Origin of the sequence: Amycolatopsis sp. FBCC-B4732 (assembly GCF_023008405.1) — a bacterium.
In the GTDB taxonomy this organism is placed as follows: domain Bacteria; phylum Actinomycetota; class Actinomycetes; order Mycobacteriales; family Pseudonocardiaceae; genus Amycolatopsis; species Amycolatopsis pretoriensis_A.
On the sequence record NZ_CP095376.1, the window covers coordinates 4053135 to 4106848 of the forward strand.

Below are 53714 nucleotides of genomic sequence, written 5' to 3' on the forward strand. Positions count from 1 at the left end.
GCCGCCGAGGCCCTCCGGGCGGGTGAGCGCGATGCCTGAGTTCCACTCCACGAACCACGAGCCGACCGCGCGCCAGAAGCGGAAGGCGCGGCGCGTCCGCCGCGAAAAGGAAGCCAACCGCCGCGAAGAGTCGTTCGGCAAGATCCACTGGGACAGCTACGACCACCGCGAGCTGTGGGACATGATCCAGTCGGCCGACCCGCCGAAGCTCGGCGAGCAGGCGTACCGGTGGGCCGAGCTGGCCAAGGGCGTCGACGCGGAGACGAGCGAAGTCCACAAGCTGGTGCAGAGCCTGCTGCTGTCGTGGCGCGGCCCGGCCGCGGTCCGGGCCGCGGACTCGATCGGCAAGCTGACCGCGTGGGCGAGCACGGCGAGCACCAACGCCCGTGAGATCGGCGACGGCCTCGACGCGTACACGTCGGCGATCGGCGAGGCGCGGAAGAAGATGCCGGAGCCCGTGCACTACTGGGCCGAGAAGTGGTTTCAGGAGGGGTACGCGGTCAAGCGGCTCGACGGGCCCGAAGGCGCGTACATGCTGGACGACCTGCTCGACGACAAGCACCCGACCAAGAAGCAGGCGGACGACGCCAAGGCCGCGGCCGTCCGCGTGATGGAGCAGTACGAGAGCGCGAGCCACGACGTCCGCCACCGCCTCCCGACGTTCGACACCGCCCCGCAGGTGAGCGTGACGGGCGACCGGGTCCCGCGGGTCCCCCTGCCCCCGACGCCGCCCGATCCCCCCGAGCCCGACCCGCCCACCGACCCGCGGGTCGACCCGGCTCCCGGCTCCCCGGCCGGCGACACGACGTCGACCGCGTCCGCGCTGCCGGCGGCGCTCACGGGAGCCGGGCTGCTGCCGGGCGCGCTCGACGGCACCATCGGGCCGGGCGGTGCCGCGACGACCGGTGCCGCCGGGCCGGGCTTCGGCGGGCTGATCGGCTCCGGGGCGCTCGGGGAAGCCGGGCAGGCCGGATCCGGGCGGGTCGGCGGCGCCGGGCCAGGCGGCTTCGGCCCCGGTGCGCCGGGCGGCCGCGGCACGGCGGGCGGGTACGGCATGTACCCGCCGGGCCAGGGCGCGCGCCGCGAGGAGGACACCGAGCACCGCGACAAGTACGGGTCGGGCTACGACCTGCTCGACGACCTCCCGCCCGCCTACCCGCCGGTGTTCGGCGAATGACCGGCTTCCACGCCGACCCGGCCGCCCTCGACGCCCTCGCGCGGACGCTGGCGGACACGGCCGGGGAGTACGGCGCCGCGGTGCCCGATCTCGACGTCGGCGACCTGGGCCCGCCCGCGGTTTCGGGCGCCCTCGCCGCGCTCGCTCGTGAGTGGTCGGGCCGGATCGGGGGCGTGCAGGAGGACTTCGCCGGCTCAGCGGAGAGCGTCCGGGCCGCGGCGAAGACCTACCGCGCCGCCGACGCGGACGCCGCGGAACGCCTGGGACGCGCCGATGGCTGACTTCCGCGGTCTCGGCTTCGACCCGGTGCCCGGCAACCCCGACGCCGTCGCCGAAGCGGCCCGCCGGTGCACCGCGGCCGCCGCTCGCCTGCGGGAGATCCGGCCGCCCGGCGAGATCCCCGACTGGGCCGGTCCTTCGGCGCGGGCACTGGCCGAGCGCGCCGGCCGCGCCGCGACCGGGCTCGCCACCGCGCCGGAGGCCATGGAAGCGGCCGCCGGCGTGCTCGACGGCTGGGCCGGGACCCTGGTCGCCCACCACCGCCGTGCCGAGGAACTCGACGTCCGGGCCGGTGCCGCGCGCCGGGCCGTGGTCGACGCCGAGGACGACGTCGAGCGCGCCGAAACCGAAGCGCAGTTCGCCCCCGGCGCCGCCGGCACCCTCGCCGCGGCCCGCACGCGGCTCGCGGACCGGCGGCAGGACCTCGACGGGGTGCTCACCGAAGCGCGCGACCTCGAACGCGTCCACGCCATCGAAGCGGCCCGCGTCGCGGACCGGCTGCGGGCCCTCGGCGACGGTGCGCCCCTGCCGTCCGCGCCCGATTTCCGCGGCCTGGGCCGGCACTTGGAGACGTTCTCGGCCGCCGGGCGCGAGCTGGGCGTGACCGTCGCGCGCACGCCCGTCGCGCCGGTGACGCCGCCGCCGGGTGCCGTGTCCGCGTTCGCCGCCGCGCTGGGTGGCCAGTGAAGCTGCCCGCCGTACCGGGGATCACCCCGGTGACCCTGGACTCGGTCGAGCGCACCACGGCCGAGCTGCACGCGCTCATGGCGCGCCTGCGCGGCCCCGACGCCGCGCGCGACCTCGGCCTGGAAGCCGCCGCCGTGCAGTCCGCGGAAATCGCCCACGAGCAGCGGGCGGGCCTGCTGGCGCTGGTCGAACACCGCGACGCGGACCCGGCGCTGCTGATCGCCGGCGTCGTCCCGGTGGACGTCCCGCTCGAAGAAGCCGCGGACCTGCAGCACTTCGTCGCGGACACGACACCCGGCCTGCGCGAGGTGAGCAGCGCGCGGACCGGCCGCGGCTACCCGGTGGTGATCGTCGAGCGGATCGGGCTGTCCGGCGCGCAGCTGCAGGCCGTCGTGCTCGACCCGGACCGCCCGCGCGCGGCCGTGTTCACCCTGCACTCCCCCGGCGGGCGGGGCTGGCTGGAGGTCGCCGGGCTGGCCGGGACGCTCGTCGCCGGCGTCGACCTCAGCCCCGCAGCTCCCGCTCCCGGTATTCGCGCGGGGTCTGTCCGGTCGCCCGGCGGAACGTCCGCGAGAAGTGCGGGGCGCTGGTGAACCCGCAGTCCCGCGCGACTTCCGCGATCCCCCGGCCCGCCGTCGCCGGGTCCGCCAGCACGGCCTTCGCGCGTTCGATCCGCAGGCCCTTGAGCCGTTCGGAGACGCCTTGGCCGTCGTCGAACAGCTGGTACAGCCGGCGCCGCGAGATGTACAGCGCCTCGGCGATCTTGTCCGCGGTCAGTGACGGGTCGGCCAGGTGGGAGCGCATGTACTCCAGTGCTTCACGCCGCCGGGCCGCCAGCGCGTCGACGCGGTCGAGCTCGACGCGCAGCGCGCTGCGCAGCACCAGTTCGGCCAGGCCCAGCAGGTGGTGGGCCAGCCCGTGCGGGTCGAGCCGCGGCCCGGCCGCCAGCACGTGCGCGACCGCGCTCGCGAACAGCGCCCGCAGCGGCGCGTCCACTTCGACCGGCCGGAACATCAGCGGCCTCAGCTCGGCGAACGAGATGGACAGCTTCGCCGCCGCGACCGTCAGCATGACGACCCCGCGCTCGGCCGGCAGCAGGTGCAGCGTCGCGTCGGCGAAGGTCAGCTTCGCGCCGGTCTCGGCGACCGCCCGCGGCACCGGGCAGCGGAGCAGCAGCTGGATGTCCGCGGGGGCAGCGCCGCCGCCGCCGAGGATCGCCGCCCGCGCCGCCGCCGCGCCCGAGGCGCGGACGACGAGGTACCCGCTCGCGGGTACGTCCACCGGGTACGGCTCGGCCATCGGCACCATGGTGCCCGACGGCGGCCGCCCACGACGGGAAGGGGGACCATGGCGCGCCGCACCACGACGTCGGCGGGGGTGATCCTGTCGCATCTCGAATTCGATCTCCTCTGGGCGGACCTGGGACCGGGCGGGCCGCCACCGCACCCGTTCGACGTGGCCGCGCACGGCCGCACCCACGCCGAGCGCGACGACCTGGGCGTCCGCGTGTTCGCGAGCCTGGCCGAAGCCGGCCTGACCGACGGCGACGACGTCTCCGCGGAGCTGGCGGACCTGTTCACGGTGCTGGGTTCGCCGACGCTGAGCGTCGACGCGCTGGTGCTCGGGGACGCGCCCTGGCGGCTGCTGGCGGCGGTCCGGGACGGGATGGGTGTGCTGGCCGTGCTCGACGAGCGCGACCTGGTGCTCGAGCCGTTGCGCCCGGCCGGCGTGGTGCCCGCGGTGGTGCGGATGCTGGGCGAGCAGCCCCCGGGCCCGGGCGAGCAGCTGCGTCTTCCCCGTGCGGCGTACACGGCGGCGATGGACGCGTACGCGAGGAGCGGGTACGACGCCTTCGAGCGAGCCCTGGTCACCGCGGGGATCACCGGCCGCGCGGTCCGTCCGCTGGCGACGCTGGCGACGGCGGAGCGCTACGCGGCCGGCCAGCTGGGGGCGACCGGACCGGCGGGCCGGGCACCGGTCCTGGCGTGGTTCGACACGGCGGCGGGCCGCTACGCGGTCACGCCGGAGGACGCGGGCGGCGAGCCGTGGGTGATGGTGACCCCGGCGGACGTCTCGTGGCTGGCGGACCGCCTGACCCGCATGCTCGACGCCGCCCGCACGTCATGAAAGGGTCGTTCACCTCGCCAGACGACATGAACGACCCTTTCATGACATGTCCGGTCTCTGCAGCCGGTCACCCGCTCGCCCCACGTTTCACGTCGTCACCCAGGTGACCGGCGTGAAGTCGTCCTCGGGTTCCGGTCGCGGCCGGATGACCGGTCCCACGGTCAGTGGCTCGTCCACCGGCCGCACGCCGATCCGCGGCCCTTCCACGCCCGCCGCGTCCTCGGGCAGCAGATCCCCCAGCAACTCCCGCCCCTGCCGCAACGCCTCCACCCCCGCCTCCGCGGCCAGCCGCCGGATGACCCCCGCCAGCTCGCCCGGCGCGAGGTTCAGCGCCCACCGCTCGAACCGCAGCTCCACCAGCGCCCCGTGCAGGTCCACCGCCAGCGCGACCCCGTCCGCCGCCGCCTCGGCCCGGATCGCCGCCAGCCGCGCGCCGTACCCCGGACCGGGCTCCGCGAACGCGTCCTCGATCAGCTCCACCGTCGTCCGTTCGGCACTCATTGCGCCCGCCAGCTCTCCGGTGTCGTCGCTTCCGCCGCCTCGCCCGCCGCGGGCAACCCGAGCCCGTCGACGCTGTGCCACAGCGAAGCGGTCGCGCGCGCCGAAGCGGCCGCCGTGAGCAGCAGGATGCGGCGGGCGAGCTCGTCCGGTTCCAGCCGCAGCGCCGCGGCCTCCAGCGTCAGCTCCTGCAGCGCCCCGCCGGGCGCGACCTCCACGGCGACCGTGCGGTCGGCGGCTTTTCCGGTGATCACGGGTGGACCCCTCCGTAGAACGTCGACGCCGAGAGCGTGTGCGTGTTCCGGCGGACCGCGTCCCCGGAGTTGCCCTCGATCATCGTGACCTTGTTCCCCTCGACCTTCTCGACGATGCCGATGTGCGTGCTCGTCGACGTGTTCTGCGGGCCGGTGCCGAAGATCAGCACGTCCCCCGGCCTCGCCTCGTGCAGCGAGTGCTTGCCGTACGCGTGCCCGTTGGCCTGTCCCCAGTGGAAGACGTCGCCGCTGAACGGCAGCACCGGGATCTTCACGCCGGCCTTGCGCCACATCGCGGTGGCGAACGACGAGCACCACGCGGCGGTCGGCCCGTACGGGTTGCGGTTGCTGCCCGGCGGGTTCTCGCGCGTGCCGAGCTCCCCGCGCGCCGCGTGGACGATCTCCTTGCCCCGCCCGGAAACCCGGCTCGGGTGCGTCGCGTGCGCCGTCTTGCCGGCGACGCCGTCGTGGGTCAGGTCCTTGCGCAGCTCGTTCAGCTTCTTCGCGGCCGCTTCGAGTTCGGCGTGGACGTGCCGCAGCGTCGACGCGGACTGCCGCGTGTAGTGCGGCGCCAGGTCCGCGACATGCCCGACGGCACGCATCAGCGCGGCCTGCGTCCCGGTGGCGACGCCGGCGTCGAGGACCTGCTTCGCCTGGGTGGTGTACTCGTCGACCAGCCGCTGCACGGCGGTGTGCCCGCTGTCCACTGTGGACGCCACGTGCGCGACGACCTTCTCCGCCGCGGCGCCGGCCGCCCCGGTGACCCGCAGCTCCTTCGTCAGTTTCGCGCTGGTGTGGCGGAAGCCGTCGGCGCCGTGGCCGTGCCACTGGCCGAGCACCGCGGTGCTTTCCTTGTGGTAGGCGTCGTGCTGGTCGTCCAGTGCGGTGGCCACCTGGTGCAGCGCGTATTCGGCGCGCACGGCGTCCTCGGCCTTGCCGGCGAGCTTGTTCCGGTGCGCGATGAGGTCCTTCGCGAAGGAGCGCGCGAGTGCGGCGGTGTCCATGTCAGCTCCGTCGGGCGTGGTCGTTCAGTGCGGCCGCGGTGGCCGTCTCGTGGTCGCGGTAGGTCCTGGCGGCCTTCTGCGCGGCCGTGGCCAGCCCGTCGGCGTGCGTGCCGACGCCCTTGACCTGCCGCTGCAGCGCCAGCCCGAAGCCGGCCAGCGCGCCGGCGAACCCCGACTCCTTGCCGATCCGGCCGAAGCTGTCCTCCGCGATGTCCCGGACGTCCCGCAGCTGCCCGGTCGCGCCGCCCAGCGCGTCGGCGACGTGCCGGGTGCGCCGCACGTAGCCGTGCAGCACGGCGTCGTCCACCTTCAGCGCACCGCTGCCGCTTTGCGCGTGCGGCTTGCCGTGGTGCGCGGTGACGTCCTTCGCGGCCTTGCGCGCGGCGGCGAGGTGGTCCTTGTACGCCCCGTTCGTGTAGGTCGACCAGGGCGTGAAGTCGTGCCCGTCGCTCGAGATGCTGTTCGCGACGCGGGCGTTGGTGGCCGGGTCGAGCAGCTGGTCGTCCGACTTCAGGTGGTACTGGTGGCGCCGCTCCGGCCCCAGCGCGCCCAGCATGTTGATCTGCCACAGCCCGTAGGAGTCGTCCGGCGGCGTGGCGTTGTGCGCGGTCGTCCGGCCGCCGGACTCGGCCAGCGCGACCGCGACCGCGGTGGTGAGGCCCTGCCCCCGGAACCCGGCCGCGTAGGCGTGCCGGGCGATCTGCTCGGCGCTCAGCTTGGTCATGGTTCGACCTTGACCGCCCGGGTACCCGCTCCGGTAGCCGCGCTGCACGCTGGGACAACCCGCGTGCACGCCAGGCTCAACCTCCGGGGCCGCTCAGCCGTACTGCTCCCGGGAGGACCTTCGGCGAGGGGACGGCTGGATGCGCGGCACCGGGGTGCTGACCCTGCTGGGGTTGACGCTGGTCACGGCGGCGTGTTCGGCGCCCCGCGAGACGACGCCGAGCCCGATCGCGGAGCCGGCGCCGCTGGCGCGGACGACGACCCCCACGCCGGCGCCGCCCCCCTTCGCCGCCCTGCGCGGTCACGACCGGGGCGTGCGTGAGCCTGGCGCAGCGGCTGGCCTGGCTGCTGCGGGACGGTCACGTGGTGCGCGGCCCGGTCCCGGCCGGTTTCGGCCCACCCGACCAGGCGACGCCGCCCGGGTCGTTCCACGTCGTGTGGAAGGACCGCGAGCACCGCAGCAGCGACTACGGCACCGACATGCCCAACTCGGTGTTCTTCGCCGCCGGCGGGATCGCCTTCCACGCGGGACCGCTCGACGCGCCTTCGCACGGCTGCGTCCACCTCACCGCCGCCGATTCGGCGGCGTTCTTCGACGGCCTGAACGTCGGGGACGCGGTGGAGGTCCGGTAGTCTCCGTCCCCGGTGGACACTTCAGCCGTCATTTCCCGCCTGCGCGCCGCCGGCTGCGTTTTCGCCGAGGACGAGGCCGCGCTGCTCGTCGACGCCGCGAAGACGGCCACCGAGCTCGAGTCCCTGGTGGCGCGCCGGGTCGCCGGGCTGCCGCTGGAGCACCTGCTGGGCTGGGCCGAGTTCCACGGCCTGCGCGTCCGCGTGCGGCCCGGGGTGTTCGTCCCGCGGCGCCGCACCGGGTTCCTGGTCGACGTCGCCGTGTCCCTCGCCCCGCCCGACCCAGTGGTGCTCGACCTGTGCTGCGGATCCGGCGCGCTCGGCGCGGCGTTCACGGCGGCGAAGCGGCCGCGTGAGCTGTACGCCGCCGACGTCGAAGCCGCCGCTGTCGCCTGCGCCCGGCTGAACCTGCCGGACGCCGCCGTCCACCAAGGCGACCTCTACGACGCCCTGCCTTCGTCCCTGCGTGGGCGCGTCGACGTCCTGCTGGCGAACGTGCCGTACGTGCCCTCCGGCGCGGTCGCGACCATGCCGCCCGAGGCGCGGCTGCACGAACCGCGCGTCGCCCTCGACGGCGGTTCCGACGGTCTCGACCTCGCCCGCCGGGTCGCCGCGGGCGCGCCGGGCTGGCTCGCGCCGGGCGGGACCGTGCTGGTGGAATCGAGTGAGCGGCAGGCGCCGCTGCTGGCGGAGATCTTCACGGCGGCAGGGCTGGCGCCGCGGGTTCACGAGTCCGACGAGCTGGGCGCCACGGTCGTCACGGGCACCGCGAAGCCGTGATCTCACGTTCCGGCGGTCCCGGGCGTCTACCGGGTGTGATCGTGAAACCGTTCGAGCAGATCGTGGCCGAGCACGGGCCGATGGTGCTGCGCGTCTGCCGGGCCGTGCTCGGCCCCGCCGACGCCGAAGACGCCTGGTCGGAGACCTTCCTGTCGGCGTTGAAGGCGTACCCGGAGCTGCCGGCGGACGCGAACGTCCAGGCGTGGCTCGTCACGATCGCGCACCGCAAAGCCATCGACGTCACGCGCGCGCAGGCCCGCCGCCCGCTCCCGGTCGGGGAGGTCCCGGACCGGCCCGGCCGCGCGGAGACGTTCACCGGTGACCTGTGGGACGCGCTGGCGAGGTTGCCGGACAAGCAGCGCCTCGCCGTCGCCTACCACTACCTGGCCGGGCTGCCGTACCGCGAAATCGCGGAGATCACCGGCGGCACGACGGACGCCGCACGTCGGGCCGCCGCCGACGGCGTGAAGGCGTTGCGGGCCACCTATCCCTTGGAAGGAGCGCACTCATGACGGACATCTTCTTCGCTTCTCCGGAGATCTACCAGCTCGACCCGAACCCCATGCACGAGCGCCTCGCCGCGGCCGCCGACCGCGAAGGCCTGCTGGACGTCGCCTACCGCACCCTCGACACCCCGGTCGGCTCACTGCTGCTGGCCGCGACAAAGCAGGGCCTGGTCAAGGTGGCGTTCGACCGCCAGGACCACGACGCGGTCCTGGCCGAGCTGGCCGCGCTCATCAGCCCCCGGATCCTGCGCGCCCCGGCCCGCCTCGACCCGGTCGTCCACCAGCTCGACGAGTACTTCACCGGCGGGCGCCACGAGTTCGACGTCGCCCTCGACTTCCGCCTGGCCCGCGGCTTCCGCCTGTCGGTGCTGGAGCACCTGCCGGAGATCTCGTACGGCCACACCGAAAGCTACGCCCAGGTGGCGGCGGCGGCGGGCAGCCCGAAGGCGGTCCGCGCGGTCGGCACGGCGTGCGCGCTGAACCCGCTGCCGGTGGTGGTCCCCTGCCACCGGGTCGTCCGTTCGGACGGCTCGTACGGCCAGTACGCGGGCGGCGAGGAAGCGAAACGCCTGCTGCTCACGATGGAAGCGGCTTGAGCTTCCGATCTCACGTTTCACCCCGCCGGCGCGTCTACCGGGTATGAGCACTTTCGAACAGCGCGTCGCCGCGGCCGACTGGCCCGCGGTGGCGGCGGAAGTCGACGACTACGGCTGCGCACTCCTGCCGCAGCTGCTCACACCGGAGGAGTGTGCGGAGCTGGTGGCGCTCTGGGACGAGCCATCACACTTCCGGGCGACGGTGAACCTCCGCCGTCACCGCTTCGGGGACAACGGCGACTACCACTACTTCGCCGCCCCCTTCCCGGAACCGGTGCAGCGGCTGCGTCAGTCGCTCTACCCGAGGCTGCTCCCGATCGCCCGTGACTGGTCCTCGCGGCTGGGCCGTGAAGCCGAGTGGCCGTCCACTTTGGACGAGTGGCTGTCGGTCTGCCACGAGGCGGGCCAGCGGCGTCCGACACCGATCCTGCTGCGCTACGAGACGGGAGGCTGGAACGCACTGCACCGGGACCTGTACGGCGACAAGGTGTTCCCGCTGCAGGTGGTGATCAACCTGAACGCCCCGGGCACCGACCACACGGGAGGCGAGTTCTTGGTGGTGGAGCAGCGCCCCCGGGCCCAGTCCCGCGGCACGGCAACGGTGATCCCCCAAGGCCACGGCCTGGTCTTCACCACCCGCGACCGCCCGGTCCGCTCATCCCGAGGCTGGTCGGCAGCACCGGTCCGCCACGGCGTATCGGCGGTCCGGTCAGGCCGCCGCCACACGCTGGGCCTGGTCTTCCACGACGCGGCATGAGGAGCGACGAACTCGGGCCGCCGACCCACGTGCAACCTGGTGTGCGACGACGCGGCGCGACCGGCACCGAACCCCACACGCCACGCGACGGCATGGAACTCGATCCACCTTCGCCCACTCACCCTCATGCGTCACGCGGCGGCCTGACCAGCGCCGAACTCGCGGCGCTGGTGAGCTTCATCGGCCCCGCCCGCCACATCGTGATCGGCACGGCGGCCGACCCGGCCTCCCGCGCCGACGGCGCGCGCATCGCCGCCGCGTGGGGCGGCCTGGTCCTGGCGACGGTCACGTGGCCGGAAACCGCAGCATCCTGGCTACGCCAAGCCCGCCGCTTCGCCGCCCCCGACCCGGACATCTGGGTGGTCAGCGCCACCCCGGCAGGCTGGGCGGGCATGGCACACCGGCTCCGGCTGTCCACCTCCTGGAGCCCCCACCGAACAATCCTCACCTCCGCCCTGGCGGACTTCGCGCTACCCGGCCTGCGCGGCACCCGGCCGGACGGCACCACCTGGGAGACCTGATGAAGCACCTCGAAGTCGATTCCCCCCTCGGCCCCTTGACCCTGGTGGGCACGGACGACGCCGTGACAGGCCTGTACTTCCCGAACCACTGGACCCGCCCGGACCGCACCACGTTCGGCGAGCGCGACGACACCGCGTTCCCGGCGGCCGTCCGCCAGCTGAAGGAGTACTTCGCCGGCCAGCGCACGACGTTCGACGTCCCGACGCAGGCCGAGGGCCCCGCCACCGACCGCGCGGTCTGGGCGGAGATCGCCAAGATCCCGTACGGCGCCACCGCGACGTACGGCGACCTGGCCCAAGCGGTCGGCGGCCTCCCTCACGAGGTCGGCGCGGCGGTGGGCCGCAACCCGCTGAGCATCCTGGTCGCGTGCCACCGCGTCGTCGGCAAGAACGGCAAGCTGACCGGATACGCCGGAGGCCTGAAGCGCAAGGAATTCCTCCTGGAACTGGAACGCCCGCCAGCCTCAGAGCGTGGCCAGCTCTGGTGACCTACACCCGGCCGAGCAGCATGGTCACGCCGAGCCCGGTCATGGTCACGGCGATCACGACGTCCAGCACACGCCACGCGACGGGCTTGGCGAACACCCCGGCCAGCCGCTTGGCCCCGAACCCGAGCGCACTGAACCAGACGGCACTGGCCACCCCGGCCCCCACCCCGAACAGCCACCGCCCATCCCCATGCGCGACGGCGACCGAGCCGAGCAGCAGCACCGTGTCCAGGTAGACGTGCGGGTTGAGCCAGGTGAAGGCCACACAGGCGAGCACGGCCTTCCGCAACGGCGTCCTCTCGTCCCCGACCGTCATCACGGACGGCCGAAACGCCCGCCGCGCTGCGAGAACGCCGTACCCGAGCAGAAACACCCCACCCCCGACGGCAATGACCCCGATGGCGGTGGGCCACCGCTCCAGCACGGCTCCGATCCCGCTGACCCCCAGCCCGATCAGCACGAGATCGGAGACGGCGCAGATGACGACCAGCGGCGCCACGGCACCCCCGCGCAGCCCCTGTTGCAGCAGAAAGGCGTTCTGCGACCCGATGGCGACGATAAGCGACAGGCCGGTCCCGAACCCGGCCAGAAGGAGCGTGAACACCCTCTTACGGTATGACCGTCCTCCTGGATCACTCCAGCTAAAGATTCTTACGTAACATTAGCGCTCGTGATGTCCGACCTCCCGCTCGACCAGGTCCGCACCCTGCTGGCCGTAGTGGACGAGCAAAGCTTCGACGCCGCAGCCGCGGTCCTGCACGTGACGCCGTCCGCGGTCAGCCAGCGCATCAAGTCTCTGGAGCAACGCACCGGCCGGGTCCTGCTCCTGCGCACCAAGCCGATCCAGCTCACTTCGTCGGGACAGGCCCTGATCCGCTTCGCCCGCTCCCTGGCCCAGCTGGAACAGGACGCCCTCACCGAACTGGGCCTGGGCTCGTCGGTCCGCACCCTGTCGATAGCGGTGAACGCGGACTCCCTGGCCACCTGGTTCCTCCCGGCCCTGGCCAAAGTCCCCGACAGCATCTGCTTCGACCTCCAGCGCGAAGACCAAGACCACACCGCGGCCCTGCTTCGCGAAGGCCTGGTGATGGCCGCGGTCACGGCATCCCCGCAACCAGTCCAAGGCTGTACCTCAGCCCGCCTGGGCCGCATGCGCTACCGAGCCATGGCGTCCCCGGCGTTCATCTCCCGCTGGCTTTCCGACGCTCCCCTGCCAACATCCCTCCCCACGGCCCCGGTGATCGTGTTCGACCGCAAGGACGACTTACAGGACCGCTTCTTGCGAAGCCTGACCCGCCGCCGAAGCTTCACGTCGGTCCGCCACCACATCCCAGCCTCGGAGTCCTTCGCCGACGCCGTGGCCGCGGGCTTGGGCTGGGGCATGGTCCCAGAGCTCCAGGCGGCCACGCGTGGCGATTCGCTGGTGGACCTGGCCCCGGACCGGCCGATGGACGTGCCGCTGCACTGGCAGCAGTGGAAGCTGGACTCGCCGGCACTGGCAGCCGTCGCGGACGCGGTAGCGCAGGGCGCGAAGCAAGCCCTTCGCTGAACGCGATCATGACTCGCTGACGCTCCTGGGCAGTCCTCGAAGCTCCACAACATCACCCAGCCGCTCGTAAAGAGTGCGGCATCGAGCCAGCAGTTGCTCAGCCGGCCGGACGTCGCCTCGACGAGCATGAACGGCCGCAAGTGCCCGGCAGGCGTCCGCGAGACGGGCGGTGTCACCGAAGTTTCCGGCCATGGCGCGGCTCTCCGTCAGGAGTCCGACTGCCTCGTCGAGCAGGCCGAGTTCCGCGGTGACCACGCCCAGCTTCCGCAGCTGGTCGGCGGTTCCGAGCGGATCTCCGAGCTCCCGTCGCAACTCCAGGCCCCGCTCATGAAGCTCACGCGCGGTCGCGTGCCGGCCGGCTCGGCGATGGTGTTCGGCACGGTTCGAGACGGACTTCGCTTGTGAATCCAGATCGAAGACCACACCGCTGAGCTTCTCCTGCTCGATGAAGTGCTCCTCGGCCTGGTCGAACAGTCCCAAGCTTTGCGCCGCCCGCGCGCACGCACCCAAAGCGGCAGCCGCCCCACGCGGGTCCTCCAGCTGACGCGTCAAGACGATGCTCTCATCGAGGAATCGTTGCGCCGCAGCGCGCTCGCCGGCCACGCCGTGGGCTTCGGCCAGCTTGGCGAGAGTGACGGCCACCTTGCGGTCGTCACCCGCTGCGCGATCCAAGTCGAGGCGCGAGCGCTGTGCGTCGACCGCTTCTCGCGGAGCTCCGGCCTCGAGACAGGTCTGGGCCAGGCGCGCCAGGAGCTCCGCCTTGGCCGGATGGCCGTTGCGCTCACAGATAGCGATACCGGCGTCAAGGATTCGCCGCGCCTCGTCGTACCGGCCCTGCTTCCGGTAGATCCGTCCACAGAGGCTCCGAAAGCTCATGTGATCCGCTTCGCTCGCCGTCCGTTGCGCAGCCCGGATTCCCTGCAGCGCTTCGGATTCGGCGTCGGTGAATCGCCGAAGGCCGGTCAGGGCGACGACGAGCTCAGAGCGAAGGCTCGCGGCGGTGGTAAAGTCCGTTGCCGCCTCAGCGAGGTCGATCTCGTAACGGAGCAGCTCAAGAGCTTCCGCACTTCGGCCCGCCCTGAGCCTGGCTTGCACGGCGGAGCACCGGATGCTCACTCCACTCGTTCGGTCGCCCAGAAGCCGGACTGCCGGCAGGGCTCGCAGATAGCACATCTCGAACTCATCGAACCTGAAGGTAGACAAATAACATCCGAGTATTTTCCTCAAGCCCTCCACCACCGGCCCGGCAACAAAGGGAGACAATCGGATGACCTGTTCGACGAAAGATCGCGCGATATCGAACTCGCGCCTCACGATGTGAAGCACGGCGATCATACCCACCAGCTGCTGAACACCGAATAAGTTGGCCGAGCTCTCGCGAACCGAGCGAGCGTCGTAAAGGTTCGTCAACGCATTTTCGAATCGCCCCGCCGCGAGGTGCACGAAGGCGATATCCACGAATCCCCAGCCGCGTCGGTACGAGTCCATGCCCATCACAGATCGCAGCTCCATCGCGCGAGCATGCACTGAAATCGCATCTTGATAGTGGCCGGAAGCGGTACTGGCGATCCCCAGGTCATCCAAAGCCCAGCATTCACTGCCCGGATCTCCCCTGTTCCCGTTCGCCTCGATGCGACGTTTTGCGCAAGCCATGACGTCAGCGAGACTGCCGACCGCCCGGTAGACAGCGCAGAGTCCCCCCAGTGCTCCCTCCAGAAGTTCACCGTGATCCGCGTAGAGCGCTTCGAGTTCCAAATAACAGCGCACTGCTTCGGTGATACAACCCTGCCGGCCGTACGCGTCGCCAAGTGCGCGGATCGTCCGGCCTTCGGTTTCGATCCGAAGTCCGCGTGCGCGCTCTCGAAGCTCACGCAGCAGGGAAATCGCCCGCGCGTGATTGCCGAGCTCGGAATACGCCGTGCCCAGTTCCGTCGACGCGACCAGCGGACCGTCGGGATCTCCGAGCGCGTCCGCGACCGCTGCCCAGCGGTCGTGATACCCCCAGCACGCAGCGATCTTGCCGACTCCGCGCGCCGCGCAGCAAAGTTCATCGAGTACCTGCACTTCCAGACGGAGGTCGCCCGCGTCGACTGCGAAGCGGTGCGCGAGTAGCTGGTCCTCGTAAGCCCGCCTTGCGTCACCGTACTGGCCCAGAACGCTGCCGCGTAGGCAAATCGCCTGCGCCTTACCGGTCAAATCACCGAAGGAGTCGTAGATCGAATACGCGCGGTCGAGACATTCGATGGCGTGCGTGACCTGGCTGCATTTGCGGTCCGCCTTCGCTCTGCGCATCAACGTCTCGGCTTCGAACCATCGATCGCCGAGCCGCTGCCAGATCTCCAACGCCTGCTCCAGCGCGGCCGCCGCTTCGTCGAACAACAGCTGGTAGGTGCAGACCTCGGCGAGCACCAGCAAAGCCCAGCCTTCGGCACGCGGGTCGCCGGCAGCTCGGAGCCGAGCCAGCGCAGCTGTCGCGGCTTCCTTCGCCTGACTGCCACATCCGGACGCCAGGTAAGTCCTCGCGAGGCAAGCCAGGACTTCTCCGTCATCGGCCGGCAGGGCCGTGGCCGCCACCTCGCCGATGTCGACTCGCGTGTGCGACACCGCTTCCAAGAACCGCAATTCGACGACGACCACGGCCTTCCGTTCGCCTTCAGCCCGACGGTAGGCGGCCGTCAGGGTCCGGCCCCAGTCGTCGAAGTTGCGACGCTCGCGGAAGAAAGGGGTGAGCAAACACGCCAACTCGACCGCGAGCTCGGACTGCCGCTCATCCAAGATGATCGCCACGAGATTCCCGCGCTCCGTCTCGAGCCAAGCGATCGCTTCGCTGCAAGTTCGGAAATAGCGGTCACCAGCCAGCCTCGGGTGGATCCACGAGACCGCGGCGGTCACACGGTCGCGGTACCACCCGTACATCCGTTCCAGCGCAACGGAATCCTCCGGGCTTGCCAGCCGCCGGGCGTACAGGCGCAAGAGGTCGTGCATCCGGTACCGGCCCGGCAGGTACTGATCCGCGAGATTGGCCCGCACGAGCTTCGCGACCATGGCTCGTGCCTGTGCGAGGGACCCATCCGTCAAGGCACGGATCGCGTCGAGACCGAGGTCGGCTCCCGCGTGGGCGCCCAGGCAGCGGAACACCCGGGCGGCCGGCGGTGGCAGCGAGCGGTACGACCACGAGAAGACCGACTCGAGATCCGTCTGCGGGTCGCCCGTCTCCAGACCGTCGAGCCTGCCCTGCTCGTCCTGCAGCTCGTCGGCGAGGACGGTCAGCGGAAACCGCGGGTCGGTGGCGCCGCGGGCGGCGGCGATGGTCAACGCCAGTGGCAGGCCGGCGCACGACCGGACCAGGGAGGTGACCGCCTCCGGTTCCGCGGCCACGCGCCCGTCGCCGAGCTGCCGGGCGAGGAGCTCGCGTGCGTCGTCGGCGGACAGCATGTCGAGGGTGACGAGACGGGCGCTTTCCCGCACGACCAGCTCGGTGAGCCGGTTGCGGCTGGTGACGACGACCGCGCACGACGTGCTGCCCGGCAGCAGCGGCCGCACCTGTTCGCTGTCCCGGGCATTGTCCAGGACGATCAGGAGCCGCCGGCCGGCCAGCAGGCTCCGGTACAGCGCCGACAGCGCCTGCAGGTCGGCGGGAATGGTGTCCGTCGGGATGCGGAACGCGTTGAGGAAACCGCGGAGCGCCTCTTCCGGCGGCATCGGCGCCGCCGTGGGTTCGAATCCGCGTAAATTGACGTACAGCTGACCGTCCGGAAAACGATCCGCCGCTTGGTGCGCCCACGTGAGCGCCAACGTCGTTTTGCCGATGCCCGCCGTGCCGTCGATCGCGGAAACGATGACGGTTCCCGGCCGGTCGTCTTCGACGAGCACGTTGTTCAGCTCGTCGAGCTGAGCCGCACGGCCGACGAAATCGCGTGTCGACGCGGGTAGCTGCCGCGGTTTCGGGAGTTCCACCGGCGTGTCGACGTGCCAGTGGACGCCACCCCGGATGGAGTTCGCCTGCACCACCGCACCCGCCGTCCCGGTGACGGTGTTGTCGACGGACACCGAACCTCCCGGACGCCGGAGCTCTGTTCGTCAGAACAGTGTGCCGGTGCGCGCCGGAGTCGGCGAGTCCTACGCTCCCGGAAAATCTCCCACGCCGTTTTCCACCAGGTCGAATGCCTCGTCGATGAACGCGACCTGCTCCCGCCGGACCAATTCCGCGTCCTCGCCCCCGATGATCCGCTCCATCGCGTGCGAAAAGATCGTCGCGATTGCCGTGGTCAGCAACCCCGCCACCATCCGGGACCGGAAAGCGTCGCCAGTCTCCGAGACGAACACCGAAGTGAACGCCGCAGCGATCTCCCGCTCCTGCTCGTACCAGCGCGCCATCAACGCCGGGCTCGACGTCAGCACCCACCAGAAGCCGGGGCCGCCCGCGATGGCGCCGGACAACGGGTGGCCGGAGGCCAGCAGTGAGTGCTGGTGCGCGCGTAGAGCCGCGCAGGGCGAGACGCCCGCCGGCCGGGACGAGACCACCGACGTCAGCTCCGCCAGGCGGTCCGCGTGGCGGTCGAGGAACAGGTCCTCCTTGCGCGGGAAGTAGTTGAACACCGTCATCTTCGAGACGCCCGCCGCCTCGGCGATCTCCGCCACCGTCACCTGGTCGAAGCCGCGCTGGATGAACATGCCTGTCGCCACGTTCGAGATCAGCTGGCGTGTTGCCTGCTTCTTGCGCTCGCGCAGTCCGTGATCCGCCATGAGCCGAGAGTATAGACCCGACACAAAGTTTGACTCGGTAAAAGTTTTGCGGCATCCTCGGAGGCATGAACAGGGATGTGGTGATCTCCGGGGGCGGACCGGTCGGCTTGATGCTGGCCTGTGAACTTCGGCTGACGGGCGTGGATGTGCTCGTCGTCGAACGGCTGCCCGAGCCGGATGTGACGATCAAGGCCGGGTCGGTCAACCTGACGACCGCCGAGGCCTTCTACCGGCGGGGGCTGCTGCCCGCCATGGACGAAAACGTGCGGCAGAACGCCGCGAAGATCGAGGAGTTCCTCAAGTCGCGCGGTGGGGGCGGGCCGAAGCCGGCGATGCCCGTGGGGCACTTCGCCGGGATCATGGTCGCCTCGAACGGGGTCGACTTCGAGGATCCCGACTTCCGGGACGTCGGGCCCGCGTCGCGCGTCGTCGTCATCCAGCAGCAGGCCGTCGAGGCGATCCTCGCCGCTCGCGCTCTCGAACTCGGGGTCGAGATCCGGCGCGGGGTCGAGCTGACCGGGTTCGACGCCGACGACGACGGCGTCACGGTGCACCTCGGGGATGACCGGGTGCGCGCGAGCTGGCTGGTCGGGTGCGACGGGGGTCGCAGCCCGGTCCGGAAGCTGGCCGGGTTCGAGTTCCCCGGGACCGATCCCGCCGTCACCGGGCGGCAGGCGATGGCCGAGCTCAGCGGGGTCGACAAGCTGCCCGGGGGCTGGCAGCACGGCACCGGCGGCCTCTACGTCCACGGGCCGGTGCCCGGGCGGATGCTCACCGTCGAGTTCGACGGGCCGCCCGCCGACCGGAACTCCCCGATCACCGCGCAGGAGCTCGAAGACAGCTTCCGGCGGGTGTCCGGCGCCGACGTCCGGGTGCTGAAGGTGCACAGCGCGACGCGCTTCACCGACAACGCGCGCCAGGCGAGCACCTACCGCCTCGGCCGCGTCCTGCTGGCCGGCGACGCCGCGCACGTCCACTCCCCCTTCGGCGGGCAGGGGCTGAACCTGGGCATCGGCGACGCCGTCAACCTCGGCTGGAAGCTCGCCGCGACCATCCACGGCTGGGCGCCCGACGGCCTGCTCGACAGCTACACCACCGAACGGCACCCGATCGGCGAGTGGGTGCTCGAGTGGACGCGGGCGCAGGTCGCGCTGATGCGCAGCGACGTCCGGACGAAGGCGCTGCGCCAGGTCGTCGGCGACCTGCTGCGCACCGACGACGGCGCCACCTACCTGGCCAAGAAGCTCTCCGGCGTGCTGCACCGGTACCCGCTCGACGGCGAGCACGACCTCACCGGCCGTGCCGCACCGGACTTCGCCTTCGCCGACGGGACGCGCCTCGGTGAGCACCTCCAGGACGGCAAGGCGCTCCTGCTTGACCTCGCCGACAACGCCGAACTGCGGCAGGCGGCGGCCGGCTGGGGCGACCGTGTCGACGTCCTGGCCGTGAAGTGCGACAGCGAGCCCGCGCTCACCGGCGTGCTGCTCCGGCCGGACGGGTTCGTCGCCTGGGCGAGCGAGGACGGCGGGACCGCCGGGCTGGCCGCCGCGCTGCGGAAGTGGTTCGGCGAGCCCGCCTGACGCGCGGCAGGGCGCGCCGGGACTCCTCCGGCGCGCCCTGGACATGACACGGTGTACCCGCCGATCGAGCCCTACGACCACGGCCTGCTGGACGTCGGCGACGGGCACCGCGTCTACTGGGAGACCTGCGGGAACCCCGGCGGCAAGCCCGCGCTCGTGCTGCACGGCGGGCCCGGCCAGGGCTGTACGCCGGGGATGCGGCGGGTGTTCGACCCCGCCCGCTACCGGGCGGTGCTCGTCGACCAGCGCGGCTGCGGCCGGAGCCTCCCGCACGCGAGCGACCCGGCCACGAGCCTGCGGCACAACACCACGGACCACCTCGTCGCCGACCTCGAACGGCTGCGCGAGCACCTCGGCATCGAACGCTGGCTGTTGACCGGCGGTTCGTGGGGCACGACACTCGCGCTGGTCTACGCCGAACGCTTCCCGCACCGGGTGTCGGAGATCGTGCTCAGCGCGATCAGCACGACGCGGCGCTCGGAGCTCGACTGAGAGCGCGCCGCCTCGTGTGGATCACTCGGCCGGAAACCGTGCTGTCGCTCGATCCCGGCGCCACACTGCCGCGCCAGCTCCAGGATCGCCTGGCTGCGCAACGCGACCGCGTAATGACTGTCCTGAAGGGACAATGGTCTCGAGACTACCGCGGCGGGCCCGGCCGGGCGCCGAACTGCTCGTCGACGACCGGTCCGGGTACCGCGCGAGCGACGGCAAACGCGCGTGGAAGCAGGCGGCTCTGGACCGCTTCGCCGGCTAACCCTCCGCAGCCAGCTGCACCGCGACGTCGATGATCATGTCCTCCTGGCCGCCGACCAGGGCCAGCTCACCGCAGCGGCGGAGGATCGCCTGGGCCGGGACGCCGTAGCGCTCCGCCGCGCGCTCCGCGTGCAGCAGGAAGCTCGAATACACCCCCGCCCAGCCCTGGACGATCGCGTTGCGGTCCATCTTCGGCCAGCGCTGCAGGTACGGGCGGACGACCTCCTCCGCCGCGTCCAGCAACGCGCCGACGTCGAGGCCCGTGTCGATCCCCAGGCGGTCGAACACCGCCGCGAGGACCTCCGTCGGCGAGTTGCCCGCGCCCGCGCCGAGGGCGCACAGCGAGCCGTCGATGTAGCGGACGCCGGCTTCGTAGGCCAGCACGGAGTTCGCGACGCCGAGCGAAAGGTTCTGGTGCCCGTGGTAGCCGACCCACGCCGTGTCGCCGACCTCCGCGACCAGCGCCTCGAACCTCGCCCGTGCCTCGTGCATCAGCAGCGCGCCCGCCGAGTCCGTCACGTACGCCGCCTGGCAGCCCGCGTCCACCATGATCCTGGCCTGCTTCGCCAGGTCCTCCGGCGGTGTCCGGTGCGCCATCATCAGGAACCCGGCCGTCTCCATCCCGAGTTCGCGTGCCAGGCCGAAGTGCTGCGGCGAGACGTCGGCTTCGGTGCAGTGCGTGGCCACCCGAACCATTTCCGCGCCCGCGTCGAAGGCGCGCTGGAGGTCTTCGGCCGTCCCGATGCCGGGCACGAGCAGCACGGCGATCTTCGCCTGCCGAGCCTCCTCCCGCGCCGCCGCGATCAGTTTCAGCTCGTCGACGGCGGAGAAGCCGTAGGTGAACGACGAGCCGCCGAGGCCGTCGCCGTGGGTCACCTCGATGACCCCGACGCCCGCGCGGTCCAGCGCGCGCACCGTGTCGCGCACCTGCTGCTCGGTGAAGCGGTGGGCCATCGCGTGGCTGCCGTCGCGCAGCGTCGTGTCGACGATCCGGACGTCGTGCTCCAGCTCCGGGCGGGTCATGCCGGCACCTCCTGCTTCGCGCGCGCCATCAGCTCGCCGACGCGCGCGGCCGCGGCGGTCATGATGTCCAGGTTGCCGGCGTACTCCGGCAGGTAGTCGCCGTTGCCGCGGACCTCGAGGAAGATGCCGACGCGCGCGTGGCCGTCCCAGTCCTCGCGCGCGTCGTCGAACTGCGGATCCGCGCGCAGGGAGTAGCCGGGGACGTACTGCCGCACCTCGGCGACCATCGCGTGGATGGACGCGGTGATCGCGTCGCGGTCGGCGTCGAGGCCGATCGCGCAGAACACCGTGTCCCGCATGATCATCGGCGGCTCGACCGGGTTGAGGATGATGATCGCCTTGCCGCGCCCCGCGCCGCCGATCTCGGCCACCGCCTGCGACGTCGTGCGCGTGAACTCGTCGATGTTCGCCCGGGTGCCAGGCCCCGCGCCGCGCGACGCCACCGAGGCGACGATCTCCGCGTACGGCACCGGCGTGACCCGGGAAACGGCGTGCACCATCGGGATCGTGGCCTGGCCGCCGCAGGTGATCATCGAGACGTTCGGGGCGTCGAGGTGGGCGCCGAGGTTCACCGGCGGGCACACCATCGGGCCGAGGTGCGCCGGGGTGAGGTCGATCGCCTGGATGCCCGCGGCCTCGTAGCGCGGGGCGTTCGCCGCGTGCGCCTTCGCCGACGTCGCCTCGAACACCAGCTCGGGCAACGGATCCTGGCGCAGCAGCCAGTCGACGCCCTCGGCGGACGCCGCGATCCCCTGCGCGCGGGCGCGTTCGAGGCCGTCGGACTCGACCACGCCGACGACGTAGCCGACTTCGATCACTTCACTGCGTCGCAGCTTCGCCAGCAAATCGGTGCCGATGTTGCCGGGGCCGACGATCGCCGCCATCACGGGAGCCATGTCCCGACCGTCGCACCGGGCTCGGCGGCCGGGACAGCCCGGCGTTCCGGCGAGCGGAACACCCGGGCGGGAACCGCGAGCGCGGCCAGTACCGCGGCCACGCCACCGCAGGTCATCACGGCCGGCACCGACACCGCGTCCACCACGAACCCGCCCGCCAGCGCGCCCGCGGAGATCGTGGCCTGGAAGGACGCCGTGAACAGGACGGTCGCGGCCTCGGGCGCGTCCGGCGCTTCGCGGGCGAACCACCGCTGCGAACAGACCGGCACCGCGCCGTACGCCGCTCCCCACACCACGAGCACCGCGAGCGCGCCCGCCGCGCCGACGTGCGGCAGGACGAAGACCGACGCCGCGATCAGCGCCGCCGCGACGGCGAAGGCCGCACGGGGACGTCGGCTCGCGCCCGCCAGGAACGTCCCGGCGATCCCCGCGACGCCGTAGACCAGCAGGTAACCGCTGAGCACCGCGGGCCGGACGACGTCGCGCAGCAGTGGCGTGAGGTAGGTGTAGGTGCCGAAGTGCGCCAGCACGAGCAGGAACGTCACGATCAGTCCACTTCGGACGCCATGACGGCGGAGCAGCCCGGTGAGGACACTCGGCCGCGTGCTTTCCCGCGATGGCAGCGAAGGCGTGAAGACGAGCAACGCGGCGGCCGTGCCGAGGCTCAGCAAGCCGAGCAGCAGGAACGCCGTCCGCCAGCCGGCGAGCTGCCCGAGCAGCGTGCCGAGCGGTACGCCCAGCACCGAGCCCAGCGGTACGGCGGCGAAGATCACCGCCGTCGCCCGCGCGACGGCGGCCGGCTCCACGAGCCGGGGCGCCAGTCCCGCGCCGACCGACCAGAAACCGCCGATGACGAGGCCGACGAGGAACCGCGCGACGAGCAGAACCCAGTACGCGGGCGCGGCCGCGGCGAGGAAGCCGGCGACGGCGAGCAGGAGCATCAACGCGGCCAGGACCGGCCGCCGGTCGGCGCGGCCGATCGCGACGGTCACCACCGGCGCGGCGATCGCGCCGACGAGGCCGGGCACGGTCATCGTCCAGCCCGCGGTGCCCGCCGAAACGCCGAACGTGGCCGCGATCGGCGTCAGCAGCCCGATCGGCAGGATTTCGGTGGTGACGATGGCGAAGATGCCGACGGTCACAGCTGTGACAGCAGGCCAGCGGGATGCGTTCATGCGCCCAGTAGATCGACGTCGCCGCGCCCGGGCTGGCAGGTTTGCGACAGCTCGGGGTCATGGCGGATTCCCGCCGGTTTGATCGTCACCTGATCGGGGCAAATCCGGGGTGAAGGTCGATCAAGGAGGTTCGATGGCCGAACGGCGTTGGCACTTCATCCCGACCACCGCCCCGTTGTGCTGGCTCTACCTGGGCGTGGGCGCGGTCCTGCTCGTCTCCAGCATCCTCACGCTGACGAGAGCGGAAACCCGCGCTCCCATCCTGTCGGTGATCGCGGCGGTGGCGGCCGTCGCGTTGGTCGTCACGGCCGCGATCGGCCTGGCGCGGCCCCGCCTGCGCGGGCGCTGACTCAGCGCGGCCGCCGCCGCGTCGTCGTGTGACGCGGGGTGGTCGTCTTCTTGGTGGTCGTCGTCGCCGTCGGCGGATGCGCTCTCGTCTGCGTGGTCGCCGGCGGCGTCGTGGTCGTCACCGGGGAGTCCGTGGCCGGTGTGATCGAAGTGACCGGCGTCGTCGAGGTGGTGGGTGGGATCAGCCGCCCGGTGCCCGATCCGCCGCCGGCGCACGCGGCGAGCAGCGCAACCGCACTCAGGACGACGCCGCACCACCAGATCCGCACCACCCGGACGTTAACAGCGCGGCGGGCGTCAGACCCGCGAAACGCCGAAAGTCCGGTTCTCACGCGGCCGCATGATCAGCGCCGCGACGTGGTACACGCAGGGTTCTCCGCCGCGGTTCGCGTACGAATGCGGTGCGTCGGCGGGGAAGTAGAGCGAGTCGCCCGCGTTCAGGACGTAGTCCGCCTCGCCGACGCCGAGGCAGAGCGTGCCCGACTCGACGGCGACGAACTCGTGGGACCCCGGGGCGTAGGCGGGGAACGCGCCCGCGTCGCAGCGCGGCGGCAGGGTCGTGCGGATCCATTCGAAGTTGACGCCGGGGATCACCGGGGTCAGCACCGTGCGGTGCCAGCCGCCCGGCTCGGCGACGTGGTCCTGCTCGGCGGCGCGGCGGACGATCACCCGGTCCGTCTCGAGGCCGGCCAGCAGGCGGGACAGCGACAGGCCGAGCCCGTCGGCGATCCGCGACAGCACGACGACCGTCGGCGTCTTCTCCCCGCGTTCGATGGCCGACAGCATGCTGACGCTCACGCCCGCCGCCGCGGCCAGGGCCTTCAGCGCGAGCCCGCGGTCGCCGCGCAGCTCGTGCAGACGGCGGCCGAGCGTCACCGGATCGATCATTCCTCTATGATAGCGACCATGTCCACTATAGCGGAAGTGACGGAGGCCGACGCCGAAGGCATCGCCGCCGTCTTCGCGCCGTACGCCACGGACTCCGTCGTGACGTTCGAGACCACGCCGCCGACCGCGGACCAGTGGCGCGCGAAGATCCGCGAGCGCGCCTGGCCCTTCCTCGTCCTCGCCGACGAAGGCGAAGTCCTCGGGTACGCGCTGGCGGCGCCGTGGCGCCCGAAGCCGGCGTACCGGTTCTCCGTCGAGACGACGATCTACCTCGCCCCGGGCGCCACCGGCCGGGGCCACGGCCGCCGGCTGCTCGGCGAACTGCTGGAGCGGTGCGCCGAAGCCGGGGCGCGGCAGGCGATCGCGGTGATCGTCGACTCCGGCAGCCCGGCCTCGCGCACCCTCCACCTCGCGGCCGGCTTCACCGACGCGGGCGTGCTGCGGCGCGTCGGGTTCAAGCACGGCCGCTGGCTCGACACGCTGCTGATGCAGCGGGACCTGGGCTGACGGGAGCAGCAGCAGCTTTCCCGTCGTGCGCCGGGATTCCAGGTCCCGGTGGGCCCGCGCGGCGTCGGCGAGGGCGTAGCGCTGCCCGATGCGGGGCACGAGCTGTCCACTGCGGACGAAGCCGAAGAGCTCCTCGGTCCGCGCCAGGAGGGCTTCCCGCGTCGGCACGTGATCGGCGACCGCCGGATAGGACAGCAGGATGCTGTTCGGCAGGTCCATCGGCCGGAACACCGGGTTGCCGATCAGCACGCCGTAGTAGGCGTGCACGCCGTGCGGGCGCAGGGCGAGCTGCGACGAGCGGAACGCCTCCGGCCCGCTGCCGTCGTAGACGACGTCGGCACCGCGACCGCCGGTGAGCTCCTTCACGCGGTCTTCGAAACCGCCGCCGCTCGACACGAGCACGTGGTCGGCACCGGCTTCCGCCGCCACCGAGACCTTGTCCGCCCGGGACACCAGGCCGACCACCGTGCCGCCGCGCGCCTTGATCAGCTGGGTCAGCACCGACCCGACCCCGCCCGCCGCGGCGTGCACGACCGCCGTGTCCCCCGGCCGGATCGCGTACGTCTCGGTGGTGAAGTGGTTGGCGGTCAGGCCCTGCATCATGACGGCGGCGGCGGTCTCGTCGTCGATGTCGCCGGGGAGGCGCACAAGCGATCGCGCCGGGATGGCAATCTGCTCGGCGTAGCTGCCGCGGTGGTAGTACCAGGCGACGCGGTCGCCGACGGCGAACCCGGTCACGTCCGCGCCCAGCGCGGTCACCGTGCCGGCGCCTTCGACCCCCAGCACGGCCGGCAGGGACCACGTCGGCACCGGCCCGCTCCGGACGCCGGTGTCCATGAAGTTCACCCCGGCCGCGCGGAGCCGGACGAGGACCTCGCCCGGGCCGGGCACGGGGTCGGGGAACTCCGTCCAGGTCAAGACCTCCGGACTGCCGAAGTCACGGGCGAACACCGCGTGCATCGCGGAACCTTCTCTCTCGGCCGGGAGCGGGACACCGCCACTCAACGCCGAGTGAAATGGACCGGCAAGTCCAGAAAGTCAGCGGGACTTCGCCCGCAGGTGCAGCCGCTCCCCCTGCTTGCCGAACAGGCTGAGGATCTCCGCCGGCCGGTCGACCGCGCCGAACCAGTGCGGCAGGCGCGTGTCGAACTCCGCCGCCTCGCCCGGGCCCAGGACCATGTCGCGGTCGGCCAGCACCAGCCGCAACCGTCCCGAAAGGACGTACAGCCACTCGTAGCCCTCGTGGACCTGGGGATCGGGCTCGCCCGTCTCCGGTTCCAGGATCATCTTGAACGCCTGGGGGGCGCCGGGCTGGCGGGTCAGCGGCAGGACGGTCATCGCCGCGCCGTTGTGGCGCGGGATGCGGCGGGCGGTCAGGCGGACGCGGGGGTCGCCGACCTCCGGGGCGCCCACCAGCTCGTCGAGGGGGACCTGGTGGGCCTGCGCGATCGGCAGCAGCAGTTCCAGGCTCGGCTTGCGCTGGCCGGACTCCAAGCGCGACAACGTGCTCTTCGAAATGCCCGTCGCCGTCGAGAGGTCGGCCAGGGTGACCCGCCGCTGGGTGCGGACCCGCTTGAGCCGGGGACCGACCTCGGACAGGGCCTGGGTGATCGCGTCCGTCATGCCTCCAGGAAACCCCCTTGTCCCGGAAACGGCAACAATAGTTGTCGGATCCGCGAAGCCGGGTTCAGGGTGGCGTCATGACCGAAAACAGCTATGACGTCCTGGTGGTGGGTGGCGGGGCCGCCGGCCTCAACGCCGCCCTGATGCTGGGCCGCGCGCGGCGGCGGGTCGCCGTCGTCGACGCCCGGGAACCGCGCAACGCCCCGGCCGAGCACATGCACGGCTTCCTTTCCCGCGACGGCCTGCCGCCGTCCGACCTGCTCGAGATCGGGCGCGAGGAGCTCGCCGGCTACGGCGTCGACCTGCTCGAAGACAGCGTGACGCGGCTCGAGCCCGGCTTCACCGCCCGGCTCGCGAGCGGGCGGGAGCTGACCGCCCGGCGGGTCCTGGTCGCCACCGGCGTCCACGACGACCTGCCGGACCTGCCCGGGCTGCGGGAGAGCTGGGGCACCGACGCGGTGACCTGCCCCTACTGCCACGGCTACGAGGTGCGCGACGAGCCGCTCGGCGTCCTCGGGACCGAACCCGCGAGCGTCGAGCACGCGTTGCTGGTGCGCCAGTGGTCCCCCGACGTCGTCTACTTCGCGCACATCGCACCACCGTCCGAAGAGGACCGCGAGCGGCTCGACGCGCGCGGGATCCGCGTCGTCGACGGCGTCGTCACCGCGGTGCGGCGGGAAGCCGGGCGGCTCACCGGGATCGAGCTCGGCGACCGGTTCGTCGCGCGGACGGCGTTGTTCCTGCGCACCCGGACCGTCCCGCACGACGAGCTCCTGCGCGGGCTCGGCTACACCGAAGGCGCGGTCGACCCCAGCGGGAAGACCAGCGTGCCGGGGGTGTGGGCGGCCGGGAACGTCGTCGACGCGCGGGCGACCGTGATCATCGCCGCGGCCCAGGGCGCGGCCGCCGCGGGTGCGCTCAACCACGACCTCGTCACCGAGGACGTCGACCGGGCGGTCGCGGCGTACGGTGGCTTCTCCCCCGCCGCCGAACGCGCCGCCGCCGGCGCGCGCTAGCTTCCGGGGGCGCGGCGTGCCAGGCTCGGCGGGTGCGCCCCACGCTCTACGAATTCGCCGGCGGTGACCCCGCGTTCCTCGCGCTGGCCGCCGCCCACCACGAGCGCTGCCTCGCCGACCCGGAGCTGAACCACCCGTTCTCGCACCCCGGGCAGCACCCGCGGCACGTCGAACGGCTGGCTCACTACTGGGCCGAGGTCATGGGCGGCCCACCGCGGTTTTCGCAGGAGTGCAGCGACCACTCCGCGATGCTGCGGATGCACGCCGGCAACGGCGACATGAGCGACCTCGGCCGCCGGTTCGTGAGCTGCTTCGTGCAGGCGGCGGACGACGCGGCTCTGCCCGCCGACCCCGAGTTCCGCGCCGCGCTGCGGGCCTACATGGAGTGGGCGGTGGCGGAGGTGCTGACCTACCCCGGCCCCGCCACCGACGTCCCCGCCGGGCTCGCCATGCCGCACTGGTCCTGGAACGGGTTGCAAACGCTGTAACGCAGTGGGTGGCCGCCGCGTCTTGCAGGCGACGACCGGCTGTGGAGGTCCGTCGCCAGAGCCCGGTCCGGGCGGGTTCCCCCCACCCACCCGGACCGGGCTCGTCCACGACGTCCGATACCCGCGAGCGCTTGGCCCGGGGGCCGGGCCAGACTGGCAGCCATGCTCCTGGACCGGTTCCTGCTCGCCAGCAAGGGTTTCGAGCACCACCTCCGCGCGGTGCCGTCCGCCGCCTGGGGCGCGCCGACGCCGTGCTCCGAGTGGGACGTGCGCGCGCTGGTCAACCACATGACCCGCGGCAACCTCAACTACGTCGGGCTCCTCGCCGGCGCCACGCGCGAGGAGTTCCTGGCCGCCCGCGACGCCGACGCGCTCGGCGACGACCCCGTCACCGCGTTCACCGAGTCGGTGCGGGTGTGCGCCGAAGCGTTCGCCGCGCCGGACGCGCTGGACCGGGTCGTCGACTACCCGCTGGGCGAGCTGACCGGGCGGCGGGCGCTGGCCGTCCGGACGACCGACAGCACCGTGCACACCTGGGACCTGGCCCGCGCGCTCGGCGCCGACGAGACCCTCGATCCGGGGCTCGTCGCGTGGATCGACGAGGAGCACGAGGCCATCTTCGCGGGGCTGGCGCTGAACTCGCGGGTGTTCGCCGAGCCGCCGCCGGACGAGCCCGGTGCGTCGCGGCAGGACCGGGTGCTCAGGCGGTTCGGCCGCGATCCTCGCAGCCCAGCCTCGCGGCCAGCTCGGTGAGCGCCCCGCCGAGCGGCCGGTCGACCCGCACCGACGCGTAGCGGTCTCCGCGCGTTTCGCCGTGGTTGACGATCACCACCGGCTTGCCCGCCTTCGCCGCGTGGCGGACGAACCGGAGGCCGGACATCACCGTGAGGGACGAACCCAGCACCAACAGCGCTCCGGCGTCGTCGACGAGCCGGTAGCACTCCTCGACGCGCGGGCGCGGGACGTTCTCGCCGAAGAACACGACGTCCGGTTTCAGCACGCCGGACGCGCAGTCCGCGCACGCGACGGTGGTGAACCGGCGGACGACGTCTTCCGGCAGTTCGACGTCGCCGTCCGGGTTGATGCGGGTGGCCGCGCCGTCGAAGGCGGGGTTCGCCGCGCGCAGGCGGCGGTCGAGGTCCGCGCGCGGGCTCGTGCGGCGGCAGTCCAGGCAGATCACGCGGTCGAGGCTGCCGTGCAGCTCGATCGCGTCGGCGGTGCCCGCGGCCTGGTGCAGGCCGTCGACGTTCTGCGTGATGACGCCGCCGACGAACCCGCCTTCGCACAGCGCGGTCACCGCGCGGTGGCCGTCGTTGGGGTCGGCGCGGGCGATCGTGCGCCAGCCGAGGTGGCTGCGCGCCCAGTACCGCTGCCGCCCCTCGGCGCTGGTGACGAACTCGTCGTAGGTCATCGGCGTGTGCCGGCGCAGACTGCCGGTCTCGCCGCGGTAGTCGGGGATGCCGGACTCGGTGGACAGCCCGGCGCCGCTCAGCACGGCGACGCGGCCGCGCGCGACGACGTCGGTGAGCTCGTCGAGGCTGGACGTCCGCGGCAGCGGCGCGTCCGCCGAGGTCCAGGAGAGGGTGGGCCGGGTCCGCACTAACCCAGGGTACGGGGAGCGGCGAGGTGCTTCTCGAACCAGTGATCGGCGTAGCGCTCGTCGTTGAACGGCGCGACCTCGCGGTAGCCGGCCGCGAGGTAGAGCCCGACCGCCTCGGCGAGCGCGCGGTTCGTCTCCAGCCGCAGCGTCCGGACCCCCTGCGCGGCGGCGTGCGCCTCCAGCTCGGCGAGCAGCCGGCGGCCCAGCCCGAGCCCGCGCGCGGACGGCGCCACCCACATCCGCTTGACCTCGGCGGGCGCGCCACCGCGGAACTTGAGCGCCCCGCACCCGACCGGCTCCCCGTGCAGCGCGGCGACGAGCAGCACCCCGGACGGCGGCGTCATCTCGGCGTCGGCGGCGGAGCTGCTGAGCTCCGGGTCGAAACCGTCGTCGAACCGCTCGGCCAGCTCGGCGAAGTAGGCGCGCAGGCAGAACCGGGCGGCCGGCCGCTCCGGCGCACACGGCGCGACCTCGACGGCCGACGCGGTCAGCAACCGCTCGACCTCGGCCATCGCGGCGACGAGCCGGCGGCGCTGCCCACCGGACAGCGGCCCGAGGATCGACGCGGCCGCGTCGTCGGAGAGCCGGTCGAGGGTGGCGCGCTCGGCCACCCCGGCATCGGTGAGCCGCGCGGTCCGCACGCGCCCGTCGGCGTCACTCGGCTCGACGCGCACGAGGCCGTCCTGCTCGAGCCCGCGCAGGAGCCGGCTGAGGTAGCCGGAGTCGAGGTCCAGCCGTTCCCGCAGCTCCCGCACGTCCAGCCCGGCGACGCCGATCTCCCAGAGGACGCGCGCCTGCCCGAGCGGCCGGTCGCGGGCGAGGAAGGCGTCATCGAGCGCACCGATCCGCTGGGTGACCGTGCGGTTGAACCGCCGGACGCCGTCGATGAGGTCCCGGTCCATTCGCTGACTATAGTCAGCGAAATTTGCCGAACACCATCCGCATCCGGGTGACGGTCGGTGTCGACCGCTTCACATTCCGCTCACCGGCCCGCTGTTGTGCGGTAGACCGGAAGTTCGACTGGTGGGTGGCGGGCTGGGGTACGGCGATGGTCGACGAACCGGAGCACGAGCACGGCACGAGATCGGTGACGAACGCACTGCCCGGCACCGTGACCGGTTCCGTGGTGCAAGCGGGCACGATCCGGCAAGTCGTCTTCGCAGCGGCCACGCAGCAGGCGCTGCCGGTGCCGCGCCAGCTGCCTCCGGCCGTGCGTGACTTCGCCGGCCGTGGCGATCAGCTGGCCCGGCTGGACGAACTCCTGCTCTCCCACGACGAGGGCCGGCCCGGCGGCGTGGTGATCTCCGCCCTCGACGGGACCGCCGGGGTCGGCAAGACCGCGCTGGCCGTGCAGTGGGCCCACCGGGTGGAGCACCACTTCACCGACGGCACGCTGTTCGCCGACCTGCGTGGCTACGGCCCCAGCGCACCGGTGCGGCCGGATCTGGTGCTCGCGTCGTTCCTCCACGTACTCGGGATCGCGGAGGACCGCATCCCCGCCGACCTGGATGCCCAGGTCAGCGTGTACCGCTCGGTGCTCGCCGGCCGCCGGGTGCTGATCCTGCTGGACAACGCCGGCACCGCCGAGCAGGTTCGCCCGCTGCTGCCGGGCTCCCCCGGCTGCGCCGTCCTGGTCACCAGCCGGGCGAGCCTGACCGGCCTGCTCGTCGCCGAAGCCGCGAGCCAGCTCACCCTCGACCTGTTCACCGCGGACGAAGCCCACGTCCTGCTCCGGCGGATCCTCGGCCGTGAGCGCGTCTCCGCCGAGCCCGCAGCCGTCGCCGACCTCGTCGAGGTGTGCGCCCGCCTGCCGCTGGCGTTGCGGATCGCGGCGACGCGCATCGCCACCCGCCGCCACACCAGCGTCGCGGAAGTCGTGGCGGACATCGTCGGCGACCGGACGGGGTTGGACGTGTTGAGCAGCAGCGGAGACGAACGCAGCGCCGTGCGGAGCGTGTTCGACTGGTCGTACACGCGGCTGGTGGACGAACACGCCGTCCTGTTCCGCCGGCTGGGGCTGCATCCCGGCACCGAATTCGGGGTGCCCGCCGCGGCGGCGGTGGCGGGGATCGACGCCGCCACGGCGTACCGGCACCTGGAAGCCCTCGCCGACGTGCACCTGATCGAGTCCGTCGGCGGCAGGCGCTACCGGTGCCACGACTTGCTGCACGCCTACGCCGCGCACCGCGCCGAACGGGACGACAGCCCGGACAGCCGGCGCGACGCCACGGCCCGGCTTTTCTCGTGGTACGCGCACACCGCGCAGGCCGCCGACAAGCTCGTCTTCCCGGGCCTGGAATCCCCCGCTGCCGACCTGGCACCCGACGGACCCGAGGTCCCGCTCACCGACCGCGCCGGGGCACTCGCCTGGCTGAACACCGAGCAGGCGAACCTGCTGGCGGTGCTGCGCTCGGCTCCCGAGCACCCCACCGCGGTGGTACTCGCCGGCGCCACCCGGTTCCTCAGTCTCGGGCCACGCGCGGTGTGGCCGGTGCGCCTCGAAGCCGAAACCCTCGGGCTCCGCGCGGCGGAAGCCGCCGGGAACCGGACGGCGGAGGCACTCCTCCTCGGCTTCCGGGGCGACACCCTCGCCACCTTGGAGCGGTGGGACGACGCGGAAGCCGACTTCACCCGCCAGCTCGCCTTGGCGCGGGAACTCGGCGACGCCGTCCGCCAGCGAGTCGGGTTGATCGGGCTGGGGCAGGTCCGCTTCCTGCAACGGCGGTACCCCGAAGCGCGTGACTACTACCGCCAGGCATTGCCGCTGGCGCGACAGGCGGGTGGTGGCCGCCCGGAGGCCGTCGTGGAGTGCAACCTCAGCCGGATCGCCGTCCGGCTGGGGGAATTCGGCCAAGCCCGCGAACACGCCGAACGGGAACTCGTCCTCCGCCGCCGGAGCGCCGACCGCGTCGGCGAGGCCTACGCCCTGCGCGACGTGGCCGTGGCCCTGCACGGACTCGAGGACCACGACACCGCGATCGAGTACGCGAACCAAGCCGTCGCGCTGTACCGGACCCTCGCCGGCACCGAGGTTTTCCTCGCCGAAGCGCTCGAAACAGCGGCGGCCTCGCTCGAGCGCACCGGGAACCTCACGCGCGCGGCGGAGCACCTCGGGGAAGCGTGCGAGCTCCTCGACGAGCTCGACCCGGAGCGTGCCGGAACCCTGCGCGAGCGGATCCGGGAACTGTCCTCGCGAGGATGAAGTCAAGCGCAGGTGGGGCAGTCGGGCCGCGGTGCGTCGGGACCGATCGCGAAGCTGTCCTGCAACGTGACGAGGTTGAACCCGTACTGGCAATTGGTCCGCAGCGCGGGCGCCCCGGTGATGAGGCTCAGGGTGGCGTGCGCGGCCAGCTGCCCGGCGACGCCCGCCGAAACGGCGTTGGCCGCGTGCGTGCGGGCGGCTCGGCCGGACGCCGCGGAGTAGGTCCGTGGGGGAAGGCCCGCGCGGCGCTCGCGCTCGGCAACGCGGGCGCAGTCATAACACGGCCCGGCGCCGGGCCGGTACAACCCACAGCCGACCTGGGGCCCGTGGTACCCGCCGTGCACCCACGCGGTCCCGGTCGCCTCGCAAGCCTGGTTGGTCCAGGAGCGGATTTCCTCGGGCTGGTCCGCGGCCAGCAGCACGACGTCGAAGCCGGTCGCCAGGGTCCGCAACACGGCCGGGCCGTCGACCGCCAGCCGCGTGCCGGTGACCCGGACCTCGGAGTTCTGCTCGCGCAACCGGTCGACCGCGACGTCGACCTTGGGCCGGCCGAGATCGCGCTCGGTGAAGAGGACTTGACGGTTGAGGTTGGACAGCTCGACCACGTCCGGCTCGACGCAGTGCACGTGCCCGACTCCGGACCTGACCAGGGCCTGGGCGGCGGTACAGCCGACGCCGCCGATCCCGATCACCACGACCCGCGCCCCGCTCAGCAGCAGCTGCGTGTCCCAGCTCGTCCGACGGGGAGCGCGATCCATCCAGCGGAACAACGCCTTGCTCCGCCCGTACCGTTCCCGCTCGGCGGCGGTCAGCCGGCCGGGCGCCGGCTCGCCCGCGTCTTCGACGTACCCGGCGCGGATCAGGTCGTCGATGGCCGCCCGGACGTCGGTACCGGCCCGGGTGGGGTGGAGGCGGGCCAGGTCGGCGACGACCTGGCCCGTGGTCCTCGATCCGTCGAGCAGCTCCAGCAGCGCCCACACCCACCCGTCGGGATCGGCGATGTCCGCGGCGATCCCGCGGACGACACCGCCGATCCGGACGCGATTCCCGCCGTGGCGGACCGGAAGGTGCTCGGGTTTGATCATCGGACGGCGCACGGCTGCTCCTCGGGGTTCCTAGCTTTCCTGGGTCGGGTTGCTGAAAGTCGGTTCACGGTCCGCTTCACTGAATTCGATCATGGCGTCGCACCTCCTTTCCCGTCTGCGCCCGGAGAACCGCGAGCTTCACCGATAAACAGCCGTGCGAGGTGGGTGCCGGCATTTGCGCTCCGCTCGGTCGGTGCCCGTCTGGACACCGGAAGCATGGAACCCACCGAGGTCAACGGCGTGTCGGGGGCCGTGTCAGGTGCGCGACACCGAGCCGGCAAACGTGACAAATCAATGTCAGCACAGGTCAGGGCGGTGGCGCGGGCGCGCGAGCCGATGCGAAACTCGGAATGGGCGAGGAAGTTCAGCGATCCCAGGAGGGGGGAAAGCTGGCGGGATGGAGATCGTATTCGGAATTCTCGGGCCGACTGCCATGCGAATGCACGGTCGTTTGCACGCCGACTGGGGTTCACCCAAGCTGCACAAGGTTCTGGCGGCGTTGCTCACGAACCCCAAGGTGCGCGTGGGGATGACGGGCCTGGCGGAGTGGGTCTGGTCGGTCGACGAGCCGGAACCGAACGATCCGATTTCCACATTCCGCACCTACGCCGCGCGGATCGGCAAGGTCATGCGCGACGCGGACGTTCCCGCGACGATCCGTACGGTCGACGGTGCATTGCACCTCGACGTCGAACGGACTGCGATCGACTATTTCGCCTTCGAAGCGCTCATCGAAACGGCTCGCCGGCACAGCAAGGAAAACGATCACGAAGCGGCTTGCGAGGTGGCTGCCACCGCCCTCGGCCTGTGGCGGGGTGAGCCGCTCGCGGACCTGACCTCGCAGCCGGCGCGGGACTGGCGGTATTCGGCGGTGCACAACGCTTGGCTGCCGGCGAACCAGCTGCTGCTGGGCGAGCTGATCGCCGTCGGGCGATTCGACGCCGCGTTGCGGAAGATCGACGAGCTCCAGCGCGAACACCCGACCGACATCGGGTTGGCCAGGCGACGCCTGCGCGTCCTGCGCGAGCTCGACCGGACGGACGACATGGGCGCCTACCACATCGCCGTCCGCAAGCTGCTCCTCGCCGGCGACGACCAGGCCGCGGCCGCCGACTTGCTCAAGTACTACAACACGTTGATCGCCGGGAAGCCCGCTCCGCCGGCCAGACCGGGAGCCCGGAGTGCCGCCGAACGACTGGCCGCACTGCCCCGCCCCCGGCCGCCATCGGACCCACCACCCAGCCTGCTGCCGGCCTTGGCGCCACGGGGCCGGTCGACCCTGCCGCCGGCGGCGACCGATTTCGTCGGTCACCACGACATCCGGCAGACGCTCGACGAGCTGGCCCGCACCGCCGAGGGGCGGTTCTCCCCCGGCGTGATCGTCCTGGACGGCTTGGCGGGCATCGGAAAGACCGCGCTCGCGGTGCACTGGGCACACGGGCAGTACGGCCGCCTCGCCGACACGGCGTTGTACCTCGACCTGCACGGCTTCGACGGCGGGCGTCCGGTCACCGCCGACGACGTCGTCGACGAACTCCTCGACGCCTTCGAAGTGCCCATCTCCCGCCTGGCCACGCGCGCCCGCCGCGACGCGAAGCTGAGGGAGATCCTCGCGCAGAGCCGCACCCTGGTGGTGCTCGACAACGCCGCGAACTCCGCGCACGTGCTGCCGCTGCTGTTCACGCTCTCGCCGTGCCTGCTGCTCGTCACCAGCCGCAAAGGCCTGACCGCGCTGACCAGCCGGCACGGCGCGCGGCGGTGCTCGGTCACGCCGCTCAACGAGCAGCACGCCGCCCAGGTCCTGACCAACCGCATCGGTCCGCGAGGAGCCGCCGAACAGGAGCCGCTCGCGCGGATCGCCGCGTTGTGCGGCGGAGTCCCCCTCGCACTCCAGCTGGTCGCCCACCACATCGAAGGCCGTCGCGGAGCCGCGCTGAGCGAGTTCGCCGACGAACTCCAGGACCAGAGCCGGTTGCTCGACATCGGCGACGACGGCGACGATCCGCCGGCGACCATGCGCGCCGCCCTGCTGGTCACCTACAACGGCCTGCCCCGGGCGGCGCGGGACCTGCTGTGGCTGATCGGCCTCTCCCCGGCGCCGGAACTGACTCCGCACGCCGCCGCCGCGCTGGCCGGGAAGCCGGTGAAAGAGGTCCAGCACGCCCTCGACGTGCTCGTCAGCACCCACTTCCTCACCCACACGGGCAAGCGGGACCGCTACCGGGTCCACGACCTGCTCCGGACTTTCGCCCGCGAACTCGCGGAGGCCGAGCAGTACGCCGGTGTCCGGGCCGAGGCGGAGCGCCGGTTGCTGTCGTTCTGCCTGCACACCAGCTACGCCGCCGACCGCCTGCTGTTCCCCTTCCGGCCCCCGGTCCCGATGCTCCCGGCCGCGGCGGACACCCCGATGGTCGAATTCCCATCGGAAAACGCCGCGGCGGCCTGGCTCTCGAACGAGAAGGCCAATTTCGTGAGGATCATCCCGTGGGCCGCGCAACGGAATCACCACGATTACGCGTGGCGAATCCCCCACAACTTGTACGGCCTCTACCGTCGGTATGGTTTTTACAACGAACTCCGCGACGCGTTCACTGTTTCGGTTTCTTCTGCCCAAGCCGTAGCAGATCCGGAAAGCGAGGCCGCGACAAGAAGTGACTTCGGAATGATTCTGCTCGCCCTGGGCGATCCCGGTCCGGCATTGCTGGAATTCCACCTGGCCGCAGCGATCGCCCAGCAGACGAACAGTGCGATCGGAATCGCGACGTCATTCTTGCACTTGGGCACCCACAAAGCGCAGGCCGGCGAATTCGAGGCCGCCGAAGCCCTGTACCAACGCGCACTGGACCGACTCGAAGCAGCCGACAGCGCGGGCACCGAGTCGGCGATCCACCACCGGCTCGCAGATACCCTCCGTCACCGCGGCCGTCACGATGAGGCGCTGGCCCGCTACCGCCACGCGCTCGACCTGAGGGAGAGCATCGGCAACCGCCACGGCCAAGCCGAAACCCTGGCCGAGATGGCCTCGACGTTGTGCGAGCAGCGCAAGTACGGCGAAGCGCTCGACCACGGCCTACGGGCACTGCGCATCGTCGAACAGATCAACGACCTCGAAGTGGGCCCGCGCGCGTGTTGCGTCGTGGCCACCGTCAGCTACCGCCAAGCGGACCACGCGGCCGCGATCGGCTACGCGCGGCAAGCCGTGCGGCTGGCCGCACGCACCCACAACGCCGTCGTCGAATCCGACGCGCTCCACGTCCTCGGCCACGCATTGCACGAAACGGGACGACTGGCTGCCGCCGAAGAAGGCTGGACGAACGCGGCGGCCATTTACGCCGATCTCGGCAACCACGAACGTGAACGACACGTTCGTGAGGACCTCGCCACCCTGTCGACCGCCTCCGCGAACGGCACTTTCTCCCCCGAAACGTGAAACCTACTCTCGTTACATTAACCCGATGTGGGGACTTGTCGATGTTTACCCGCGAGTAGTCATCGCTCGATCGAGGGGACCACGACTCCTTCGAGTCGCCCGTTCCCGCTTCGCGGGGCCATACGAACCACTACGGGTAGACCGCGCGCCAGTGCCGCCCGATGATCAGCTAGGGTTTCGGCCGTGTTCATCCCCCGAGAACACTTTCCACGAAAGAGCCAGAGGAAAAGCACGATGAAGAAACTCCTGGCCGGCCTCGCACTGGCGTCCGCGCTCGTCCTCACCGGAGCGGGCGCGACCGGTCTGCAGTACTGGAATCCCGAGAAGATCACGTCGCTCGAGACGGTAAGCGCCATCGCCTGACTGCCGAGCCGAACCGCGACGGTGGGGCAGTGAGACCCCGCGCTGTCCCGCCCTCGCGGCCACCTCGTTCCCGACCCGCCGGGAGTCGGCCGTGTAACGTCCCGGCGCGCGGACCGCGACTTCACCGGTGTCCGGCGGGCCTGGTGGAGGGAAACGCGTGAGCTGGCAGTTCGGGCCTTACCGCGTCGAGTCGCTGATCGCCCGGGGCGGGATGGGCGAGGTGTACCGCGCGCACGACACCCGGCACGACCGGGTGGTGGCGCTCAAGCTGCTCGCGCCCGAGTTCGCCGCCGACCGGGACTTCCAGGAGCGGTTCCGGCGGGAGGCGCACGCCGTCGCGCGGCTGCGGGAGCCGCACGTCATCCCGATTCACGCCTACGGGGAGCACGACGGGCGGCTCTACCTCGACATGCGCCTGGTCGACGGGGACGACCTCGGCAGCAGGCTGGCCGCGGGCGGGGCTCCCTCGCCCGCCGACGCCGTCGACGTCATCGGGCAGGTGGCGCGGGCGCTGGCCGCCGCGCACGCCGAAGGGCTGGTGCACCGGGACGTCAAGCCGTCCAACGTGCTCGTCGACGCGACCGGGTTCGCCTACCTCGTGGACTTCGGCATCGCCCGCGCCGCCGGGGCCGCCACCGGGCTCACCGCGACCGGCGGGGCCGTCGGCACCCTCGACTACATGGCGCCCGAGCGCTTCGCCGACGCGCCCGCCGACCACCGCGTCGACGTCTATTCGCTGGCTTGCGTGCTGCACCAGTGCCTGACCGGCAGCAAGCCGTTCCCGGTGACGACGGCCGCGTCGCTGATCGGCGCCCACCTGCACCAGCCGCCGCCCCGGCCGAGCGCGCTGCGGCCCGGGCTGCCCGCCGCGTTCGACGAGGTGATCGCGCGGGGCATGGCGAAGAACCCGGCGGACCGGTTCGGCTCGGTCGAGGAGCTGGCCGGCGCCGCGCGGGCCGCGCTCGGCGGCACCAGCCCGGTCCGGGCGGCCGCTCCCCCGACCCGGCAGGCCACCCGCGTCACTCCCGCACCCGTTTCCGAGCCGCCCCGGACGTCGAAGGCGCCTTGGGTGGTGGCCGCGGTGGCCCTGCTCGCCCTCGTGGCCGTGGCGGGGTGGTTCACGATCCTGCGCCCCGCGCTGCAGGACCGGCCGACGGCGGGCCCGGCCTCGACCTCGCCCCCGGCCACCACCACGCCCTCCCCCACCCCGCCGCCGGCCGCCGCGCCGGTCACGACCACGCAGGTGAGCGTCCGGACGTCCGTCGCCACCACGGTCGCCGCGGGCGGGGCGGACCTCGGGCTGGCGACCACGATGAGCACGCCCGCGTGCGACGGGTCGTTCGTGGTGGTCCTCGGCTCCGCCGTCACCCCGGCCCGCTACCGCGCCGACGTCCAGCGCTTCCTCGACCTCCACCCCGGCGCGAGCTACCTGCACGCGCCGACCACCGGGTGCGGGTCGCTGCGCCAGCAGGTGAACGGCGCCGACGTCTACGCGGTCTACGCCGGGCCGTTCGCCGCCAAGGAAACCGCGTGCGCCCGGCGCAGCGGCGGCGCGTACGTCAAGCGGCTCGACGACACGAGCGCGCCCACGCAGGTGATCAGCTGCTGAGCCCGTCCCAGACGGAGTTGGTGTCCACAAAGGACTTCAGCAGCCCGGTCAGCCGGGCGTCGCCGCGGTGGTTCAGCTCGTCGGAGGCGATGCGGCGGGCGACACCGGCGAGGAAGTCGGCGATCTGGACGCGGGCGTCGGCGCGGGAGTCGACGAACCGGACGCCGGCCAGGCGGTGGCCGAGGGTGGCCTTGAGCTGCAGCACGCGCTCGGGGGTGAGGGCGAGCTGCTCGTCGTGCACCAGCGCGACCGGGGTGCCGCCCGCGCTCCAGTGCCGGACGGTGTGGACCACCGCGGGCACCAGCGGATCCAGCACCCCGACCAGGCCCGGGTCGCCCGCCAGCCGGGCGCGGTAGGCGGCCACGCGCTCGCCGCCGCCGCGGAAGAGCGCGACGATTTCGCCGGCTTCGCCCGGCGTCGCGGCGAGGTCGTCGACCAGCGCGAAGAACCGCTCCGGCGACGTCTGCACGCCGCGGCGGGGGTTGAGCCGCAGCACGCTGGTGAACGCGGTCAGGAAGAACTCCCAGCGCGCGGCGCCGAACGCGGCGGGACCCGCGCGGTGCAGGGTGCGGGCCGCCGCCGCGGTGCCCGGCCCGGCCAGCAGCTCGACCGCGGCCCGGACGGCGAAGTACGTCTTGTCGGTCAGGTGCACGTGGCCGCGGCCCTCGAGCGGACCGGCGGGGTCGAGCAGCCACTCGAGCACCGCGCGGTGCTTGCCGCGCAGCAGCTGGCCTTGTACTCCTCGGCGGGCGAGCCGATGCGCGCCCGGATTTCGCGCACGCAGGCCGCGGCGGCTTCCGGGCTCAGCCGCACCCCGGCGTGGGCGAAGACGTCGGTCTCGCCGCCGAGCAGGTTCTCGCCCTCGGAGCCCGACTCGTCGCAGGCGATCTCGACCGGGCTCACCCGCCCGATGGTGCCAGAGCAGGCGGCACTCGGCGACCGCTTTGCCCACCCGCCGGCACCTAGGCCAGGGTGACCTTGCCGCCGGTGACCGTGACGGCTTTCTTCGGCAGCGGCTGCGATGCCGGGCCGTTCGCGACCGAGCCGTCGGCGATCTTGAACTTGCTGCCGTGGCACGGGCAGTTGATCGTGCCGTCCGCGACGGCGTCCACCGTGCAGCCCTGGTGGGTGCAGACGGCGGAGAACGCCGCGAAGGTGCCCGCCGCCGGCTGGGTCACCACCACCTGCTTGTCCGCGAACACCTTGCCGCCGCCGACGGGGATGTCGGCGGCGGGGCCGAGTTCCGTGCCGCCGGCCGCCGGCGGTTGCTGGGCGGCCGGTGGCGGGGCCTGGGAGCCGCCGTAGGTGCTGCAGCCGGCGGCCAGCCCCGCGCCCAGTACCGCCAGCGCCGTGCGGCGCGCCAGCACCGGGTCCGTTTCGTCGTCGCGCACTTCGTCCTCCGCCTAGAAGGTCAAACCGGACTGGGTGAAGAACCACAGCGACGCGCTCAGCCACAGCCCGACCAGCCCGGTGAAGACGAGCCCGCCGAGCACCGGCAGCGCCCACGCGGGCGCGCCGTCCTTGCGCAGCAGCAGCATCTTCGCGACGAACGCGCCGTAGAAGAAGCAGCCCAGCAGGGAGTGCAGGAGGACGCGGGTGTCGAACGACTGGAACCCGAGCGCGTAGAGGCAGTGCAGCGCCACCGGGATGGACACCAGGAACGCCACCCGGCCCGACCAGCGGTGCACCGTGCCCATCCACGCCGGCGTAGCGCCGAGCTTGCCGTACAGCGAAAGCGCCGAGAGCAGCTGGACCAGCACCAGCACGACGACGACCGTGGCGAGCCACGCCTTCACCCCCTGCGGGCTGGAGAACCCGGCGACGTTCACCGCGACGCCGGTCGGCGTGTGCAGGCTGCCGTAGACGCCCAGCACCACCGAGACGACGGCGCCGGCGAACAGCGGGACCAGGAGCGTGACCGCGGTGCGGTGCCCGGCCGTGGTCATCAGAAGTCACCGTTCCCGGCCAGGCCGCTGATCGGCTCGGCGGTCACCGGGGCACCGTCGACGCTCGCGGTGCCCGCGGCCGGGTCGAGCGGCGGGGCGGCCGTGGCGTCGTCACCCGCGGCGAGGATGCCGACCTGGCTGCCGTCGGGCAGCACGATCCAGCCGGCCTTCGCCTGCTGCCCCTTCACCTTCGGCGCCGCGCGGTAGAGCCCGGCGGGCTTCTTCGCCGTCGGCGCGGTGAACTGCCACGTCTTGCCCGACGCCGTCACCGTGCCGGTGGCCGCGGTGGCGTCGAAACTGCCGCTCAGCGCGGCGTTCTTGGCGCCCTTCAGGTCCAGTTTCCCGCCGGTCGTCACGCCTTGCAGCCACGCTTCGACCTTCTTGCCGTCGCAGAGGTAGGCGATGGCGTGGCCGTCGCGCACCGACACCGCGACCGACGCGCCGCCGCCGGTCACGCGCCCGGCGTAATCCGCCCGCGCGGGTGCCTCGGGCTTCGGCGCTTCCGACGTCGTCGTCCTGGGCGGCGGCACCGCCGTGGTGCTGCCCGCCGCGCTCGCGGCCCCGGCGACCGGCGCGGCGCCGGTCCCCGTCGCCAGGTTGACGATCCCGATCCCGCCGGCGAGCGCGACGCCCGCCAGCAACGTGAACAACGGCCCCGGATGTTTCATGATCTTCCCCGCATTCCCCTGACCCACCACCGTGCCCGTAACACGGCGGTCGGGGCGGAACGGCTCAACGCTACGCGCGGAAAAGAGGTATCGCTTAGCCCCTGCAACCGGGTGGTTCTGGTTGACTGACGCCATGCTGCCCTGGGAAGGCGACCTCGCCGGCCGGCTCGACCGGCACACGTTGGAGTCCGAGCTGCTGCGCGGCAACCCGCTCGGCGACCCGCACGAACGGCCGCTGTGGGTGTACGTCCCGCCGGGCTACGACGACGGCGACGAGCGCTACCCGGCGGTCTACGTCATCCAGGGCTACACCGGGCACGTGGCGATGTGGGCCAACCGGACGCCGTTCCGGCAGACCTTCCTGGAGACCGCCGACGCGGTCTTCGCCGGCGGCGCCCCGGGTTGCGTCGTCGTGTACGTCGACGCGTGGACCGCGTACGGCGGCTCCCAGTTCGTCGATTCGCCGGGCACCGGCCGCTACCACTCGTACCTGTGCGACGAGGTCGTGCCGTGGGTGGACGCGCACTACCGGACGGTGCCCGCGGCCGGATCCCGCGCGATCGCGGGCAAGTCCTCGGGCGGGTTCGGCGCGATGATCACGCCGATGCTGCGCCCCGACCTGTTCGGCGCGCTCGCGACGCACGCGGGCGACTCGCTGTACGAGCTGAGCTACATCCAGGACTTCGGCAAGGCGGCGCGCGCCCTGCGCGGCTACGACCAGGACATCGCGAAGTGGTGGGCGGACTTCCGCTCGCGACCGGCGTTCACCAAGCCGGAGGACGCGACGCTCCTGCAGCTGCTCGGCGTCTCGGCGTGCTTCTCGGCGCGGGAGGACGGGACGCCGGAACTGCCGTGCGACCCGCTGACCGGCGCCGTGCGGCCGGAGGTGTGGGAGCGCTGGCTGGCCTGGGACCCGGTCCGGATGGTGCCGGACCACGCGGCGGCGATCCGGTCGCTGCGCGCGGTGTGGATCGACGCGGGCACGAGCGACGAGTACTACCTCGACCTCGGCGCGGAGGCCTTCCGGGCGGCGATCGCGGCGGCGGGGCTGCCGGCCGAGCGGGTGCACTTCGAGCTGTTCGACGCCGGCCACGCGGCGATCGACTACCGCTACCCGCTTTCGCTGGCGTGGCTGGCCGGGCGGCTCGCCCGGTGACCGCCTTCGCCGAACGCGACCTGACGCTGCCCGGCGGGCCCGTCCTGCACGTCTACGACAGCGGTGGCCCGGGGCCGGCCGTCCTGTGGCACCACGGGACGCCCAACCTCGGGTCGCCGCCCGGGCCGCTGCTGCCGCTCGGCGAGGAGCTGGGGATCCGCTGGATTTCCTACGACCGGCCCGGTTACGGGAGCTCGACGCCGGTGCCGGGGCGGTCCGTCGGGGACGCCGCCGGGTACGCGACCGCCGTCGCCGACGCGCTCGGGGTCGAGCGCTTCGCCGTCCTGGGCCACTCCGGGGGCAGCTCCCACGCGCTCGCGTGCGCGGCGCTGCTGCCCGATCGCGTCCTCGCGGCCGCCGGTCTCGGCGCGGTGGCGCCGTTCCACGGTGAAGCCTGGTTCGCGGGCATGGCGGACCCGGGTTCGCTGCGCGCCGCCACCGAAGGCCGGGCTGCCAAGGAGAAGTACGAAGCGGCTGCCCAGTTCAACCCCGCGGTGTTCACCGAGGCCGACTTCGCCGCGCTTAAGGGGGCGTGGTCCTGGCTCGACAGCGTCGTCCAGCCCGCGCTGGGGGCGGTCGGGCTGATCGACGACGACCTCGCCTACGTCGCGCCGTGGGGCGCCGACCCGGCCGCCATCACCGCGCCGGTGCTGCTGGTGCACGGCGAGGACGACCGGATGGTGCCCGCCGCGCACAGCCGGTGGCTCGCCGGACGCTGCCCCGGCGCCGAACTCCGGCTCACCCCCGGCGACGGGCACCTCTCCGTGCTGGACCACGCCGCCGCCGCGCTCACCTGGCTCGCCGCTCAAGCGAGCAGCGCCAGCGAGGCCACGACCGGCGCCACGTAGATCAGCGGGAAGGCGACGTGCGCGTACGACTTGGCGCGCAGCACGGTGACGACCGCACCGGCGAAGTACAGCACCAGGCCGATCGCCGCCGCGACGCCGATCGCCGGCACGAACAACCCGACGACCAGGCCCACAGCACCGGCCGCCTTGGCCGCGCCGAGCCACGGCCACCACGCCTCGGGCACGCCGTATTCGGTGATCGGCTCGACCACCCACTTCGCGCGGGTGAACACCGAAACGGCCGAGAACCCCACGAACGCCGCGGCGGCGAGGGTGACGATCAGGTAGGCAGTCGACATCGGAACTCCTCGGGAGAGCGCGGCACCGGGTTCCCGGCGCCATCACCCCCACGACTCCGCCCGCGAGCCCGATGTGACCGGCTATGACCGCGATCACAGTGGCCGCCGGACCACCCCCTCGCCGTTGCTGATCGCGTGCGAGACCGTCACGGGACCGGCACCCACAACTCGACGTGGTCGCGCCGGCGGTAGAACTCCACGAGCGGCCGCGTCGCGTCGGTGACGATCGCAGCCGCCTGGAGTTCCGCCATCGCGTCGCCGATCCGCGCGTAGATCCCCGGTGGCTCGCCGGTGAGGTGGCCACGCAGGTAGCTGCCGCCGGGCAGCACCCCGGTCGCCAGGCCCAGTTCGGCCGGCCGGTCGCCGTCACGCACCGGGGTGCAGACCGTGTAGGTGCCCGCCCGTTCGTCGACGCGGGCGAACATCTTGCGCCCGCGCAGCCCGACGAGCCCCTCGAACCACGGCCAGAGCGCCTGGATCGACGGCAGGTCGTCGGCGGTCGTGCGTTCCACGACCGCCACGTCCGCCCGCTCGATGCGCGCGGGCGGTGCGTTCAGTGCCGAAAGTGCCATGCCGTCGAGCAAACCACGCGGCACCGACAATTCCGGGGCGTCAGGGGATCCGCACCTCGCCGGGCGTGCGGTCGGGGCGCAGGCCGCGCCACGAAGTGTGGCGCAGCCGCAGATCCGGCGTCAGCCGCCGGTAGACGACCTCGCCGACCAGCGACGGCTCGACCCACCGGGCGCCCCGGGCCCGCTCGCGGGGCACCTCGGTCGCGAACGGGCTCGCCGCGCGGGCCAGCGGCGCCAGGACGGCACGGAGGTGCTCCAGCGCGTCGTCGCTGAACCCCGTGCCGACGTCGCCGAGGTACACCAGCTCACCGTCGTCGTCGAAGGCGCCGAGCAGCAACGCGCCGAGGGTGCCCGCGCGGCGGCCCGCGCCCGGGCGCCAGCCGCCGATCACCACTTCGCGCGTCTGCGTCAACGCGCGCTTCGTCCACGACGGCGAGCGCGTGCCCGGCAGGTAGGGCGCGTCCAGGCGCTTCGCGACGACGCCCTCGATGCCGTGCTGGGCCGCCGTCGCCAGGAGCTGGTCCGGTGCGAGGTCGGCGCGGGTGTACCAGGGCGGCACGACCAGCCGGCCGTCCCTGGGATCCACGAGTTCCGCGAGAAGCTGCCGCCGCTGCTCGTAGGGCCGGTCCAGCAGCGACTCGGTCCCGATGCGCAGCAGGTCGAAGGCGAAGTAGACGACCGGGACCTCGGCCCGCAGCTTCGCCGTCGGCTCGTGCATCGCGCGGCGCTGCATCAGCTCGAACTCCGGGCGGCCGGCCGCGTTCAGCGCGACGACCTCGCCGTCCAGCACCGCCGCGTGGCCGCCGAGCGCGGGCCCGAAGACGTCCCGCAGCTCGGGGTAGCGGTGGGTGTGGTCGCTGCCGCTGCGGCTGGTGATCCGGGCTTCGCCGGTCGCCGCGATCCGGGCGCAGCCGCGGAAGCCGTCCCACTTCCACTCGTAGCCGTGGTGGTCGTCGTCCGGGAGCGGCCCGTCGACGGCCAGCATCGGCGCCACCGCGTCCGGGACCGTCCCCATCGCCACCTCCCCCGCCGCCGTCCAGTGTGGAGGACCGGCGGACCGCGCGGCTACCGGGCCGGCAACAGCGGCAGCAGCTCCTGGTGGCTGCCGGCGCGGCGCAGCACCGGCGACCCGGGCCCGTCCGGGTCCAGCGAACCGGCGCGCACCGCGGTCAGGAACTCCACGATCACGCGCGGCGGCGGCAGGATGTCCGCCCCGCCCAGGTAGGCCAGCACGATCATCTCCTCACCGCACGCCGCCTCGACCGCGACCGCCCAGCCGTGCACCTCGTCCCAGAGCAGCGCGACGTCGCGTTCGGGGAACCGGCGCAGCCGCCAGTCCACCGCGACGTAGGCCGACACCGGGACGTCCAAGTCCACGGTGCAGGACTCCAGGCCGAAGCCGAGTGCCCTGGCCACCTCGCCCAGATACGCGCGCAGGCCGCGCTGGAACCAGAACTCGAGGTCGGTGTCGATCAGGCCGGTCACCCGTTTCCCTTCTCTCGCGCCGAAAACCGGCCGCGCCCGTCGCGCGGCCGGTGGAGCGTGGCTCAGCCGAGCGCCGCGACCGCGTCGGCCCGGTCCCGGTAGCAGGAGAAGCCGGCGACGCCGGTCCCCCGCAGCAGCCGCCACATCGACGGGGTGCGCACCACCCACGCGACCGGGACGGCCGCCTCGTCGGCGCGCCACTGCACCCGGCGCAGCGCGCGCAGGCCCGCCCCGGAGCAGAACGTCACTTCGCCGAGGTCGACGACGAGCGTTCCGCCCGCCGCGAGCGCGGTTTCCTCGCATTCGACAAAAATCGCCACCGTCGCCATATCGATGTCACCCGCAACGGCGACGACCGTGCACCGATCACCGGCGAACGTCGTGGTGACCGAGAACGGCTCGCACAACGCGCCGGGCGAACTTCGGCCGAAGGCTCGCGAAAGCCGCGGCGGTTTCTGGATCTTCATGACCGGCTCCGGGCGGCTCCTGCTGACGGTTTACGCGTAAACCGTACCCACTTCGTCCACCTTGCCGCACAACGCGATCCGCACGAGCGGCGCCCCCGTGCACCGACACGCCCGGATGCACGTGCACCAGTCCACTGAGGACGATCAAGACCACCTGGTCGGACTGACGGTTCCGCGAATCGACACCGGCGCGCAACGGGAACGGGACCGGATCGGCCGCGGAATCGCGATTTCCGAAATTCAGCCGAACGCAGGAATGGGAGCCCGGGTGCGGTCCAGATCCGCGAAAAGATCTCCGGTGTCTTCGACCCTCGCCAAGACGTCTCCGGCGGTGAACCGGAGGTGCGAAACGTGCCGGCAGGCGCGCACCTCGTCCCACGTGACCGGGGTGGACACGGTCGGCTCGTCGCGCCCGCGCAGCGAGTACGGCGCCACCGTGGTCTTGAACGGGTTGTTCTGGCTCCAATCGATGAACACCTTGCCGGGACGCAGGTTCTTCGTCATCCGCGCCACGACGAGGCCCGGCGTCTCGGCGGCGAGCCGGTCCGCCAGCGCTTTCGCGTACCGCGAAGGCGCGCCGGGGTCGTCGGTCTCGACGCCCGCGTAGACCTGCATGCCCTTGGAGCCACTGGTCTTCGCCACCGGCGTGAACCCGTGTCCGGTGAGGACGTCGTGGAGGCGTTCGGCGACCCGGGAGCAGTCGACGACCGTCGCGCCGGGACCGGGATCGAGGTCGAAGACCAGCCGGTCCGGGGTGCTCCGCTCGTCGCCGGGCTCGACCGTCCACTGGTGGACGTGCAGTTCGAGCGCGGCGAGGTTGGCCGCCCAGACGAGCTCGGGCAGGTCGTTGATCAGCGGGTACGCGACGATCTCGGGGTCGCCGCCGCGGCCGCCGACGGCCAGGCGCGCGGTGCGGACCCACTCGGGGACGTGCCGCGAGACGTCCTTCTCGAAGAAAGAACCGCCGTCGACGCCGTCGGGGAAGCGCACGAACGTCATCGCCCGGTCGCGGATGTGCGGCAGCAGCACGGGCGCGATGCGCGTGTAGTAGTCGAGCACCTCGCCCTTGGTGAAACCGTGGCGCGGGTAGAGGACCTTCTCGAGGTTGGAGAGCGTCAGCTGCCGTTCGCCCACCCGCACCGTGATCCGGCTGCCCGCCACGCCACCAAGGTACCGGTCAGGGGACGACGCCGCCGGACACCACCCGGGACACGAAGCGCTCGGCGACTTCGCGCAGTTTCGTGTTCTCGCGCTGCGACTGGTCCACCAGCAGGGCGAACGCGTCGTCGGCGTCGATCTGGCGGATCGCCATCAGCATGCCCTTGGCCTGGTCGATCACCGCGCGGGAGGTCAGCGCCGTCCTGAGGTTCTCCGCCGTGTCCCGCGCCCTCAGGTAGCGGTGGTACACGCGCAGGATCGCCTCCACCGCCGCCGTGTAGAGCTCGAGCCGTTGCGCCTCGATCTCCGCGAAGCCGTCGCCTTGCCGCCCGTAGCAGTTGACCGCGCCGGAGAACTGCTCGTCCGCGACCAGCGGCGCGGCGAGGAAGCTGGAGAAGCCGGCCTCTTGCGCCCCGCGCGCGAAGGCCGGCCAGCGCTCGGCCGCGTCGGACACCGCCGTGCGGACGATCTTGCCGCTGCGGACCGCTTCGAGGCACGGGCCGTCGCCGAGGCGGTACTGGTCGCCGTCGAGTTCGCCGACGACCTCGCTCGTCACCGTCGCCGTGTGCGGCCGCTCCTCGGTCACCAGCGTGATCGACGCCTCGTCGACCCCCGGGACGGCGTGGCGCACCTGCAGGCAGACGTGCCGAAGCAGGATCCGGAAGTCGTCCTCCTCCTGCAGGACGGCGGTCAGGGCTTCGAGCGCCCCGGTGACCTCGTCGAACAGCGGCGAGGCCGTCGCGGTTGTTTCCGGCCGTTCCATTTCAGCTCCTCCCGGTCGGACGCAAGGTCGCCGGGTACCCCGTTTCGCGCCGGACCATGTCCCGGCGCGTTTGCCCGCGCCCCCGGATTGGTATTCCGCTGCCATGTCGTCGGGTGAGATCTCCACGGGCGAGCTGCCGCTGGACGGTGAGCTGGCCGCGGTCGCCGCGCGGATGTCGGGACTGCTGCTTTCGCGCGAGACCGTGGATTCGGTGCTGGACCTGATCGTTTCCCTGGCGGGGTCGGCGGTCCGGGCCGCCGCGGGGGTGGGGGTGACGCTCGTCGACGGGGCCGGTGGGCTCGCCACGACCAGCGCGTCGGCGCCGCTGGTGAACGCCGCCGACACCCTGCAGTACGAGCTGCGCGAAGGTCCGTGCCTCGCCGCGCTGAGCGAGGGCTCGCCGGTGCGGATCGACGACGTCACCACCGACCGGCGCTGGCCGCGGTGGTGCGCGGCGGCCGCCGGGGCGGGCCTGCGCTCGATGATCACCGCCCCGATGATCACGGCGGACGGCTGCCACGGGGCCATCAAGATCTACTCGACGACCCCCGGCGCGTTCGGCCCGGTCGACGAGCGGACGCTGACGACCTTCGCCGAGCGCGCCGCGGTCCTGGTCGCGAACGCACGGGCGTACGCGCGGGCCGGGCGGTACAGCGAGCGGTTCAAGGAGACCCTCCGCGACCGCGACGTGATCACCATGGCGAAGGGCTTCCTGATGGGCCGGGACGGCCTCGGCGAGGACGCCGCGTTCGACCGCCTGCTTTCGCTGGCGCGCGCCCGCGGCCGCACCCCGGCCGAGACCGCCGCGCAGCTCGTGGCCCCGCCGACGCGGGAGGGGTGACGGCATGCGCTTCCTGCCCGAAGAGGAACAGCGGCGCCGGCTCGCCGCGTGCTTCCCGCGGAGCGAGCTGACGCTGGAGCAGCTGTGGCTGCGGTACTTCGCGCTCGGCGGCGGCCTGAGCCTGCTGGAGCTGGACGCCTACCTCAACGGCCTGACCGCGCTGCCCCGGGTCGACCGCGACATGCTCGCGCACGCCGTCAACGAGCGGCTCGACGAGCTGGCCGGCCCGGCCCGCGCGCCCTACAGCCACCCCTTCCGCGACGGGAAACCGTTGTACGGCCCGTTGCGGGCGCTGGTCGACCTGCTCGAAGGCGCGCACCGGGCCCCGCCGGAGCGGCTCCCCGCCGTCGTCGCCGAGGCGGCCCGCGCGCTCGACCTGACGATCGAGGTCTACCTGGCCGACTACGACCAGCGGACGCTCGTGCCGCTGCGCCCGGACGCGGCCGAGCTCGACATCGAGACCACGCTGGCCGGCGAGGTGTTCCGCCACGCCGGCACCACGGTGACGCGGGACGGACCCGCGCCGGCCCTGTGGACCATCCTGCTCGACGGCGTCGAACGGCTCGGCGTGCTGGAGATCGTCCCGGCCGACGGCACCGACCCGGCCGACGCGGTGCTGCAGGAGCAGTGCCACTGGCTGGCCTCGCTGCTCGGCCACCTAGTCACGGTGACGACCCAGTACGGCGACGGCCTGGACGCGTGGCGGAGGCGGCGCCACCGCGGCTCCCCCGCCGAGCTGCTGTGGCAGAGCCTGCCGCCGCTCACCGGCGCCACGGAGAGCGTCGTCGTCGGCGCGAGCGTCCAGCCGGCGTACGACCTCTGCGGCACCGTGTTCGACTACGCACTTTCGGAGAAGCGGGCGCAGCTCGCGCTGTTCGATGCCGGGCCACGCACCGGCGCCGCGAACACGGCGGCGGTGACGGCCCTCGCCGCCTACCGCGCCGCCCGCCGCGACGGGGCCACGCTCACCGAGCAGTTCGCGGCGGTGGGCGCGGAGCTCGGGCCGCGGCCGGCTGTCAGCCGGGTGGTCGCGGAGCTGGACGCGCGGACCGGGGTGCTGCGCTGGCTGACCGACGGGCCGCTGGCGCCGTTGATCGTCCGGGACGGCGAGGTCCTTCCGGAGGCGGGGCCCGCGCAGGGCGGCGGACCGGTCGCGGAGGCGCGCCTCGAACCGGGTGACCTGGTGGTGATGTGTTCCCGCGGGGTGGCCGGCACGCGGGATGCGGCGGGCGAGCCGTTCGGGGACGCCCGGGTCGCGGCGCACCTCGGCGCGGACGCCGGCGAGCTGCCGCCGGAGATCGCGCGCAGGCTCACCCGGGCGGTGCTGGACCACGGGGGCGAGCTGCGGCACGACGCCGGGGTGCTGATCGCCCGCTGGACGACCCGCTGAGGCCGGGGGTGGTCCCGCACGTGGGTCCCGCCCCGGTGCAGCGGCCGCGGGTGCGCCCCTGAAACCGGGACTCCAACCGGCCGCCGCGGGGGTACCGATCGCCCGCTGGACGAACCGCTGAAGCCGGGGACCTCCCCCGCACGTGGGTCCCGCCCCCGAGCAGCGGACCGTGGGCGCGCCGAGCGCTCCGCTGAAGCCGGGACTCCAACCGGCCGCCGCAGGCGTACCGATCGCCCGCTGGACGAACCGCTGAGGCCGGGGGCGCCCACTCGCGCCGGTGGCGCCGAGCTGCGGGCGTGCTGGACACCGCCTGCGGCTCCTCGCCAGCCGGCCGCCGCGGGCGTACCGATCGCCCACCGTGGCTCTCGGCGAGCTTGGTTGTGCAGCAGGATGCCTCGGCAAGCCGCGGGTGCGCTGGGCGGCCCCGCCGAAGTCGGGACGCCAGCCGGTCGCCGCGGGCGTGCTGAACAGTGCCGTGCCCCTTGGCGAGTCCGTCATGCGCCGAGCGCCTCCCCGCAGGCCACGGCGGCGGGGCCGCGGGTGCGCCGGGCCCCACCAAGCCGGCAATGTCGGCCGGCCACGAACGTACTGGACACCGCTGCGAACCGGGGCCCCTCTAGCAGGCCGCGTCGCGCATTCCCGTCGCCAGCAGCTCCCGCAGCGCGTCGGACAGCGACGCGAACATCGGCACCCCCGCGGCCAACCCCGTCACCCGGAACAGCCGGGCGAGCGTGCGGCTGTTCGCCACCACGCAGAACCGGCGGCCCTCCGCCTCAGCCCGTTCCGCGGCCGCCGCCAGCGCGCGGGCGCCGGCCAGGCCCACGAAGGCCACGTGCGTCAGGTCCGCCACCGTCGTCCCCGGTGGGGCCGAGCCCAGCTCGCGCTCGAGGATCGGCAAGGTCAGGGCGTCGATCTCGCCGGCGAAGGTCAGCACGAGGAGACCGGGGCGGTACGCCGTCCGGCGCGCCGTGAGGGGCGCGGACCGGGTCGGGACCGGTGGGGTGGGGGACACGGGTTCGGCAGGCCTTCCGCGCCGGGCGGGCCGGCGACGCGACGGGTGATCAACGACGGGGTCTTGGTACCCAAACCCCCGAACGGGAAACGCCCTATTTCGCGGTGAACGCCGCCCAGAGCCGTTCGGCCGCGCGGTGGGCGGGCTCGCCGGGGCGGATCTCGCGGGTGCCCGGCGGTTGTGGTGCGACGCCGCCGCCGAGGTGCTCCACCAGGGCGACCGCCAGCTCCCGGACCTTGACGTTGAACTCCTGGCTCGCCCGGCGCAGCGTCTGCCACGCCTCGTCGGGCGGGCACCGGCGGACGGCCATGATCGCGCCCTTCGCCTGTTCGATGGCGGCGCGTGAGGCGAGCAGTTCCAGCATCTGGTCGGGATCGCCCGCGGTGGCGGTCTCGGCGACCACCAGGGTCATCTCGGTGAGCTTCTCGTACCGCCGCAGGACCGCGAGCGGGCCGGGGCCGGGCGGGCGGTCGAGCGTCGCCGACAGCACGAACGCGCCGGTGTCGTCCCAGTACCCGGGGACCGCGACCGCGCCGCGGACCGCCTCGTACCGGACGTCCGCGAACGCCGCCCCGCCGGCCAGCTCCGGCCAGCGCGGGTCGGCGAACAGGTCGTCCGTCGTGACCGGCTCGCCGGTGGCGTCCGCGAGGGCCACCGGGCCGCCACGCTCCAGCTGCGCGGGCACGAGGTGTTCGGCGACGCCCGCGGTGGCCAGCACCCGCAGCGGCTGGTCGCCGTGGCTGACGGTCAATGCCGCGCCCAGGCACCCCGGCACCTCACCCGCGATCCGCTCCAGCAGCGCCTGCAGCAGCTCGGCCAACGGCTTCCACCGGTCGGCCGCGCTCACCAACGTCTCGGTCACCGACACCTCCACCCGTGTTCCCTTCTTGATTTACCGCATGACGCGCCCGCCCACACCCGGCGGCGCGCCGCGGCGGCGTCGGGTGCGTCCGTCCGGCGCAACGCCGCCGGGCCGCCGAACACCGCACAACCCGAACGAGCGGTTTGCCCGCCGCCGACGGACGGGTAGCCGATCAGTGGAACCCGAGGAGGGCACGATGTCCGAGCGGCGGTACCGGTGATGTTCAGCGAAGTCGTCGTAGTCGGGCAGATCGCCCGCGACCTGGTGATCGAAGTGCCCGAGACGCCGGAGGCCGGTTCCTCGGCCCCGGTGCGGCACCGGCAGGAGCTGCTCGGCGGGAAGGGCGCCAACCAGGCCGTCGCGCTGAGCCAGCTCGGGACGTCGGTGGCGCTGGTCGGCGTCGTCGGCCGGGACCGCACGGGGGATTCGCTGCTCACGCAGGCCAGAGCCGACCGGATCGGCACCTCGCACGTCGTCCGCCGCCCCGGCGTCGAGACGGCGCTGCTCGTGGACGTCGTCGACGAGCGCGGCCGGCGCCGCTACCTCGAGCACACCCCGGACGAAACGCTGCTCACCGAGGCCGACGTCCTCGCCGCGTCGGCGCCGATCTCGGCCGCCGGCTCCGTCATCGTGCAGCTGCAGCAGCCCGCCCCGGTGGCGCTGCTGGCCGCGCGGCTGGCGCACACCGCGGGCACCCGCGTGGTGCTGGACGGCGCCCCGCAGGACGACGCACTCACCCCGGACCTGCTCGCCCTCGCCGACGTCGTGCGCGCGGACGGCCACGAAGCCGAGCTGCTCACCGGGCAGCCGGTGCCCGACGTCGCCGCGGCCGCCCGGGCCGCCGCCGGCCTCCGGCAGCGTGGGCCGTCGCTGGTCGTGCTGGAGGTGGGCGCGGAGGGGAACCTCTTCGCCGGGCCGGAGGGCACCTGGTTCGTGCCGCACGTCGAGACCGACGTCGTCGACCCGACCGGAGCCGGCGACGCGCTGGTCGCGGCCCTGACCGCGGCGCTCACCCGCCGCCACCCGCTGGAGACGGCGGCCGGCCTGGCCGTCGCGGCGGCCGCGGCGACGACCGAGCACGCGGGCGGCCGGCCGCACCTGTCCCGCCCGGTGCTCGACCGGCTGCAGCCGAGGCACCTGCAGACCGTCCACGCCTGACCCGGAAGCGGTCACCGGTCCAGGCCCGGCAGGCGCTGCTCGAGCCCGAGCAGCGCCGCGAAGGGGTCGCCACGCTCGGCGAGGCGGGCCGGGACGTCGCGGATCGTCCACCGGTCCGGGGCCAGCTCCGGGTCGTCGAGCTCGTCCCAGTCCAGCGGCACCGAGACCGGGGCGCCCGGGC

63 protein-coding genes and 2 pseudogenes (2 of these 65 cut by a window edge) are annotated in these 53714 nt (G+C 72.9%); 31 read left to right on the plus strand and 34 right to left on the minus strand.

Going from position 1 to position 53714, the window contains the following annotated elements:
* The 5 genes in view from MUY14_RS17560 to MUY14_RS17580 are tightly spaced (at most 29 nt apart) and all read left to right on the plus strand, a layout consistent with a single transcriptional unit that may run on beyond the window.
* Positions 1-39, plus strand: partial view of a hypothetical protein gene (locus tag MUY14_RS17560; protein WP_247024076.1) — the final stretch only. The gene continues 426 nt to the left of window position 1, outside the view; 39 of the gene's 465 nt are visible here — the last part of the coding sequence; its start codon lies beyond the left edge, outside the window; its stop codon occupies positions 37-39.
* Positions 32-1177: a PPE domain-containing protein gene (locus tag MUY14_RS17565; RefSeq protein ID WP_247024077.1), complete on the plus strand. Its 1146-nt coding sequence runs from the start codon at positions 32-34 to the stop codon at positions 1175-1177. The genes MUY14_RS17560 and MUY14_RS17565 overlap by 8 nt, the downstream gene beginning before the upstream one ends.
* A complete protein-coding gene (locus MUY14_RS17570) occupies positions 1174-1458 on the plus strand; it encodes a hypothetical protein (protein ID WP_247024078.1) in 285 nt (94 codons plus the stop codon). Before MUY14_RS17565 ends, MUY14_RS17570 begins: the two co-directional genes overlap by 4 nt.
* The gene (locus tag MUY14_RS17575) at positions 1451-2143 is read left to right on the plus strand and encodes a hypothetical protein (protein ID WP_247024079.1); all 693 of its coding nucleotides are present in this window, start codon (positions 1451-1453) and stop codon (positions 2141-2143) included. The genes MUY14_RS17570 and MUY14_RS17575 overlap by 8 nt, the downstream gene beginning before the upstream one ends.
* Before the next feature lie 29 nt (positions 2144-2172).
* Complete coding sequence (locus MUY14_RS17580; protein WP_247024080.1) at positions 2173-2736, plus strand: hypothetical protein; 564 nt, start codon at positions 2173-2175, stop codon at positions 2734-2736.
* Here MUY14_RS17580 and MUY14_RS17585 read toward each other — a convergent pair.
* Positions 2648-3442 carry an AraC family transcriptional regulator gene (locus tag MUY14_RS17585; RefSeq protein ID WP_247024081.1) on the minus strand — a complete coding sequence of 265 codons (795 nt, stop codon included), beginning with the start codon at positions 3440-3442 and terminating at the stop codon, positions 2648-2650. The two genes, MUY14_RS17580 and MUY14_RS17585, sit on opposite strands and share 89 nt — an antisense overlap.
* Positions 3443-3490: 48 nt before the next feature.
* On the opposite strand from MUY14_RS17585, the gene MUY14_RS17590 reads away from it, so the two are divergent.
* Positions 3491-4270, plus strand: a complete 780-nt coding sequence (locus tag MUY14_RS17590) for an ESX secretion-associated protein EspG (RefSeq protein WP_247024082.1) — start codon at positions 3491-3493, stop codon at positions 4268-4270.
* Positions 4271-4357: 87 nt separating this feature from the next.
* Here the strand turns inward: MUY14_RS17590 and MUY14_RS17595 are convergent, their stop codons facing one another.
* The 5 genes from MUY14_RS17595 to MUY14_RS17615 all read right to left on the minus strand — a co-directional run bounded on the left by MUY14_RS17595 (position 4358) and on the right by MUY14_RS17615 (position 7017).
* Positions 4358-4771 (minus strand): hypothetical protein, encoded by a 414-nt coding sequence (locus tag MUY14_RS17595; RefSeq protein ID WP_247024083.1) that lies wholly within the window; start codon positions 4769-4771, stop codon positions 4358-4360.
* A complete protein-coding gene (locus MUY14_RS17600; RefSeq protein ID WP_247024084.1) occupies positions 4768-5022 on the minus strand; it encodes a YbaB/EbfC family DNA-binding protein in 255 nt (84 codons plus the stop codon). The genes MUY14_RS17595 and MUY14_RS17600 overlap by 4 nt, the downstream gene beginning before the upstream one ends.
* Complete coding sequence (locus tag MUY14_RS17605) at positions 5019-6026, minus strand: CHAP domain-containing protein (protein WP_247024085.1); 1008 nt, start codon at positions 6024-6026, stop codon at positions 5019-5021. Before MUY14_RS17605 ends, MUY14_RS17600 begins: the two co-directional genes overlap by 4 nt.
* Before the next feature lies 1 nt (position 6027).
* Positions 6028-6750 carry a transglycosylase SLT domain-containing protein gene (locus tag MUY14_RS17610; RefSeq protein ID WP_247024086.1) on the minus strand — a complete coding sequence of 241 codons (723 nt, stop codon included), beginning with the start codon at positions 6748-6750 and terminating at the stop codon, positions 6028-6030.
* 93 nt (positions 6751-6843) lie between these two features.
* A complete protein-coding gene (locus MUY14_RS17615; RefSeq protein WP_247024087.1) occupies positions 6844-7017 on the minus strand; it encodes a hypothetical protein in 174 nt (57 codons plus the stop codon).
* Between the two features lie 50 nt (positions 7018-7067).
* On the opposite strand from MUY14_RS17615, the gene MUY14_RS17620 reads away from it, so the two are divergent.
* The 7 genes from MUY14_RS17620 to MUY14_RS17650 all read left to right on the plus strand — a co-directional run bounded on the left by MUY14_RS17620 (position 7068) and on the right by MUY14_RS17650 (position 11027).
* Positions 7068-7382 (plus strand): L,D-transpeptidase, encoded by a 315-nt coding sequence (locus MUY14_RS17620; protein WP_247024088.1) that lies wholly within the window; start codon positions 7068-7070, stop codon positions 7380-7382.
* Between the two features lie 12 nt (positions 7383-7394).
* Positions 7395-8159, plus strand: coding sequence for a putative protein N(5)-glutamine methyltransferase (locus MUY14_RS17625; protein WP_247024089.1), 765 nt, complete (start codon positions 7395-7397; stop codon positions 8157-8159).
* Between the two features lie 35 nt (positions 8160-8194).
* A complete protein-coding gene (locus tag MUY14_RS17630; protein ID WP_247024090.1) occupies positions 8195-8671 on the plus strand; it encodes an RNA polymerase sigma factor in 477 nt (158 codons plus the stop codon).
* Positions 8668-9261 (plus strand): methylated-DNA--[protein]-cysteine S-methyltransferase, encoded by a 594-nt coding sequence (locus MUY14_RS17635; RefSeq protein WP_247024091.1) that lies wholly within the window; start codon positions 8668-8670, stop codon positions 9259-9261. The genes MUY14_RS17630 and MUY14_RS17635 overlap by 4 nt, the downstream gene beginning before the upstream one ends.
* A 43-nt stretch (positions 9262-9304) precedes the next feature.
* Positions 9305-10018: a 2OG-Fe(II) oxygenase gene (locus MUY14_RS17640; RefSeq protein WP_247024092.1), complete on the plus strand. Its 714-nt coding sequence runs from the start codon at positions 9305-9307 to the stop codon at positions 10016-10018.
* Between the two features lie 170 nt (positions 10019-10188).
* Positions 10189-10539 (plus strand): hypothetical protein, encoded by a 351-nt coding sequence (locus MUY14_RS17645; protein WP_247024093.1) that lies wholly within the window; start codon positions 10189-10191, stop codon positions 10537-10539.
* Positions 10539-11027 (plus strand): methylated-DNA--[protein]-cysteine S-methyltransferase, encoded by a 489-nt coding sequence (locus MUY14_RS17650; protein ID WP_247024094.1) that lies wholly within the window; start codon positions 10539-10541, stop codon positions 11025-11027. The genes MUY14_RS17645 and MUY14_RS17650 overlap by 1 nt, the downstream gene beginning before the upstream one ends.
* 1 nt (position 11028) lies before the next feature.
* Here MUY14_RS17650 and MUY14_RS17655 read toward each other — a convergent pair whose 3' ends face one another.
* Complete coding sequence (locus MUY14_RS17655; RefSeq protein ID WP_247024095.1) at positions 11029-11631, minus strand: LysE/ArgO family amino acid transporter; 603 nt, start codon at positions 11629-11631, stop codon at positions 11029-11031.
* Between the two features lie 66 nt (positions 11632-11697).
* Here MUY14_RS17655 and MUY14_RS17660 point away from each other — a divergent pair, with 66 nt between their 5' ends.
* Positions 11698-12576 (plus strand): LysR family transcriptional regulator ArgP, encoded by an 879-nt coding sequence (locus MUY14_RS17660; RefSeq protein WP_247024096.1) that lies wholly within the window; start codon positions 11698-11700, stop codon positions 12574-12576.
* Between the two features lie 6 nt (positions 12577-12582).
* Here MUY14_RS17660 and MUY14_RS17665 read toward each other — a convergent pair whose 3' ends face one another.
* Both MUY14_RS17665 and MUY14_RS17670 read right to left on the minus strand, forming a co-directional pair.
* Positions 12583-16626 (minus strand): tetratricopeptide repeat protein, encoded by a 4044-nt coding sequence (locus MUY14_RS17665; RefSeq protein ID WP_247024097.1) that lies wholly within the window; start codon positions 16624-16626, stop codon positions 12583-12585.
* A gap of 69 nt (positions 16627-16695) precedes the next feature.
* Entirely contained in the window at positions 16696-17322 is a 627-nt protein-coding gene (locus MUY14_RS17670; protein ID WP_247024098.1) for a TetR/AcrR family transcriptional regulator, read from the minus strand.
* A gap of 65 nt (positions 17323-17387) precedes the next feature.
* Here MUY14_RS17670 and MUY14_RS17675 point away from each other — a divergent pair, with 65 nt between their 5' ends.
* The 3 genes and pseudogenes from MUY14_RS17675 (at position 17388) to MUY14_RS46920 (ending at position 19656) form a co-directional block, all read left to right on the plus strand.
* On the plus strand, positions 17388-18902 hold the full coding sequence (locus MUY14_RS17675; protein WP_247024099.1) for an FAD-dependent monooxygenase: 1515 nt from the start codon (positions 17388-17390) through the stop codon (positions 18900-18902).
* Positions 18903-18953: 51 nt separating this feature from the next.
* Positions 18954-19391: pseudogene (locus MUY14_RS17680) on the plus strand (alpha/beta fold hydrolase); the annotation flags it as partial.
* 136 nt (positions 19392-19527) lie between these two features.
* Positions 19528-19656: a hypothetical protein gene (locus tag MUY14_RS46920; protein WP_281506312.1), complete on the plus strand. Its 129-nt coding sequence runs from the start codon at positions 19528-19530 to the stop codon at positions 19654-19656.
* On the opposite strand, the gene dmpG is transcribed toward MUY14_RS46920, so the two are convergent.
* The 3 genes from dmpG to MUY14_RS17695 are packed head-to-tail and all read right to left on the minus strand — an operon-like array spanning position 19653 to position 22716.
* Positions 19653-20678 carry a 4-hydroxy-2-oxovalerate aldolase gene (dmpG, locus tag MUY14_RS17685; RefSeq protein WP_247024101.1) on the minus strand — a complete coding sequence of 342 codons (1026 nt, stop codon included), beginning with the start codon at positions 20676-20678 and terminating at the stop codon, positions 19653-19655. The two genes, MUY14_RS46920 and dmpG, sit on opposite strands and share 4 nt — an antisense overlap.
* The gene (locus MUY14_RS17690; protein ID WP_247024102.1) at positions 20675-21574 is read right to left on the minus strand and encodes an acetaldehyde dehydrogenase (acetylating); all 900 of its coding nucleotides are present in this window, start codon (positions 21572-21574) and stop codon (positions 20675-20677) included. The genes dmpG and MUY14_RS17690 overlap by 4 nt, the downstream gene beginning before the upstream one ends.
* On the minus strand, positions 21562-22716 hold the full coding sequence (locus tag MUY14_RS17695) for an MFS transporter (RefSeq protein ID WP_247024103.1): 1155 nt from the start codon (positions 22714-22716) through the stop codon (positions 21562-21564). The genes MUY14_RS17690 and MUY14_RS17695 overlap by 13 nt, the downstream gene beginning before the upstream one ends.
* A gap of 166 nt (positions 22717-22882) precedes the next feature.
* On the opposite strand from MUY14_RS17695, the gene MUY14_RS17700 reads away from it, so the two are divergent.
* Positions 22883-23098, plus strand: a complete 216-nt coding sequence (locus MUY14_RS17700) for a hypothetical protein (protein ID WP_247024104.1) — start codon at positions 22883-22885, stop codon at positions 23096-23098.
* A gap of 1 nt (position 23099) precedes the next feature.
* Here the strand turns inward: MUY14_RS17700 and MUY14_RS17705 are convergent, their stop codons facing one another.
* Together MUY14_RS17705 and MUY14_RS17710 are read right to left on the minus strand one after the other, a co-directional pair.
* Complete coding sequence (locus MUY14_RS17705) at positions 23100-23366, minus strand: hypothetical protein (protein ID WP_247024105.1); 267 nt, start codon at positions 23364-23366, stop codon at positions 23100-23102.
* Positions 23367-23394: 28 nt separating this feature from the next.
* Positions 23395-23985, minus strand: a complete 591-nt coding sequence (locus MUY14_RS17710) for a helix-turn-helix domain-containing protein (protein ID WP_247025160.1) — start codon at positions 23983-23985, stop codon at positions 23395-23397.
* An 18-nt stretch (positions 23986-24003) separates the two neighbouring features.
* On the opposite strand from MUY14_RS17710, the gene MUY14_RS17715 reads away from it, so the two are divergent.
* Positions 24004-24492 (plus strand): GNAT family N-acetyltransferase, encoded by a 489-nt coding sequence (locus MUY14_RS17715; RefSeq protein ID WP_247025161.1) that lies wholly within the window; start codon positions 24004-24006, stop codon positions 24490-24492.
* An 18-nt stretch (positions 24493-24510) separates the two neighbouring features.
* Here the strand turns inward: MUY14_RS17715 and MUY14_RS17720 are convergent.
* Together MUY14_RS17720 and MUY14_RS17725 are read right to left on the minus strand one after the other, a co-directional pair.
* A pseudogene (locus MUY14_RS17720) lies at positions 24511-25452 on the minus strand (quinone oxidoreductase family protein); the annotation flags it as partial.
* Positions 25453-25530: 78 nt separating this feature from the next.
* The gene (locus MUY14_RS17725) at positions 25531-26115 is read right to left on the minus strand and encodes a helix-turn-helix domain-containing protein (RefSeq protein WP_247024106.1); all 585 of its coding nucleotides are present in this window, start codon (positions 26113-26115) and stop codon (positions 25531-25533) included.
* Between the two features lie 77 nt (positions 26116-26192).
* Between MUY14_RS17725 and MUY14_RS17730 the strand changes: the two genes are divergently transcribed.
* The 3 genes from MUY14_RS17730 (at position 26193) to MUY14_RS17740 (ending at position 28372) form a co-directional block, all read left to right on the plus strand.
* On the plus strand, positions 26193-27131 hold the full coding sequence (locus tag MUY14_RS17730; protein WP_247024107.1) for an NAD(P)/FAD-dependent oxidoreductase: 939 nt from the start codon (positions 26193-26195) through the stop codon (positions 27129-27131).
* 32 nt (positions 27132-27163) lie between these two features.
* Positions 27164-27619: an oxidoreductase gene (locus MUY14_RS17735; protein WP_247024108.1), complete on the plus strand. Its 456-nt coding sequence runs from the start codon at positions 27164-27166 to the stop codon at positions 27617-27619.
* Between the two features lie 162 nt (positions 27620-27781).
* Entirely contained in the window at positions 27782-28372 is a 591-nt protein-coding gene (locus tag MUY14_RS17740) for a TIGR03086 family metal-binding protein (RefSeq protein WP_247024109.1), read from the plus strand.
* Here MUY14_RS17740 and MUY14_RS17745 read toward each other — a convergent pair.
* Positions 28320-29219: an NAD-dependent protein deacetylase gene (locus MUY14_RS17745; protein ID WP_247024110.1), complete on the minus strand. Its 900-nt coding sequence runs from the start codon at positions 29217-29219 to the stop codon at positions 28320-28322. The genes MUY14_RS17740 and MUY14_RS17745 overlap by 53 nt on opposite strands.
* Positions 29219-30121, minus strand: a complete 903-nt coding sequence (locus MUY14_RS17750) for a MarR family winged helix-turn-helix transcriptional regulator (RefSeq protein WP_247024111.1) — start codon at positions 30119-30121, stop codon at positions 29219-29221. The genes MUY14_RS17745 and MUY14_RS17750 overlap by 1 nt, the downstream gene beginning before the upstream one ends.
* Positions 30122-30267: 146 nt before the next feature.
* On the opposite strand from MUY14_RS17750, the gene MUY14_RS17755 reads away from it, so the two are divergent.
* The gene (locus MUY14_RS17755; RefSeq protein WP_247024112.1) at positions 30268-32421 is read left to right on the plus strand and encodes a tetratricopeptide repeat protein; all 2154 of its coding nucleotides are present in this window, start codon (positions 30268-30270) and stop codon (positions 32419-32421) included.
* 2 nt (positions 32422-32423) lie between these two features.
* On the opposite strand, the gene MUY14_RS17760 is transcribed toward MUY14_RS17755, so the two are convergent.
* Positions 32424-33518 carry a ThiF family adenylyltransferase gene (locus tag MUY14_RS17760; protein WP_247024113.1) on the minus strand — a complete coding sequence of 365 codons (1095 nt, stop codon included), beginning with the start codon at positions 33516-33518 and terminating at the stop codon, positions 32424-32426.
* A 247-nt stretch (positions 33519-33765) separates the two neighbouring features.
* On the opposite strand from MUY14_RS17760, the gene MUY14_RS17765 reads away from it, so the two are divergent.
* From MUY14_RS17765 to MUY14_RS17770, 3 genes are all read left to right on the plus strand, one after another.
* Entirely contained in the window at positions 33766-36936 is a 3171-nt protein-coding gene (locus MUY14_RS17765) for a tetratricopeptide repeat protein (RefSeq protein WP_247024114.1), read from the plus strand.
* Positions 36937-37170: 234 nt separating this feature from the next.
* Positions 37171-37299: a hypothetical protein gene (locus tag MUY14_RS46925; protein WP_281506313.1), complete on the plus strand. Its 129-nt coding sequence runs from the start codon at positions 37171-37173 to the stop codon at positions 37297-37299.
* 157 nt (positions 37300-37456) lie between these two features.
* Positions 37457-38908, plus strand: a complete 1452-nt coding sequence (locus tag MUY14_RS17770) for a serine/threonine-protein kinase (protein ID WP_247024115.1) — start codon at positions 37457-37459, stop codon at positions 38906-38908.
* On the opposite strand, the gene MUY14_RS17775 is transcribed toward MUY14_RS17770, so the two are convergent.
* Genes MUY14_RS17775 through MUY14_RS17795 form a run of 5 tightly spaced genes read right to left on the minus strand, consistent with a single transcriptional unit; the run spans position 38898 to position 41522 of the window.
* The gene (locus tag MUY14_RS17775; RefSeq protein ID WP_247024116.1) at positions 38898-39611 is read right to left on the minus strand and encodes a hypothetical protein; all 714 of its coding nucleotides are present in this window, start codon (positions 39609-39611) and stop codon (positions 38898-38900) included. The two genes, MUY14_RS17770 and MUY14_RS17775, sit on opposite strands and share 11 nt — an antisense overlap.
* Positions 39551-39811, minus strand: coding sequence for a hypothetical protein (locus MUY14_RS17780; protein WP_247024117.1), 261 nt, complete (start codon positions 39809-39811; stop codon positions 39551-39553). The genes MUY14_RS17775 and MUY14_RS17780 overlap by 61 nt, the downstream gene beginning before the upstream one ends.
* A 59-nt stretch (positions 39812-39870) precedes the next feature.
* Positions 39871-40299, minus strand: a complete 429-nt coding sequence (locus MUY14_RS17785) for a Rieske (2Fe-2S) protein (protein WP_247024118.1) — start codon at positions 40297-40299, stop codon at positions 39871-39873.
* 12 nt (positions 40300-40311) lie between these two features.
* Positions 40312-40854 carry a DUF6529 family protein gene (locus MUY14_RS17790; protein ID WP_247024119.1) on the minus strand — a complete coding sequence of 181 codons (543 nt, stop codon included), beginning with the start codon at positions 40852-40854 and terminating at the stop codon, positions 40312-40314.
* Positions 40854-41522, minus strand: coding sequence for a hypothetical protein (locus MUY14_RS17795; RefSeq protein ID WP_247024120.1), 669 nt, complete (start codon positions 41520-41522; stop codon positions 40854-40856). Before MUY14_RS17795 ends, MUY14_RS17790 begins: the two co-directional genes overlap by 1 nt.
* 133 nt (positions 41523-41655) lie before the next feature.
* Here MUY14_RS17795 and MUY14_RS17800 point away from each other — a divergent pair, with 133 nt between their 5' ends.
* Positions 41656-42678 (plus strand): esterase family protein, encoded by a 1023-nt coding sequence (locus MUY14_RS17800; RefSeq protein ID WP_247024121.1) that lies wholly within the window; start codon positions 41656-41658, stop codon positions 42676-42678.
* Positions 42675-43526 carry an alpha/beta fold hydrolase gene (locus MUY14_RS17805; protein ID WP_247024122.1) on the plus strand — a complete coding sequence of 284 codons (852 nt, stop codon included), beginning with the start codon at positions 42675-42677 and terminating at the stop codon, positions 43524-43526. Before MUY14_RS17800 ends, MUY14_RS17805 begins: the two co-directional genes overlap by 4 nt.
* Here the strand turns inward: MUY14_RS17805 and MUY14_RS17810 are convergent.
* The 7 genes from MUY14_RS17810 to MUY14_RS17840 form a co-directional block, all read right to left on the minus strand.
* Positions 43484-43825 carry a DoxX family protein gene (locus MUY14_RS17810; RefSeq protein WP_247024123.1) on the minus strand — a complete coding sequence of 114 codons (342 nt, stop codon included), beginning with the start codon at positions 43823-43825 and terminating at the stop codon, positions 43484-43486. The two genes, MUY14_RS17805 and MUY14_RS17810, sit on opposite strands and share 43 nt — an antisense overlap.
* 146 nt (positions 43826-43971) lie before the next feature.
* On the minus strand, positions 43972-44397 hold the full coding sequence (locus MUY14_RS17815) for a GyrI-like domain-containing protein (RefSeq protein ID WP_247024124.1): 426 nt from the start codon (positions 44395-44397) through the stop codon (positions 43972-43974).
* 40 nt (positions 44398-44437) lie between these two features.
* Positions 44438-45412 (minus strand): non-homologous end-joining DNA ligase, encoded by a 975-nt coding sequence (ligD, locus tag MUY14_RS17820; RefSeq protein ID WP_247024125.1) that lies wholly within the window; start codon positions 45410-45412, stop codon positions 44438-44440.
* 50 nt (positions 45413-45462) lie between these two features.
* The gene (locus MUY14_RS17825; protein WP_247024126.1) at positions 45463-45882 is read right to left on the minus strand and encodes a DUF6292 family protein; all 420 of its coding nucleotides are present in this window, start codon (positions 45880-45882) and stop codon (positions 45463-45465) included.
* A gap of 62 nt (positions 45883-45944) precedes the next feature.
* Positions 45945-46349, minus strand: coding sequence for an STAS domain-containing protein (locus MUY14_RS17830; protein WP_247024127.1), 405 nt, complete (start codon positions 46347-46349; stop codon positions 45945-45947).
* A 240-nt stretch (positions 46350-46589) separates the two neighbouring features.
* The gene (gene ligD, locus MUY14_RS17835; RefSeq protein WP_247024128.1) at positions 46590-47510 is read right to left on the minus strand and encodes a non-homologous end-joining DNA ligase; all 921 of its coding nucleotides are present in this window, start codon (positions 47508-47510) and stop codon (positions 46590-46592) included.
* Positions 47511-47526: 16 nt separating this feature from the next.
* Entirely contained in the window at positions 47527-48270 is a 744-nt protein-coding gene (locus MUY14_RS17840) for a GAF and ANTAR domain-containing protein (protein ID WP_247024129.1), read from the minus strand.
* 103 nt (positions 48271-48373) lie between these two features.
* On the opposite strand from MUY14_RS17840, the gene MUY14_RS17845 reads away from it, so the two are divergent.
* Together MUY14_RS17845 and MUY14_RS17850 are read left to right on the plus strand one after the other, a co-directional pair.
* Positions 48374-49111, plus strand: a complete 738-nt coding sequence (locus MUY14_RS17845; RefSeq protein WP_247024130.1) for a GAF and ANTAR domain-containing protein — start codon at positions 48374-48376, stop codon at positions 49109-49111.
* A gap of 4 nt (positions 49112-49115) precedes the next feature.
* Positions 49116-50501 carry a SpoIIE family protein phosphatase gene (locus MUY14_RS17850; protein WP_247024131.1) on the plus strand — a complete coding sequence of 462 codons (1386 nt, stop codon included), beginning with the start codon at positions 49116-49118 and terminating at the stop codon, positions 50499-50501.
* 616 nt (positions 50502-51117) lie between these two features.
* Here MUY14_RS17850 and MUY14_RS17855 read toward each other — a convergent pair.
* Complete coding sequence (locus MUY14_RS17855; RefSeq protein WP_247024132.1) at positions 51118-51513, minus strand: STAS domain-containing protein; 396 nt, start codon at positions 51511-51513, stop codon at positions 51118-51120.
* 94 nt (positions 51514-51607) lie between these two features.
* Positions 51608-52375, minus strand: a complete 768-nt coding sequence (locus MUY14_RS17860; RefSeq protein ID WP_247024133.1) for an ANTAR domain-containing protein — start codon at positions 52373-52375, stop codon at positions 51608-51610.
* A 219-nt stretch (positions 52376-52594) separates the two neighbouring features.
* Between MUY14_RS17860 and MUY14_RS17865 the strand changes: the two genes are divergently transcribed.
* Positions 52595-53533, plus strand: coding sequence for a PfkB family carbohydrate kinase (locus MUY14_RS17865; protein ID WP_247024134.1), 939 nt, complete (start codon positions 52595-52597; stop codon positions 53531-53533).
* Positions 53534-53544: 11 nt separating this feature from the next.
* Here MUY14_RS17865 and ligD (MUY14_RS17870) read toward each other — a convergent pair whose 3' ends face one another.
* On the minus strand, positions 53545-53714 hold the 3' end of the coding sequence (ligD, locus tag MUY14_RS17870; RefSeq protein ID WP_247024135.1) for a non-homologous end-joining DNA ligase. 1408 nt of this gene lie beyond the right edge of the window; only the last 170 of its 1578 coding nucleotides appear in the window; the start codon falls outside the window, past its right edge; the stop codon is at positions 53545-53547.

Bases quoted from the DNA above. Each gene is read 5' to 3' on its own strand.
- MUY14_RS17815 (WP_247024124.1), bottom strand. From the start codon at position 44,397: ATGGCACTTTCGGCACTGAACGCACCGCCCGCGCGCATCGAGCGGGCG.
- MUY14_RS17840 (WP_247024129.1), bottom strand. From the start codon at position 48,270: ATGGAACGGCCGGAAACAACCGCGACGGCCTCGCCGCTGTTCGACGAG.
- MUY14_RS17610 (WP_247024086.1), bottom strand. From the start codon at position 6,750: ATGACCAAGCTGAGCGCCGAGCAGATCGCCCGGCACGCCTACGCGGCC.
- MUY14_RS17755 (WP_247024112.1), top strand. From the start codon at position 30,268: ATGGTCGACGAACCGGAGCACGAGCACGGCACGAGATCGGTGACGAAC.
- MUY14_RS17740 (WP_247024109.1), top strand. From the start codon at position 27,782: ATGCTCCTGGACCGGTTCCTGCTCGCCAGCAAGGGTTTCGAGCACCAC.
- MUY14_RS17700 (WP_247024104.1), top strand. From the start codon at position 22,883: ATGGCCGAACGGCGTTGGCACTTCATCCCGACCACCGCCCCGTTGTGC.
- MUY14_RS17710 (WP_247025160.1), bottom strand. From the start codon at position 23,985: ATGATCGATCCGGTGACGCTCGGCCGCCGTCTGCACGAGCTGCGCGGC.
- dmpG (WP_247024101.1), bottom strand. From the start codon at position 20,678: ATGACCCGCCCGGAGCTGGAGCACGACGTCCGGATCGTCGACACGACG.
- MUY14_RS17750 (WP_247024111.1), bottom strand. From the start codon at position 30,121: ATGGACCGGGACCTCATCGACGGCGTCCGGCGGTTCAACCGCACGGTC.
- MUY14_RS17800 (WP_247024121.1), top strand. From the start codon at position 41,656: ATGCTGCCCTGGGAAGGCGACCTCGCCGGCCGGCTCGACCGGCACACG.
- MUY14_RS17565 (WP_247024077.1), top strand. From the start codon at position 32: ATGCCTGAGTTCCACTCCACGAACCACGAGCCGACCGCGCGCCAGAAG.
- MUY14_RS17850 (WP_247024131.1), top strand. From the start codon at position 49,116: ATGCGCTTCCTGCCCGAAGAGGAACAGCGGCGCCGGCTCGCCGCGTGC.
- MUY14_RS17715 (WP_247025161.1), top strand. From the start codon at position 24,004: ATGTCCACTATAGCGGAAGTGACGGAGGCCGACGCCGAAGGCATCGCC.
- MUY14_RS17865 (WP_247024134.1), top strand. From the start codon at position 52,595: ATGTTCAGCGAAGTCGTCGTAGTCGGGCAGATCGCCCGCGACCTGGTG.
- MUY14_RS46920 (WP_281506312.1), top strand. From the start codon at position 19,528: ATGGTCTCGAGACTACCGCGGCGGGCCCGGCCGGGCGCCGAACTGCTC.
- MUY14_RS17675 (WP_247024099.1), top strand. From the start codon at position 17,388: ATGAACAGGGATGTGGTGATCTCCGGGGGCGGACCGGTCGGCTTGATG.
- MUY14_RS17730 (WP_247024107.1), top strand. From the start codon at position 26,193: ATGACCGAAAACAGCTATGACGTCCTGGTGGTGGGTGGCGGGGCCGCC.
- MUY14_RS46925 (WP_281506313.1), top strand. From the start codon at position 37,171: ATGAAGAAACTCCTGGCCGGCCTCGCACTGGCGTCCGCGCTCGTCCTC.
- MUY14_RS17570 (WP_247024078.1), top strand. From the start codon at position 1,174: ATGACCGGCTTCCACGCCGACCCGGCCGCCCTCGACGCCCTCGCGCGG.
- ligD (WP_247024125.1), bottom strand. From the start codon at position 45,412: ATGGGGACGGTCCCGGACGCGGTGGCGCCGATGCTGGCCGTCGACGGG.
- MUY14_RS17725 (WP_247024106.1), bottom strand. From the start codon at position 26,115: ATGACGGACGCGATCACCCAGGCCCTGTCCGAGGTCGGTCCCCGGCTC.
- MUY14_RS17790 (WP_247024119.1), bottom strand. From the start codon at position 40,854: ATGACCACGGCCGGGCACCGCACCGCGGTCACGCTCCTGGTCCCGCTG.
- MUY14_RS17585 (WP_247024081.1), bottom strand. From the start codon at position 3,442: ATGGCCGAGCCGTACCCGGTGGACGTACCCGCGAGCGGGTACCTCGTC.
- MUY14_RS17845 (WP_247024130.1), top strand. From the start codon at position 48,374: ATGTCGTCGGGTGAGATCTCCACGGGCGAGCTGCCGCTGGACGGTGAG.
- MUY14_RS17690 (WP_247024102.1), bottom strand. From the start codon at position 21,574: ATGGCTCCCGTGATGGCGGCGATCGTCGGCCCCGGCAACATCGGCACC.
- MUY14_RS17605 (WP_247024085.1), bottom strand. From the start codon at position 6,026: ATGGACACCGCCGCACTCGCGCGCTCCTTCGCGAAGGACCTCATCGCG.
- MUY14_RS17590 (WP_247024082.1), top strand. From the start codon at position 3,491: ATGGCGCGCCGCACCACGACGTCGGCGGGGGTGATCCTGTCGCATCTC.
- MUY14_RS17575 (WP_247024079.1), top strand. From the start codon at position 1,451: ATGGCTGACTTCCGCGGTCTCGGCTTCGACCCGGTGCCCGGCAACCCC.
- MUY14_RS17640 (WP_247024092.1), top strand. From the start codon at position 9,305: ATGAGCACTTTCGAACAGCGCGTCGCCGCGGCCGACTGGCCCGCGGTG.
- MUY14_RS17795 (WP_247024120.1), bottom strand. From the start codon at position 41,522: ATGAAACATCCGGGGCCGTTGTTCACGTTGCTGGCGGGCGTCGCGCTC.
- MUY14_RS17650 (WP_247024094.1), top strand. From the start codon at position 10,539: ATGAAGCACCTCGAAGTCGATTCCCCCCTCGGCCCCTTGACCCTGGTG.
- MUY14_RS17670 (WP_247024098.1), bottom strand. From the start codon at position 17,322: ATGGCGGATCACGGACTGCGCGAGCGCAAGAAGCAGGCAACACGCCAG.
- MUY14_RS17635 (WP_247024091.1), top strand. From the start codon at position 8,668: ATGACGGACATCTTCTTCGCTTCTCCGGAGATCTACCAGCTCGACCCG.
- MUY14_RS17830 (WP_247024127.1), bottom strand. From the start codon at position 46,349: ATGAAGATCCAGAAACCGCCGCGGCTTTCGCGAGCCTTCGGCCGAAGT.
- MUY14_RS17810 (WP_247024123.1), bottom strand. From the start codon at position 43,825: ATGTCGACTGCCTACCTGATCGTCACCCTCGCCGCCGCGGCGTTCGTG.
- MUY14_RS17595 (WP_247024083.1), bottom strand. From the start codon at position 4,771: ATGAGTGCCGAACGGACGACGGTGGAGCTGATCGAGGACGCGTTCGCG.